Source organism: Paenibacillus sp. TCA20, assembly GCF_000732325.1.
Taxonomy (GTDB): domain Bacteria; phylum Bacillota; class Bacilli; order Paenibacillales; family Paenibacillaceae; genus Paenibacillus; species Paenibacillus urinalis.
Map to the genome: position 1 here is coordinate 57,672 of NZ_BBIW01000015.1, position 57,671 is coordinate 115,342.

Below are 57,671 nucleotides of genomic sequence, written 5' to 3' on the forward strand. Positions count from 1 at the left end.
GAACAGCACGGGCGGAAGCTCGCTCGGCACGTTAGAACTGGAGAAATTGATGCTTGATGCAGGTGTAAGTGAATGGATCGTCACGTACTTAAGCAGCGCAGTAGATCGAATCTATCAGATTGTCAGTCAATCCGGCGTACAGATTCTGATCTTTCTGGCAGGTATTCAAACCATCTCTCCTCAATTGTATGAGGCATCGAAGATCGAAGGCGCAACCGGCTACGAAGCGTTCTGGAAAATTACTTTTCCAATGGTCAGCCCGCTCATCTTCGTCAATGCAATCTATACCATTATCGATTCATTTGCCAATAATGCCATGACGGAACTGATTCGGGAGACCGGCTTCGTTAAGTTCGACTTTGGCTTAAGCTCTGCCATGGCATGGGTCTACTTCCTGGCTATCGCCATCATTTTAATAATCGTAACGGTTATTTTTTCGAAACGTGTGTTCTATCAAGATTAAAAAGGAGGATGTCCCGCGTGAAGACATCACGATTGTTATCGCTGGAGCATTGGAAGGGCTGGCTGTGGGCCATGATCCGTTTTGTTCTAATTACCGGACTTTCCTTTGTTATCCTCTTCCCAATATTCCAGAAAATTTCGACTTCCATTAAGGATAAGGTTGATCTTTATTCTGCGGTAGTTGTGTGGATTCCTCAGAACTTCTCCATTGAGAATTTTAAACAGGCGATTCAAGTCATGGACTACTGGGAAACGCTGTTCAACACTTTTACACTCTCTGCCACAACGACTTTGTTAACGACGGCTTCTTGTGCACTTGCAGGATACGGGTTTGCAAGGCTTAAATTCAAAGGAAGCAGCTGGCTGTTTGCAGGCGTGATCCTGACGATTCTCGTGCCGCCAACGACCATTCTCATTCCCGTGTATTTAAATTTGAAGAACTTTGATCTTTTGGGGCTCATGACCCTCATCACGGGTAAACCCGTAAATTTGCTGAACACATATTGGCCATTCATACTTACAGCAGTGACAGCCAATTCGCTTAAGGCAGGCTTGTATATTTTTATCTTCCGTCAGTTCTTTAGGGGGATCCCTAAGGAAGTGGAAGAGGCCGCTTACGTAGATGGAGCAGGTATTGGTCGAACCTTTTTTAGAATCATGCTGCCTAATGCCATTCCATCTATGGTGACCGTCATGCTGTTTTCCTTCGTGTGGCAGTGGAATGACAGTTTTTATACAACCACGTATCTGACCTCCAGCAAGGTCATGTCGACGCAATTGTCGTCTCTTCCATACAACCTTGCTCAGCAGGTCGGGGATGGTGCCTCCAAGGCAGATCCTTTTTACCTAAGCATGATTCAGGATACAGGGATTCTACTCGCGATCCTGCCTTTGATTGTGATCTATCTCTTCGTACAGCGCTACTTCGTAGAAAGTGTAGAGCGTTCGGGAATCGTCGGTTAGAACCAAACATTATATCGCAAACCATCTGATAGATTAGGAGGGATTCAAGTGAAGAAGATGATGACATCTTGTAAGCTTCTGCTTATTCTAGCTTTGCTGATTACCATTGCTCCATGGGGAGGCGGCCGCGCCGAGGCTTGGGTGGGTATGCCAATGGGGAAGCTTCATGTAAGCGGTAAACATCTGGTCAACAGCAACAATCAGCCGGTACTTCTAAATGGCTGGCACCAGCCATCTGGTGCATACTGGACATACCAGGACAGTAATTATTATCTCAATCTCCACGGTAATGATCGGCATAAGGCCACGCTTGCTTATCTAAAAGATATTACCGATACGTTTACAGATACAAGTCCGAAATACGGAAGCAATCATGGATGGAACATGAACCAAGTGAGATTATTTATCGATCGCCAAGACATGGGGGACGTGGCCGCTGGTACATATAATTTTGCCGGAGTGCAGACGGTCACACAAAACGTTATCATCCCGTACATTCAGTATGCGAAGACAAAAGGGGTATATGTCGTTTTGGGACTCGACTTTACATTGAAGGACGAGCAAGCAACGACGGCTTCAAATCTACAAAAATTCAATCAAATATGGGGTTATCTCGCCTCCCGTCCGGAAATAAAAAGTGCAGATAATGTTCATTTTGAGCTGATCAATGAACCGGTGAAGTCGTATGCCAACGGTCATTGGGGTGGATACAATGGGGAGAATGATTTTGTTGACCATTGGAACGATTTACGCAATTTCCAGAATTCGATCATCTCCACGATTCGCAGCCAGGGTGCGGACAATGTAATCTGGGCGGCAGGACTGGGTTATAACCAATTTTATAGTCTAACTGCAAGTCATCCTTTGACGGATCCGCTGAACAATTATGGGTATGCGGTTCACTGGTATCCAGGTTATGGAGCTTATGACAATTTCTCAATCTTACAAGAGCAGTGGAACACCAATGTAAAAGCAGCCGCAGACAACTATCCAATTAACGTAACTGAAGTGACCTGGTTCAAGAACAAGCCTGGAGATTCGGCTTACTGGAACTTGTTTAATGGCAGCAATGAAGGTTTTGGAACAAATACCAAAACAATCTTTAATGCAGCGGGCAACGTGAGCATTGCTGCTCATATGAATGGGTTCATTCTGGAGCCGGGACAACGAAGCTCCTTTGCCGATCCTACGGCAGGACTAAAATGGGATGGAGATACTTCTCGAAGTGCAATGGGGCGTTTCCTGTTCAATTGGTACTATGAACGCGCTCAAACCTATCCGGGTAGTGGATCGACAACTGGCCTGATAGCAGGTATGACCTACAAAATCGTGGCAAGACATTCTGGCAAAGTCATTGATGTTCCAGGTGGGCAGAATGTGAACAATCTTCAGCTGCAGCAATGGAGCGATCTGGGGGGCAATCCTCAGAAGTGGGTGCTGAACTCAATTTCTGGGGGGAATTATATGCTGACTAGTGTAAACTCCCCGGATAAGGTCATCGATATTCGCAACGGGACATTAACGAACGGCGAAGCTGTACAGCTGATGAGCAACTTGAACACGACCGCCCAGCATTTCAAAATCAATGATTTGGGGAACGGATACTGGAGCATTATCAACGTAAACAGCAACAAGGCAGTTGAGGTGATGAACTCTTCTACTGCCGACGGTGCTAAGCTGCAGCAAAACGATTATACGGGGGCACTGAATCAACAATGGAAGTTTGTTCCCATCAGCAATTAATTTGACGCATAAAAGGACTTCTCTGAATCGATGTTCAGGGAAGTCCTCTTTCGCTTGAGTAGGAGTAGAATGTTAAGCTGGTTATTAGTAGATACGATATCTGCCGCTTAATGCCAGCAGACTAAAGAAATATAGACAATTGTCGTAATAGCGACGCTCGCCTTGACGGAGAGGCGTGTTCCAAAATTGGCGGACAAACTGGTCAGCATGGGGGCCGTTCGCAGCCAGTGATGCCATGGCATTAGTAGCAAGCAGACCAATTGGATGCAAGGATGGCTCGTCGAAGGGCTCACCATCAATCGTGTATCTACGATAATCGGATACATCAATGTCACTGAAGAAGGACTGAATCCGATTGGATTGTTCAATCTGCCAGGGATCCTTGCGAAACCATTCCCAGTCCATAGCAATATTCGCTGCAACCCGATATGCATCACTGTAGAAATGTCTAAAATCACCGTGTCGTTGAATCGGAGCCGGAGAACCGTCATAGTTCGCATATTCAGGAGATAGTCCAGTTACCGGGTGACAGGCTGTATGCAGGTAAGCTCGGCTTGCCGCTGCTGCTTCTTTCCAGAAGGCTTGATCTCCTTCATCCGCATAAATAGCAAACAGTTCATAAAAGTGAGGAAGATGATAGGAGGGATCAGAGAATGACGATTCCGGTACAAACTTAATTAGCCGGTTATGAGGATCCCACATGGGATCGCCTTCGCCATCTTCACCTTGATGTACGCAAGCTTTAAGGATTTTTCGAGCTTGTACCTTGTAATCATACGGTGCGGCGCGATCACCCCAGCGGTTCGATGCAAATATCAGGGCCATGGCGAAAAACTCTTCACCGTCAGGTGCAGGACCTTGTGACAGCCGGGTTCCGTCAGGCTTGCAATGCCACGCAAAATAATCCTTGTAACGACCCTCAGTATGCTGCATAAACGTGTGGGAATAATTCCAGAGTCGATCGAATTCTTCTTTCTTGTCCATCTGTACAGCCATCATCATACCATAGGACATTCCTTCAGAACGAACATCATGATTGCCAGTGTCAAGCATGTAACCCTTGTCCTCACCCATCGGATAATAGATTCGTGTGTTCTCATCTCCATATAACAAATCGTTCCATGTCTTCTCCAGTTTTGCGATAATCTCCTGTTCGTCATAACCCAGTTTTTGAAATAAGTTGGTGTATGCACCTGTATTGTAAGCGCCCTGACTTAACGTATTCATTGTTGATCTCCTTTTGTAAAGATTGTTTATGAAATTATATCATGCTTAAAGTGTATAAATTAAAGCGTTTACATAAAAAATCACAGATGTTTTATTTCCAATATTTTCTTATTTGAATGGAGATGATAAATTTGAACAAGTCCTATATTCTGTCGGGTAGCTGATAAAGAATGTAGGCGATACACTCGTAGAGAAGGAGCCTCAAGTCTACCGTTAAGTACAGGTTTCCTTCAATGTGTTGTACTTGGAGTGTAAACTCTAGCTGAAAGGATGGTGGTGATGTAACATGCTTGGCAATACAGGAGATGTAGATGAAAACCTAGAGTTAACTGCACCGCGCGATCCTGTGGGAGTGGATGAATCCTCTTTCAAGACGGACATTGATTACGATTCCCCGGCATATCTGGAACTGATTGCCCGATCTCTGCTGAACAAGGGTAACAATGTCAGATTAAAACGAGCCATCGAAAAGGCCAGACAAGGCGTTCCTGTCGTTATTGCTTACATCGGTGGATCCATTACTCAAGGAGCTGGTGCTTCACCCATTCATCTCCAAAGTTATGCCTATCGCTCTTATGAACGATTCAAGCTGATGTTCGCTCCTTCAGATGGAAATTCAATTCAGCTAGTTAAAGCGGGTGTTGGTGGAACGCCTTCAGAACTTGGTGTCGTACGTTATGAGCAGGATGTGCTCCGAGACGGTACGATTCAGCCGGACATCGTGATCATTGAATTTGCCGTAAATGATGCGGATGATGAGACTCGGGGTAACTGTTACGAAAGTTTGGTTTTGAAAGCGCTTGCTAATGGTCATCACCCTGCGGTAATTCTGATGTTTAGTGTTTTTCAGAATGATTGGAACCTTCAGGACCGACTTGCTCCGATAGGCTGGCATTATAATCTGCCTATGGTGAGCATGAAAGATGCTCTTGTAGAGCAATTCGGAAAGACAAAAGGTGAGGGCAACATCGTATCTAAACTGCAATATTTTCATGATATTTACCATCCTACCAATGCAGGACATCGGATCATGGCCGATGCACTGGCTTATCTGTTCCAAGTGACGGATCTATCCGAACCGGATCAGGAAGAGCCGGACCTCAGAAAGACACCACTTATCGGGAACGATTATGTCAATGTAAAACTGTTAGATCGAAAGAACGGGAATCAACTTGCCCGGATCGACACAGGCAGGTTTCGGCACATCGATACGGATCTGCAGATGAGCGAGATGGATGATCATGAATACAGAACGCCGCTTTTCCCGAATAACTGGATGCACGTTCCCGACAAGACAATAAGCCAAAGCTGCTTTAAGCTGTGTCTGCGATGCAAACGACTTATTCTGATCTTCAAAGACTCCTGCAGCGAGCAATTCGGAACTGCTATTATCAGGGTGGATGGCAAATTCGTCAAAAAAGCGGATCCACTCCAAGTGAACTGGACACATTGCCATGCCATGCTCCTCTTCGATGAGAAGCAGGCGAAAGAGCATACGATTGAAATTGAAATGATGGAGGGGCATGAGGATAGACTGTTCACTATACTCGGTTTTGGATATGTCGATTAAGGGACATGCATTCAGCCAATGGGATTATGAAAGGCGTGAAGGGAGTTTATTGTACATGTTAACTTCATCAGCACCGGCGGGTTTTGACCAATACCGCGATAATATACCACGCGGAGTGATCGAGACAGCCCAGTATAACTCCACAACGGTCGGCAATGTACGTAAAGCGATGGTGTATACACCACCAGGCTATACCACGGATCTCACATACCCTGTCCTATACCTGTTGCACGGAATTGGCGGAGATGAAGGGGAGTGGTACAACCATGGAGCTCCGCAGATTATTCTAGATAATCTATACAATGACAATCTTCTTGTACCCATGATTGTTGTCCTTCCGAATGGCCGTGCTATGCCTAATGACCGCGCCGAAGGGGACCTATTTGAACCTGAGAAGATAAGCGCGTTTGAACGATTTGAGCTTGACCTTATTGATGACCTTATACCCTACATTGAGTCGAACTATTCCGCAAGCACAGATAGGAATAACCGGGCGATTGCCGGATTGTCTATGGGCGGAGGTCAGTCTCTGAATATTGGACTCAGCCACCTGGACCTTTTCGCTTGGGTAGGTGCCTTTTCCCCAGCTCCGAACACCAAGACGCCGAGTCTTCTCGTACCTAATCCAGCGGAAGCATCATCGCTGCTAAACTTGCTATGGTTGTCTTGCGGATATCAAGACAATCTTATACAGATTAGTATTGACTTACATCAATACTTGGAGCAGCAAGGTGTGACACACATTTGGTATGAAGAGAGCGGAGGCCATGACTGGCCCGTGTGGAAGAACGATTTGTATCTATTCTCACAACACTTGTTCAAATAACCAGAGAGTAGGAAGATCACGGTATTACTGGACTACAAACCAATCTATTAAAATATCAGGAGGTCGTTTACCATGTTCAAATTCAGTAAAAAATTGTTGACGGTTGTTCTTGCCGCTTCTATGAGTTTTGGAGTATTTGCCGCAACTTCAAGTGCTGCGACGGATTACTGGCAGAATTGGACAGATGGTGGAGGAACCGTTAATGCTGTGAATGGGTCTGGTGGTAACTACAGTGTAAACTGGCAGAACACCGGCAATTTCGTTGTGGGTAAAGGTTGGACATACGGTACACCTAATAGGGTAGTTAACTATAATGCCGGCGTATTTGCTCCTTCAGGTAATGGATATTTGACCTTTTATGGTTGGACCAGAAATTCACTAATCGAGTACTACGTGGTAGACAACTGGGGAACCTATCGTCCTACTGGAACATACAAAGGCACAGTGAACAGTGATGGCGGAACGTATGACATCTACACGACTATGAGATATAATGCACCTTCCATTGACGGTACTCAAACCTTCCCTCAGTACTGGAGCGTAAGACAAACCAAGCGGCCTATTGGTGTAAATTCCACGATCACATTCAGTAATCATGTTAATGCATGGGCGAGCAAAGGTATGCACTTAGGCAATAGCTGGTCCTATCAGGTTATGGCTACTGAGGGATATCAGAGCAGCGGTAGCTCTAACGTGACAGTCTGGTAACAAGATCAAATGAAGTGAAGCACTTGTAATATGGATATATATTGATATTCATAAAGCAAAACAGGTCCATGGACCTGTTTTGCTTTCAATGTAGTTTTAAAGGAGACTATGGAATGAGAAAGCTGATCCTGTGCTTATTTATTGTGGCAGCCGCTGGCTTGAGCGCTTGTTCAACGAATGAATCTGATGTAAGCGATGATTTAGTATACGTAGAAGGTGGAACGTTTAAGAGCAGCAAGTCTACTTTTAGTGATTCAGACATCACGATTTCCGATTTTTATATTGGAAAATATGAAGTAACTCAGAAGGAATGGATGGAGATTATGGGAGAGAATCCGTCCGGATTCAAAGGAGAAGATCTGCCGGTTGAAACGGTAAGCTGGTACGATGCCGTGGAATACTGCAATCAGCGTAGTCTTAAGGAGAATTTGAAACCTTACTACAACATTGATAAGAGTACTATAGATAAGAAGAATAAGAATGAGAACGATCATTTGAAATGGACGGTTACCATAAACGAAGATGCTAACGGGTATCGCCTGCCGACTGAGGCTGAGTGGGAATACGCTGCAAGTGGAGGCCAGAAAAGTCAGAATTATGCCTATAGTGGAAGCAATAACCCAGATGAAGTGGCATGGTACTGGATAAATGCAGGGGATAACATATTAACTGGTGATTGGAGCTGGCCCGCCATCGAGAACAATCGAAATCAAACGAAGAAAGCCGGGTCCCTGAAAGCCAATGAGTTAGGGATTTATGATATGTCCGGTAATGTGCGAGAATGGTGCTGGGATTGGTACAGCCACCCCGACAGCCCGGAGAATTCTTGGCGTGTAGTAAAGGGCGGCGGCTGGATCGGCGGGGTTAACAATAATGAGATCTCGTTTCCCGGAAAATTTGATGCGAATGGTTTTGGTCCTGATCAGGGCTTCCGAGTGGTTCGAGGAAAATGATCGGCTCATTTACAACAGAAGGACTTACTATACAGGGTATACGTTCTAGATTTGATTGGCAGCATGAAACATACGGCTACGACCAATATTCCCAGTCGTAATCCGCTGCACGCTGAGTACGACTGGGTAAAATATACGATTAACTAGTATTTCACGAAGAAGCAGTTGATGATGAACTGCTTCTTTATGTGTTTATACTATTATGCAGTATTCGTTATAATGGAGTCATTGGTTGAAGAAAGGAATGTAAGCATGAAGAAAGTCATCGTAGTAGGAGCAGGTATACTCGGAGCATCAACAGCTTATCATTTAGCGAAGCTTGGTGCAGAGGTCTTGGTTATAGATCGTAAGGATGAAGGTCAGGCCACCGATGCTGCGGCGGGAATTATATGCCCATGGTTATCACAGAGGCGTAATCGGGCATGGTACCAGCTCGCGAAGGGCGGAGCTCGTTATTACCCGGAACTAATCGACAGATTAGAGAAAGAGGGCGAAACAGAAACGGGTTATGCCGGAGTCGGTGTCCTTAGCATTCATACGGATGTGGAGAAGATCGGTAAAATGGAGGAGCGGGCACAGAAGCGAAAGCTGGACGCACCTGAAATCGGCGAAATTATGCAGAAAAGCACGGTTGAGACCCATCAGCTCTTCCCACTGCTAGCAGAAGGGTACCATGCTGTATACGTTAGCGGAGGAGCCAGAGTAGATGGCCGGGCACTGCGTGATGCGCTTCTTCGGTCGGCGGTGCGTAACGGAGCCAAGCTTATTCATGGAGATGCCGTTCTGGAGTATACATCAAACCAGGTAACGGGGGTATCTGTTGGTCAAGAACGTTATTCTGCTGATGAAGTCATTGTGTGTGCTGGCGCCTGGGCCAATTCCTTGTTCGCACCCTTAGGCATTCATTTTAAAGTAACCTACCAGAAAGCACAAATTATGCATCTTCAGGTTGCTGATTATGAAAATACCGGGGACTGGCCTGTCGTTATGCCGCCAACGGATCAATATCTGCTGTCATTTGATGAGCAAAAAATATTCATCGGTGCGACACATGAGAACGATATCGAAGGCTATGATACCAGAGTGACAGCTGGAGGAATGCAGGAAATTCTGAACAAAGGGCTGGAGCTCGCTCCTGGCTTGGAGAACAGTACTTTTCAAGAGGTCCGAGTGGGGTTCCGTCCATTTACACCAGGATTCCTGCCTGTCATAGGTGCAGTTCCAGGATGGGAAGGGCTTATGACGGCGAATGGACTAGGTGCCTCTGGACTTACAATGGGGCCCTATATCGGGAACCAGCTTGCTAAGCTGGCACTTGGAATGGAGCTCGACATCGACCTGGAGAATTATGATGTTCGTATGGCGATGGAATAGAACTAGACAAAGAGAAGCCTACGTTTCTCCCAAGGTATAGGGAGGGGAAGTAGGCTTTACTTTACTTTACTTTACTTTATTTTAATTTCTTGCAGTTCTTAATCTGTTCGGATGAAGCGACAACAAGTGTCTTAGATTGTCATCAATAAATTTGCTATCGGCACTGTTGATTCCGCGACCGGCAAAGTGGCCCCAGATCGATTCAATAGGATGAAGCACAGCATTTGGTATAAGCTTAGCCTCGTATTCATTTTCGTCTGAAGTACAAAATAGATCCGTACTCCCTGGCATAATGCAGGCTTGTGCTTTTATGTTCTGTAATGCCTTATCAAAATCTCCTTTATAGACAGGATTAGCACTAATATCTGCATTTTGGCCTGTCCATAGCATGGCAAGGACATTGTGCGGATCCATCTTCATAAAGCTGTCATCCCAAACGCCAGCCACAAAATCCTCTAGTGCGTCAAATCCCATATCACGATAAAGTCCTTCTCTGTAATAGGTTTGGGATAGCCCCCATCCCGCATAAACTCGGCCAACGCTGCGCATATGTGCAGAGGTCAATTGGTTTACTTTACTTGAATCGAAGTCAATAGCAGCCATAAGTGCAGCCTTCATTCCGTCAAGGACCACATACGCTTGCGGCCAAGTCCTTGCAGCTCCACAGAAAGGTGCAATTCGTTCCACCATGTCGGGGTAACTTGCCGCCCATTGAAATGATTGGATACCGCCCATCGACCATCCAACGACGAGTGCTATCTTTTCAATGCCGAATTTTTCAGTGACCAGCCGATGTTGGAAATTCACGTTGTCATAGATCGTAACTTGTGGAAAATGTCCCCGGTCGAAAGGCGGAGCTGTGTTGCTCGGAGACGAAGACAGTCCGTTTCCCAGCAGATTTGGAATGATAATGAAATATTTCTGTGGATCCAGTGCCATGCCGTTTCCAATTAACCATTCATTCTGAACATGCTGGTCGCCAAACGCTGTTGGATAGACGATCACATTATCCTTCTTTTCGTTCAATACTCCATACGTCTTATAAGCAAGAAATGCGTTTGGTAAAGTCACTCCTGATTGCAAATTAACGTCACCCAGATCAAAAACCTCGTAATCCATTGATTTACTGCTCCCTTCATCTTGAACCCTTAAATTACAAATGCATTTGTTGTTGTTAGTATAGTGCTATGGTAATCTCAATAAAAGTGAACAGAATTCATAGCTATATTCAATAATATTGAAAGTGAATGGGGGTTGCAGAATGGAATTGCGACAACTGAATACGTTTCGCACGGTTGCTTCAACTTTAAATTTCAGTCGGGCTGCAGAGGCTCTGAATTATGTCCCTTCCAACGTCACGATGCAGATCAAAGCATTGGAGGAGGAGCTTGGTGTTCGTTTATTTGACCGATTGGGCAAACAACTCGTACTTACCACAGCGGGGAAGCGATTCCTAAGCCATGTTCATACCATTTTAGAAGAATTGGATGAAGCTCGAAGTGCCGTTCATGAAAATGATAATTTATTAAGCGGGACCCTGACGATCAGTGCCAACGAAGTATTGTGTGCCTATCGGCTTCCCACCGTATTTCAGCAGTTTCGTTCGCGGTATCCGGGAATCCGGCTTATTTTCCGCTCTGTTCCGAATCAGGTGCTCAAGCAAACGCTCTTCGAGGGAACTGCAGATGTGGTGTTTATGCTGGATGAAGCCATTCTCTCGACGGGACTTACAGTGGAACCGCTGCTAGAAGAAACGTTCCGTTTTTTCGTTGCTCCTGACCATCCGCTGGCCGAAAGAAGTATACTACAGCTGGAAGATTTTCACGGAGAAGTGTTTCTGGTCAACGAAAAAGGCTGTACCTATCGAACCATGTTTGACCGTTCGTTTGAGAAAAAGGGGATTGATGATATTACCTATTTGGAGTTTCAAAATGCGGAAGCGATTAAACAATGTGCTATAGCGAGAATCGGCATTGCCTTTCTTCCTGAAATAACAGTGGAAGCCGAGGTTGAACGAGGTGAGCTCATTGCACTTCCATGGGAAATCCCGGACCTGCACGTATACACACATATGGTATGGCATAAAGACAAGTGGCTCTCACCCATCATATTATCTTTCATAGAAACAGCAAGGGAAGTGATGGCTGTAGAGGAGGGAAATTCAAAGGTTACTTCGTAAATTCTACATTTGTACAGCTTGAACGGCTGCTTATGGTGAAATTACAAATAGGAGAGCTGCATAAATAGTATACAGCTCTCCATTTTCAATTGGATTTTAGTTAGCTTATTTTCTGTAAACTCGTACCGGCAGTGAAGAGAGCATTTTTCCTGCAGCAGATGGCGTCAGGTTCTCTTCCAGGTTAAAGCCTGGAACCGGCTCGATTCTTGCAAACTTATCCATGAACATGCTGATTCCTGTAATAGCTTCCAGCCTAGCGAGAGGTGCACCTAGACAGAAGTGAGGACCGTTTCCGAAGGTCAAGTGCTGCTTGTTATTCTGTCTATGAATATTTAACGTAAACGGATCTTCGAATACTTCACCATCCATATTCGCTGCACTCATCCAGGCAACCACGACGTCCCCTTTCTTCAGGTCAACACCAAGCAAGTTATTATCCACTTTGACCGTACGGTCCATCTTCGCTACATTAAAACGATAGCGCAGCATTTCCTCCACCGTATTCGGAAGCAGCTCACGGTTTGTACGAACCTCATTATATATTTCCTGATTGTCATATAAGAAGGAGTAGAACGTATTGGCCAGCAAGTGGCTTGTCGTTTCAATGCCTGCTCCCAGAATGAACATCGTTGTTCTAACAATATCATCATCGGATAACTGGTCTCCATCCACTTCTGCCCGGATCAAATCCGATATGATATCATCCGACAGATTGGATCTTTTTTGGACAATATAAGGGTAGAGATAGGAATAGTATTCAACAGCGGCTTTGCGTTTACGCTCATTCACCGTTTCTTGGTTCTCCTTGGGCATAGGAAGGAACAAGTCATATACCCATTGCTGAAATAACATTCGGTCTTTGGTAGGGACGCCTAATAGATCCGCAATAACTATCGTAGGCAGGGCACTGGCAAACTCGTCGACAATATCAATGACGGGCTTGTCCTCCATGGAGTCAATCAACTCGCTTACGATTTCCTGGATTCGAAGCTCCCATAGCTTCAAGCTGCGTGGGGTAAATGCAGCAGCTAGCAGGGAGCGGCTCTTTCGGTGTTCGGGAGGATCTGTCATCAGGTTAAATTTCCCGGCGTGCTTACCTTCGTCGACATCAGCGCCAACGCTGATGGTCGTACGTGTTCTGACGTTAGAGAAATGCTCATAATCACTCAGCACACGTTTTACATCGTTATAGCGGAATACATTCCATGTGTTCGTTGCCTCATTATAGCTGACAGGATCGTTCTGAAGCTTGTCCTTATACCAGGCATAAGGGCTGAATTCCTCTGACGACGATTTGAATTCGGTAATTTCCTCCAAGGATATAATTTCATTGTTCACGATCAATCCCTCCACTCATTTGTGAGAATATGGTGTTGAATAAGCTTTAACTATGTTAGTTTAACATATATGAAAATGCACAGACACATTCGAATGACCCATGACCATCAGCCCGATCCGAGGTTTTTTGTCGAATATAGATTGAAGATAAAGCTAAGAATTTGGTAAGCTTACAATATCGTAGAAAAACGAAGGAACTACACCATATAAGGAGTTTACATTATGTACATAGAGCTGCTTATACTCATCCAGATCGAAGAATCTCCTAAACATGGTTACGAAATCAAGAAGGAAATCCAGAAGGATCTAGGATATTTGACGGATGTGAACAACAACATGCTGTATCCCGCATTACGTAAGTTTACGGAGGAAGGCCTGGTCACGAAGCGAATGAATGAGCATAGCGGGGGGCCAACACAGTATATATATGAGATTACGGAGAATGGAAGGAGACGAATAACGGACCTGGTCAATGTATTTACAGAGAGAGATGCGAAGCATCAATCCGAATTCTTGATCCGTGTGTCTCTGTTTCGGTATATTTCACCGGATAACCGGCTGCGCATATTAAATATGAGAATGAAGGACCTCGAACAGCTCTTATTCGATTTGGAGCAAAGACAGGAGCAGCATAACATTGATCGTTACCGGGATGAAGTGCTTCGACTATCTATATTTAAGCTAAAGGCTGAGCAGGACTGGATCCATAAATTAATGGAAAAAGTGGCTCGAGAAAAAGAGTAGAATAAACGTTCAAATTTTCTGTGGTAAATGAGTTTGGAGAACATGCAAAAGGCACGCATCTACTGCGTGCCTTTATAATTTCGTATGCCCTTGAGAATATAACCAATGGCTTGTTCTGCCGCTTCTTCTGGCGAGTAATTCTTCTCTATTGGATTAAGAAAAGGATTGCTTAACGAGAAGATTAAAGTTCCCATCACAAAATTAATGGTCATCTCTAATGACTCATACTCAATAACTCCTTGCTCCTTGCAAGCCGTCAGAATCTGTCGAAGCTCGTCCCACGAGGGAAGAAATACATCCGTCATCAGCTCCAGCCTCGGACTCATAAGGAAGAGCTCCTGCTGAAGGATGGTAATCAGCTCGTGCTCCTCGTATCTGAATAAGACAAAGGATCTGCAAAAATCAATCAGGGCATCTAACGGTTTCGACAAGTCGTACAGATGATTCTGAGTCGTCACCCTGATGGGATCAAATAAGGCGAAGAACACCTTCTCCTTACCGCCAAAATGATAAGACACAAGAGCGAGCGAAACACCGGCTTCTTCACAGATTTGCCTGACCGTTGTCGCTTCATACCCTTGTGATGAGAACAGCTTCTTGGCTGCTTTCAGTATTTGATCTTTTACATGTTTGTTTTTTTCCTGGTCGTCCTTCGCAGGGCTCATAGGTCAATATACTCCTTTAGCTGTTAAGGAAATCAGGATGCTCATAGCTGGGATTAGGATACTTGTAGAAGCCTTCTCCCGTTGCAACGCCAAGCTTACCCTTATCAATATAATCGGTCTTCAGCAGCTCTGCAACTTTCTCCAAATTCGGATTCCCTGTAGCCTTCGCTTTCGCAAGAACGATGTTATAGGCTGTAGTTAGACCAACCACGTCAAGAATCGCAAAAGGTCCCTTCGGTGCGCCTGTACCGACCATCCAGGTTTTGTCAATCGTTTCCGGATCGGCAATCTCTTTAACCAAGAGAAGCTCGGCTGCATCTAACAATGGCACTAGCAGGGAGTTGAGAATATAGCCAGGCTGCTCCTTGTGCAGTGTAAGGGCCACCATACCAATGGCGCGAGCAAACGCAATTACATCCTCGAACACCTTCTCATCGGTACCTGGATGCTTCATAATCTCCGCTGTGTTGTTCTTCCAGATCTCATTAGCGAAGTGGAGGGCAAGAAATTGAGCTGGACGACCCGTAGCTTCGGCAAACTGACTTGGCAGCAGAGTAGAAGAATTGGATGCAAAAATGGTATGTGCAGGTGCGACTTCTCCGAGCTTCTTGTAGAAATCCGTCTTAATCGGCACAATCTCTGGAATGGCTTCAATAACCAGATCCGCGCTTGAAACGGCTGCACGGAGGTTCGAGTTGAAAGACATGCGCTCGTAAGCAGCATCTACCTCCTGCTGAGTTGCACCCATATCCTCCTGATACCGCGCTTTAAGCTTCGAGATCCGATCCTTCGCTTTATCCAAGGCTTCATCATTGATGTCATATACGGTGACTTGAAATCCATGAAATGCGGTCTGGTAAGCGATTTGACTTCCCAAGACACCGCTGCCTGCTACGGTAATATTTGTGTAGTTCATCTGTATCTCTCCTTCTAAGTTAAAATTGAAATGTATATCATTTGAACGATTGTTTTGAACAAACGTTCAAAAAATGGTATACCTCTAAGCTACTCCTCTGTTCACAATTTGTCAACATTATTAGTTCATTCTTGTGATGTACCTGACTGAAAAACAAATACAAAAAAGTCCGAAGGTAAATATAATTTACCCTGGACCTCGTAATTATAGTATGGCAGTACTTTATATATTTGCGTTAGACTCTAAATTATGATTTGTTTCATAATAAATAAGGGCCTGCTCCATAAAAACAAGAATCTCCTCTCTAATCGGATACAGATTGAGATCTGACGAAGCTTCCTCAAACGTCTTGCATTCCAGAACTTGTCGGCAAGCTCCTTATTGCCTTGAAACATTTCATTAGATAGCAGCAGAGTATCCTCGGCAATAATTTGAGCGTCACGTGAGCTTGGAGATTTATTCTCCTCCAGACAAATTTCAATTCGTTTAATCAAGTTAATCCATTTTGTTAATTGAACAGGGTCGTTCTCCATTTTTGGTAATTGATTAGTAAGGACGATTTGTTCATCCTCAGTGAACCACGCTTCCATGACCTTTTTCTTTCTTCTTTTTCGTTCTTCAGCTTCATCATCATTTGACAGTAGTGGCAGGAGCAGATCCCATTTTATCTCGGTTTGGAGCTTCGTCATGTTAATCAGTGTATTGGTGTGATCGAGCGAGCCCTCTAGTCGAGTTAACTCATATTCAAGGTGGTTCTTGTGAACACGGAGCGTTTTTTCGATGGACAGCTGATTTGTTAGTTTCTTGATATCTTCGAGTGACATGGAAGCGGACTTAAGCAGTAATATTTTTTCAAGCAGCAATAAGTTATCTGGCGTATAATGACGCTTGCCGTTTTCGTCTTTGAATGAAGGCTGCACCAGCTCGATCTGATCATAATAACGCAGGGTTCGTAGAGAGACATTCAGCTTTTTCGATACCATTCCTGTAGTTAAAAAATTCATTATGTAATTCCTCCTAAAAAAAGCTTGCAGGTTACGTAACGTCACCGTTTAATCTGAATTTATCACACAATGCGTTCTAGGAGGAAGAAATATGAAGAAACAAATCTTTGCATCGATGGAGTGGTCATTCAAGGAGCTCGGATTATTACTCCTGCTTGTCCTTGGTATTGTTCCGGTCACGATTGAGTATTTACTGCAAGACTTTCTGTATGAATGGCTTCAAAACAGCTTATATTCGGGTACTTTAACCGGTCTGATCATGGCCATCATTTTTATCGCAGGCGTGTATTTCATTGCGCTTAAGCCGCATGGGTTAAGGTGGGCAGACGTTGGATTACAAGCTTTTTCTAAATCGTATTGGGGATTCATCATAATCTGGCTGATCGCATTAATTGCATCCAGCATTCTCATATTGATCCTGATGGATCTATTGCACATAGGTACAGAGAATAGTAAAACAGAAAGTCTGCAGCAAAATATAAGCCTGCTCACAATCATGATCGGATTTGTCTCAGCGGCGATTATATCACCTGTGTATGAAGAGATTTTTTATCGCGGATTTCTATATAAGTGGTTCCGGGTTAAATGGGGTGTTGGCGCCGGAATATTTTTAAGTTCCTTTATCTTTACGATTGTCCATATACCAACTTACAACACCTTGCCCGTCAATTTTGTATCGGGAGTCATATGTGCATGGTGCTATGAGAAGACAGGATCGATTGTGCCAGGAATGATTGTGCATGGAGGGTTTAATGGGCTGGCTGTTATCCTAACCGCACTCTGAACTGAATGATAATTTCGGATATTAAAGGTATTAAAATGAAGCGTTATCATGATAGAATGGCATGTATTACATAGAAACTGAAGTGTTGGAGAGGGGAATGAATACAATGCTGCACAGAATGAATCTAGAAGGGGCCTGGCGTCTGCAGCTGGATGAGCAGAAGCAGGGTCTACAGCTGCCATTTGTAGATAGCATCACACTACCGAATACGACATCCCATGCAAAGAAGGGGAAGAAAAATACAGAGGTCAAAGTCGGTGCGTTAACCGATGAATATGCTTTTGAAGGCCATGCTTGGTTTGCTAAAGAAGTGGAAGTTCCGGAGAATCTTCAGGACAAGCCTTGCTTCCTGTACTTGGAGCGTACACGTGTCACCACAGTATGGGTAGATGGAGAAGAGATTGGGACACAGAACAGTCTAAACACTCCGCACGTACATGATCTAACAGGAGCACTGAGTGAAGGGAAGCATACCATTACGATCCGTGTAGACAATACGAATTATCCGACCAAGGGAGGGCATATGACTTCCGAGGATACACAGACCAATTGGAACGGAATCACGGGTCGAGTAGAGCTGCAGTTCTTCAGCCATCGTTATATAGAGAACATTCAAGCTTATACCGATCCGGTGAAAAAGACAGTTGCGCTGACAGCCCGTCTTGTCGGCAGCTGGGATGCCGTTAAGCTCCATATCTCGGCAAGACATTCTAATACAGATGTTAAACATACGGTGAAGGAGCAAGTATTCCAGTTAAGCTCGAATAATGTATCGGTTACTTATGAAATGGGTGAAGATGCCTTGCTGTGGAGCGATTTGAAGCCTAATTTATATGAGCTGAACATTGAATTGAAAGCGGTTAGCGGCGATGTCTTGGATTCACATCAAGTCTTGATTGGACTTCGCGAATTCACAGCAGCTGGAGATAAGTTTGCGATCAACGGGAAGAACACATTTTTACGCGGCAAACATGACGGCTTGATTTTTCCACTAACGGGATATGCTCCAACGGATGTGGAAGAATGGCTCAGAATTATGAAGATTTCCAAATCTTATGGTATTAATCATTATCGCTTTCATACCTGCTGTCCGCCGGAAGCCGCATTTATCGCAGCAGATATGTTAGGGATCTATATGGAGCCGGAGCTTCCGTTCTGGGGAACCATAACCGATGAGACGCATGAACAGCATAATCAAGCAGAGCAGGATTATCTAATAAGTGAAGGCTACGCGATGCTTCGTGCGTTTGGTAATCATCCCTCATTTGTGATGATGTCGCTCGGAAATGAGCTATGGGGGAGCAAGGAGAAATTAAATGAAATTTTGAAGCAGTATAAGGACTTCGATTCGCGGCATTTGTATACTGAAGGCTCGAACAATTTTCAATTTGTACCTGTTATTCTGGAGGAAGAGGACTTCTACTGTGGAGTGCGCTTCTCGAAGGATCGTCTGTTCCGAGGCTCCTATGCGATGTGTGACGCACCACTTGGCCATGTTCAAACCGATCTTCCAGGCACAATGAAGGATTACGATGAACAGATTGTCCCTTCTGCTAAGACAGAAATTGAAGAGCAATCAGCGGATATAAAGTCGATTCAGATTCAATATGGAACTGAGATGCGTACTGTGCAGGCAGAAACAGCGGAGGATCAGTTAATTCCTCATATTCCCGTTATCTCTCATGAGATTGGGCAATATGCGACATACCCGAATTTTAAGGAAATGGAGAAATATACAGGATCACTGAAGGCCAAAAATTTCGAGGTGTTTAAGGATCGGCTTGAAGCGAAGGGGCTGGGACATCTGGCCGAGGCTTACTTCGAGAACTCCGGAAAACTAGCTGCAGCATGTTATAAGGAAGAGCTGGAGGCAGCATTTCGGACCAAACGACTTGCTGGATTCCAGCTGCTGGATTTGCAGGACTTCAGTGGACAAGGAACGGCGCTAGTCGGTATGCTGGATGCATTCATGGATTCCAAAGGACTGATCACACCAGAAGAGTGGAGAACCTTCTGTTCGGATGCTGTCCTGCTGGCTCGATTTGAACGATATAATTATGAGGCAGGAGCGATATTTGCAGCCCAAGTTGAACTCAGCTATTACCGGACAGATTCTATCGAGAATAAAGTGTTAAAATGGGAATTGTTAAGTAAGGGGACGTCTCTTGCCGAAGGCGAATTAATGATCCCTGCGGGTCCGGATTCGAATCATATACAGATAGGTACGATTCAGATCCAATTGCCAGAGGTTGAAGTGATGACACAGGTCGAGCTGAAGCTGACGATCGAGGGAACTGATATTTACAAGAATTATGATCTTTGGATATATCCGATGCACACAGAACTGGACTGGGCAGGAGTTCATAAATTCCGCGAGCTGAATGATGAGGTCCGTGCACTGTTAGAGCAGGGTGAAGATGTGTTGCTGCTGCCGAATCCGGCTTCCTTGCCTCATTCCATAGAAGGAACCTATAGTACGGATTTTTGGTGTTATCCGATGTTTCGATCTATATCAGAAAGCATGAATAAGCCGACACCGGTGGGAACGATGGGACTGTATATCAATAAAGAGCATCCGGTGTTTGCACATTTCCCTACGGAGTCACATTCTACCTATCCATGGTGGAGCATTGTCATGAACTCCAGGTCTATCATAATGGACGATATGGAGCCGAAGCTACAGCCGATTGTTCAAACCATTGACAATTTCGAGCGTAATCATAAGCTCGGCTTGTTATTTGAGGCTCGCGTGTTCAAGGGTCGAGTGTTAGTTGGAACCTTTGACGATGAGAGAATAAAGGATACACCAGAAGGAAGGCAGTTCATCCATAGCGTTCTTAGATATCTGCACAGTGATGCATTTGAACCAACGGTTCAGCTTGAATGGAATGAGCTCGCGAAACTGCTGTAAATATTTCGAATGGTCAGTTTCATTGACAGAAATATCGTTTAATGAGTAAGATAGTTCTATGACTATCAAACTATTGAATATCGATGATGAGAAGAGAGCGCGAATCTTCAAGGCACTATCGGAGAAGAAACGTATCGAGATTGTCCGTTACCTAATGGAACGTCCGCAAGCCAATAGCTGTGGTGAGATTGGAAGGACGCTGGGCATGGACAAATCGAATGTTACTTATCATCTGAAAATTATGAATGATGCTGAGCTGATTCATGTCGTTAGAGAAGGACAGAATAAGAAGATTCATTTAGTAAAGGATATGTTTAATGCAGCAGTACCTGGTTTCTTGGATAGCCTCTGAGGCAGAAGAGAAACCTTTGTTTTGCGCAAATAGTTTGAAGGTTTTAAAACTTTATATCCCTATAATACTTACGAAATGAGTGATATTTATTATGATGAACCGAAAGATCTTGCTCCATTCACGGCCCCAAGGCATGCCAACGGAAGATACTTTTAAATTTGAAGAAGCACCGATTCAAGAGCCTGGTGAAGGTCAAGTGTTGGTTAAATCGATTTATTTATCCGTGGACCCATATATGCGCGGCAGAATGAATGATTCCAAGTCTTATGTTCCTCCCTATCCGCTAGGTGAAGTGATTACTGGAGGTGTCGTTGGAGAAGTCATCGAATCTCGATCTGATCGCTTCAGTAAAGGTGACAAAGTATTGGGTATGCTTGGATGGCAGCTGTATAACGTAGCGGATGCGGACAAGCTGCAGCAGGTTGATGAGAACATCGCGCCATTATCCGCCTATCTTAGTGTTATTGGCATGACAGGTTTGACGGCCTATTTTGGACTTATGGACATCGGACGTCCCAAGGAAGGGGAGACAGTTGTCGTCTCAGGCGCAGCCGGCGCGGTCGGCTCCATTGTCGGACAAATTGCCAAAATCCAGGGAGCGCATGTCGTAGGTATTGCAGGATCAGACGAGAAGTCAGATTGGCTTACGAAGGAGCTTGGATTCGACGCAGCTATTAACTACAAGACGACGGCCAATATGAAGGAAGCTCTTGAAAAAGCCTGCCCGAGAGGTGTCGATATTTACTTCGACAATGTGGGTGGTGACATCTCCGATGCGGTTATGACCCAATTGAATGATTATGCACGTATCCCGCTCTGCGGCGCGATCTCATCCTATAATCAAGAAGAGGGCAGTGATGTCGGTCCTCGGATTCTGACGAAATTGATTAAGACACGGTCTATGATTAAAGGCTTTGTGCTTGGCGATTACGCAGACCGCTTACCCGAAGGTGCGAAGATGCTGGGACAATGGTTAGCGGAAGGGAAGCTTAAATATGAAGAAACAATATATGAAGGCTTTGATCGTGTTCCTGAAGCGTTCCTGGAGCTGTTCCAAGGTACAAACATCGGTAAAATGCTGGTTAAAGTAGAACCAACGGAATAATAAGATCGAAAAATTCTAGTCATCTTCACGATGGTAAGAAATCTGTGGAGATGGCTATTTTTGTGCTGTTTGATGTACTTAAGCGGAAATATTGCACGTTGTTAGCAGAAATGTTGACTGGATAATGAAATCCTCGTTATGTCGAATTGTATCGAATACACAAGAGAGACGAATAATAACTGTACAAAAATTCATCGAATGATTATTTTCATGCGGCAAATAAAAATGTATAATAATCGTTACGTCTGTTAAAAAGGAGTACGAGCTCCTTCCGTAAATCAGGTGTAACTATGAAAAAGAAGACCGTCAAGAGGAGGACATATGAAAACAACAAAGGTCTCATTTTTTATTCTGTCGCTGGTGCTGCTTCTAGTAACCGGCTTGTCCGGATGGGCGGGAGGTGCTACAGCACAGTCGAATTCCGGAAAAACCTATGTAATTGGAACAGACATAACATTCGCACCGTTTGAATTTCAAGATATCAACGGTGATTTTGTCGGTATCGACATAGATCTGTTAGATGCAATTGCGAAGGATCAGAATTTTCAGTACGAAATTAAACCGCTAGGGTTTAATGCGGCAGTACAAGCGCTGGAGTCGAATCAAGTCGACGGCGTTATTGCCGGTATGAGTATTACAGACGAAAGAAAACAGAAATTTGATTTTTCAGAGTCTTATTTTGAATCCGGGGTTGTTATGGGTGTCGGTGCTAATAACGATACCATTCAGAGCTATGAAGACCTGGAAGGTCATAAAGTAGCCGTCAAGACGGGTACTGAAGGATACAGCTTCGCTGAGTCTATTTCGGAACAGTACGGATTCACCATTGTGCCATTTGATGATTCCTCACAAATGTATGATGATGTGAAGACGGGCAATTCAGTGGCTACTTTTGAAGACTATCCGGTCCTGGCTTACGGAGTAACTCAAAATAATGGACTGAAGATCGTAACGGATAAGGAAGAAGGCGGTTCCTACGGATTTGCGGTTAGCAAAGGGCAGAACCAAGAGCTGCTGCAAAAGTTTAACGCTGGACTCACAAACCTTAAAGCGAGCGGAGAGTATGATCAGATTCTCGAGAAGTATTTGGGAGACGGTGAAGGGGTACCTGCTCCAACCATAAGTCGCGGCGAACTGATGTTACAGTCGATTCCACCGCTATTGAAGGGTCTTGGACAAACACTGATTTATACGATAGTATCCTTGTTCTTTGCCTTTATTCTGGGTTTGATCTTCGGACTTATGAAGGTTGGACAAAACAAGGTCCTGCGCTTCATCGCAACTGTGTTCGTTGATTTATTCCGTGGTATACCACTTATCGTACTCGCATTCTTTATTTACTTTGGTATTCCACAGGCGTTTGGCTTTACGATGCCGCTGTACCTGGCTGCCATTCTGACACTCAGCTTGAATGCAGGTGCTTATGTAACAGAAATCATCCGCGGCGGGATTCAATCCATTGATCAAGGTCAGATGGAAGCGGCGCGTTCGCTTGGACTGCCTTATCGCACATCGATGATGAAGATTGTCATTCCACAGGCGATCCGTGTGATGATTCCTTCATTTATTAACCAGCTGGTTATTACACTTAAGGATACGTCGATCCTATCTGCGATCGGACTGGTCGAGCTGACTCAATCCGGTAAGATTATTATCGCGAGAACGTTCGCATCCTTTGATATCTGGCTGATGGTTGCTATCATGTATCTGATTGTCATCACTATTCTAACTAAAATTGCTAGCTCGCTGGAGGTGAAACGTAGTCGTGGGTAAAGTTCGTGTTGAAGGCTTGAAGAAGAGCTATGGCTCAAATGAAGTACTTAAGAACATTGATATGTCTGTCAACGAGGGTGAAGTGGTGTGCGTCATTGGTCCTTCCGGATCCGGAAAGAGTACGCTCTTACGCTGCATCAACAAGCTCGAAGAAATTACGGCTGGACATGTTATTGTGGATGATCAGGATCTAAGTGATCCCAAAACAGACATAAACAAAGCTCGAGAAAACATTGGGATGGTGTTCCAGCACTTTAATCTGTTTCCGCATTTTAATGTATTGAAGAACATCATGTTTGCTCCGATGGAGCTCGGTAAAATGAATGAGCAGCAAGCACGTGAGACGGCTACGCGGTTACTGCAGCGTGTCGGTCTATCCGATAAAGCCGGTGCTTATCCTTCCGAATTATCGGGTGGTCAGAAGCAGCGTGTAGCGATTGCCCGTGCACTCGCGATGAATCCGGATGTCATGCTGTTTGATGAACCGACTTCGGCGCTTGACCCTGAGATGGTGGGTGAAGTACTTGGCGTTATGAAGGACCTTGCGCGTGAAGGCATGACGATGATGATCGTGACGCATGAGATGGGATTCGCACGTGAGGTTGCGGACCGGGTCATCTTCATGGATGGCGGTTATATTATTGAAGAGGGTACACCAGAGGAAGTATTCGGTAAACCGAAGCATGAGCGTACGATCAGCTTCCTGCAGAAAGTGCTCTAATTCATCATTAAACAATAACAAGAACCTTCGAGGCTTGGCGGCAGTGCCGCAGGAACTCGGAGGTTCTTTTATATTATCAGCGTATAATCTGGATCACGAATACCTTAATAAGAGGAAGCCGTGTATAATAAAACAAGCATGCTTGGACAGTGTAACTGTTCACAGCTGCCGAAGTGTAACACGTCTGAGGAACATACCACAGAGTGAAGAAAGGACTATTCATCATGACAAAGAAGCTTTACTACGACTCCGCTTATATGACCCAATGGGAGACCCGGATTATAGATGCATGGCAGCAAGACGACAGCTGTTACGTTCAGCTCGAAGAAACGGCTTTTTATCCTCATGGGGGAGGACAGCCTTGTGACATCGGGACGATTCAAGGGATTCCGGTACTGGATGTTACTGCCGATGGAGATCAGATCGTACATAAGGTTCAATCTTTGCCTGAATCGAGTGAGGTCAGCTGCAGGATTGATTGGGACGTCCGGTTCGATCATATGCAGCAGCACAGCGCACAGCATCTGCTGTCTGCTGTCTGCCTTGAGCTCTATAAATGCCCGACACTCAGCTTCCATCTGGGAGTTGATTACTGCACAATTGATGTCGAATCAGCTGAGCTGAGCAGAGACCAAATAAATGCGGTGGAACAGGAAGCGAACCGCCATATATATTTGAATCATCCGATTCTTAGCTATTGGGTGACCGAAGAAGAAGCTGCTGGAATCAAGCTGGTCAAGCAGCCTACTGTGAAGGAGAACATCCGCATCGTGGAGATGAAGGATGTGGAATACAATGCCTGCGGAGGCACCCATGTATCCTCGACCGGTGAGATCGGAATAATCAAGCTGCTCAAGACTGAGAAGCAGAAAGGGAATACCCGAATTTATTTTACAGCCGGCTATCGAGCACTGAAGGAATTTAACTTGTATGGGCAGATCATCAGCACGTTATCCTCTCGATTCAAAGCGGGTAAGGAAGAGCTAGTAGAACGGCTAATGAATTTGGAGAAAGAACAAAAACAGCTTCAAACGGAACTGGCTGCACTTAGAGCTCAAAATGATGAGTATCTTGCGCATCAAATGATTAGTGATGCCACTGAGGTTTTGATCAGTCATACCTTCGAGGACAAGACACTTAAGGATCTGCAAGGGTTAGCAAATAAATTAACCTCAATTACGAGCAAACCGGTACTGCTTGCCACAGCTGCCGAGAATAAAGTGGTTCTTTCTCAGAATAAAGAAGCTGCTCCGTCTTGCGGGAAGTTTTTTAAGGAGCATTTGGCTGAATTTAAGGGGAAAGGCGGAGGCAGCGATGTAATGGCTCAGGCGGGCTTTGATAGCTGGGAAGATGCTGCTGCATTTTTTGAATTTACATCTCAATATCTAATAGATCAGAAAGAGCTCTGAGGCTGTATCCACATTCTATTTCCCTTATATTAGGTTCACAAGAATGTACTAAGGAGGAGAAAATATGAGTCTTCAACAAGGTGCTCGACAAAAGCTGGAACAATTGATCGAAGAGTATGATTTCACTCATGCGGCTGAATATGTAATTGAACATACACGGCAAGGGGTAAGGTTGAAGAAGTCGAAGAAAGAGGATTATACTCATCCTTGCGTGTCAAGAGTTGGCGGAGATCCTGATCTGCCGTCATCTATTGTCTGGCCTCAGGCAAGCAGTGGTACGCCTATGACATTTCTTGCCCAGCTGAATTTGGATGAGATACATAAGAATGATGAATCATTCTTGCTGCCATCTAGCGGCATGCTCTATTTTTTTGTAGGTATTGATGAACCTGCCTTCAACATTGAACACCAAGTATTATTTGTGCAGAGGGATGAACTAGATGGGGCGGCAAGACGTAAATCTCCCAATATAACTACTTTGGAAGGGAAGTTTACTGGCTATCAGCTGGAAGCCAGATCTTCACTTGAGCCTCCAAATTATGCATACGTGGATTATGATGTGATAGAGGACGAGGAACACGATTATGGAGAGTATGAGGACCTGAGTTTCGCGATTAGAGACAGACATCGTGAAGATGTTGTTCAAATATTTGGTTATCCAGAGGGACAGCATGATGATGCAGAATATGAAGCAGCCTTAATGCTGTTGACCGGTGAGCAGTACAAATACAGTACCGAAGAAGCGCTCAAGAGGATCTCTGAGAAGCTTGCAGGCGGGGAGACGGCAGCTATGCAAGAAATTCAGGATACGCTTATGCTGCTTGAGATCGATTCTGATGATGATATCGGATTTTTATGGTGGGATGCAGGAGTATTACAATTCTTTATTCGTAAGGAAGATTTACTCTCTGGCCGGTTTGATCGAACCTATTGTTCTCTATATTCCAGCTGAAGCATACGAGGGGCCGCGATTCTGCGGCTCCTTTTCTTTTTTTAATTTCTGGATGAAATTGACTTGGACAAAAAAGAATTGACAGTATTTAGTGTTAATCATATAATCAACACAACCCAAAGTTAATCGTAATATTTACAATTAAAGAGAGGGAAGTGTGGATGCGGCAGGAGATCGAATTTGTGAAATGTAATCCGACACAGAATATGACCGTACTTGTTCAAACGGATCATGGAAATCGGAACTATGAGTCCATTGCCACTCAGATTATGTCCTATGATAGTATTCATGCGGAGCAGGTAGGATTCATTGAACAGCCGACAGGCAGTGCTGCGGCATATTTACATATGGCTGGAGGTGAATTTTGCGGAAATGCATGCATGTCTCTGGCCGCCTATATCGTATCCAAGAAGGGTATCGGACGTTATGAGGAAGACAAGATTACTATTGAGTCCTCTGGGACTGATCAATTAATTGACTGTCTGGTTGTGAGTCATGGTGATCACTATACCTGTGAGCTGAATATGCCTGTACCGTATGAGATCGAACCGAAGATGATACATATGGAAGGACATGATTATCCCTGTTTCTTATTACGTTACGAGGAATCCATTCATCTCATTATGGAAATAGACGAGATCTCCGAAAGTATTCGAAATTCGGCTCAAATGACAGCACAACTCATGGGACTGGCTGGTCATCATAAGCTTATAGGCATTCTGTTGTATGAACCAGAAAATTATAGGATGACACCGCTCATTCATGTTCCCAAGCTTGGCAGCATGATATGGGAAAGAGGCTGTGGCTCGGGTACGGCATCCATAGGAGCTTATCTGGCATGGAGAAACAATACAAATGTCGATATAGAAGTCATTCAGCCCGGCGGACTTATAAAGGTTCATGCTACATATAACAATCGATTGACGAGCGTTAATATTAAGGGCAATGTCGAAATTGTGGCTGAAGGGAGAGCTTATATCGATGGCTAGGACGATTACAATCGATTCACACGATTTTACCCACAGCTTAGAAGCATTCCTGAAACGGTTTGAAGCAATGTCTCACCAATATAATTCGACGACTCACCATTCACATGACCTAGAGTTATTGACCGATGAATATGCGGCATTCATTACGAACCAGGCAAACCGAAATTTATGGGATGAGCTGGCGTCCGAAGAATTGGGGGCTGAGCTGGTATGGAACCTTAGAAGAGAATCGGCCTTTTGTGTCGCAATCATGGAGAAATACCGGGCACTGAAGCTGCTTAGCGGCTCTTCGGATCAGTCTGATTATTTCAAAAATATTGAATCCTGCATCGAGCAGGAATTTGGAAGTTTTCAAGTGTCCTCCGATTCCAAGGTGTTATTAGTTGGTTCCGGTTCGTTCCCGATGACGCCTCTGCTCATTGCCAAGAGAACAGGTGCGCGGGTTGTAGGCGTAGATATTGATGCTGAAGCGATTCATTTAGGTCGTTCTGTCCTCAACGTTCTTGGACCGGAGTATGATATCTGTCTTACACAGACACCACCAGAGAAGCTTGAAGGGATAAACGAATTTACCCATATCATCTTCAGTTCTACGGTAGAAGACAAATTCAATATCATGGATCGATTGCATGCACTGACGAGTGACCAAGTGGTGGTGGCGATGAGGTATGGCAATGGACTGAAGTCCTTGTTTAACTTCCCTCTCCAGGAAGTGGACACGTTAAAGTGGAGACTTGAGGAGCACGTACTGCGCCACGATCAGGTATTTGATATTGCTCTGTATAAGAAGAACAACTCTTAGGAGTTAGGGAGGTTGTATGAGCGATTTTAATCGAGTTCTAATCTGCGGTACAGGTCCGGTATCGATTCAAATGGCCGTATTTATGAAGAAGCAGTGGAACAGCCGCATCGGAATTGCAGGCAGGATCTCTGCGCGATCAGAGCATTTTTATAATGCCTTAAGCAGTTACCATCAATTCGTTCGGGCCGATGTTCAAAATGAACTGCATCAAGTGATGGAAGGCGAGATTAAGGTTGATGAGTTGTTCCAGAGCTATGAAACAGTAACCGGTATGTGGGATACGATTGTACTAACCGTGACGGCCGATGCATATGGACAAGTGCTTCAGAGGCTGGACGCGGAGCTCCTTCGACATGTAAGCTGCATCCTGCTTATGTCACCGACACTGGGGTCAGGCAGCCTGGTTCAGAGTTATATGACAGCCATGAATCCAGCAGCTGAGATGATCAGCTTCTCAACCTATCTGGGGGACACACGATGGGTAGATTCAACTCCGTCCAATCAAGTACTGACCACGGCAGTGAAGAAGAAGCTGTATGTCGGATCTACGATTCCTGCTTCTGATCGTGTGAGCAGCTTATGCGAGCATTTTGCGAGGTCTGGCGTCCAGCTTAAGCGAATGGAATCACCAATCGCCGCGGAGAGCAGAAACATATCCTTGTATGTGCACCCTCCATTATTCATGAATAATTTTTCATTACATCGAATCTTTGGGAAATCGGATATACCGGCTTACGTATATAAGCTGTTTCCTGAAGGACCTATTACATCCACTTTGATTCAAGAGATGCTGTCCCAATGGAAAGAGATCATGAATATATTGTCCTCTCTCCAGGTGGAACCGCTTAATCTGCTTAAGTTTATGATTGATGACAATTACCCGATTAGATCAGAGAGTCTGGCCCGCGAGGATATTGAGCATTTTCTTGAGCTGGATGACATCCATCAGCAATATTTGCTGTATATCAGGTACACTTGTCTGCTCATTGATCCCTTCTCCAAGCCGGATAAGGATGGCAAATACTTCGATTTCTCCGCTGTTCCCATTAGAAAGACATTCATCAACAAACAGGGGCAATGGGATATTCCGAGAATGCCGAAGGAGGATTACTATCGCCTCAAAATCATTCAGGGAATTGCCAGGCATACAAACAATGCTTCGCCAACCATTGACCGGTTTGTTGAGAGGTATGAGAACACGATTCAAGAGATTGCCCTACAGCACCCGGAGAGAATATTGTCCAATGCTTTTGAAGTACAAACCTTCGCAGAGGATCTGAAGCAAATTTGCAGCTCCTTAAGTGCAGTAATCCTAAGATCATAGGATAGCAATAGGCAATATGGTTTTAACTCAATAACCGCTGTAGTATCGTCCTTAAGCATGCTTCGTATACTGAACAATTTCACTTGAATAGCACGGAAGGATTCGATTCTAAATTCAATATATACTGGTGGTTTTATGGCCATTTTCTGTTCTTGTTTAATCGTAAAATTTACGCATATTTCATAGACATGATCAATATAAAAAGAGAAAAAGGGAGAGATCAAGCTTGTTCAGCAAACCTTTCAAATCCATATGCATGTTTTTATTAGCGGTGATCGTCCTATCCGGATGTTCGTCACAATCCTCATCGGGCGGGGACACGAATTCAGAGACCGTCAGCGGCAATACTCCTGCTCAGGAGCTCATCTACGCTTCAGCCAAGGACATCGGCGATATGAATCCTCATCTGTACACGGGTTCCATGCCTGCACAGGGAATGGTATATGAATCACTCGTTGAGAACACAAAGGACGGCATTAAGCCACTGCTTGCTGAATCATGGGATATTTCCGAAGATGGCAAAACGTATACTTTTCATCTAAGGGAAGACGTTACGTTTCATGACGGGGAGCCATTTAATGCAGAGTCAGTCAAGCTTAACATAGAAGCTGTTCAGAGAAATGCGGAGAAGCATTCCTGGATCAAGCTGTCGACACAGCTCGTTAGCTGCAATGTAATTGATGAATTTACGGTTGAATTTGTGCTTAGTGAGCCGTATTATCCGGCTCTGATTGAATTATCCATGACCAGACCTTTTGTCTTCATTTCCCCGAAGGATTTTATTAATGGAGAGACCAAGGACGGGGTATCCGGCTATCATGGAACAGGCCCTTATGCTCTAACGGAACACAAAAAGGAAGAGTATGCCGTATTCACAGCCAATGAAGAGTACTGGGGAGAGGTGCCCCAGGTTAAGAAAATTACCTCGAAAGTGCTGCCGGCAGGAGAGACGACTTACCTTGCCATGCTTAAGGGAGAAGTCAACTTCGCCTTCACGGATGACCGGGGAGCCGACAGCATGGATGTTGAAGCGATGAATCAATTAGTGGATACCGGTGACTATCAGCTGGTACGCAGTGAACCGGTTAATACGAAGATGATCGTAGCTAACAGCAGCAAAAAAGAAAGTCCGGCAAGCGAAACGGCTGTGCGGGAAGCAATCTGGTACGCCATTGATCGGGAGACCATTGCCAGAGATATTTTCAATGGGACAGAGTCACCTGCCAGCACCTTGTTCTCCTCCAATGTGGAATATGCGGACGTGGAGCTGAAGGAACGCGGCTATGATCAGGCCAAGGCTAATGAAATTTTGGAAGGCGCAGGCTGGAAGCTGAATGACAGCGGTGTGAGAACGAAGAACGGAAAACCGCTGTCCATAAGTCTGTATTATGATGTGAATTCATCCACTCAGAAAATACAGGCTGAATTCATACAGAGCACGCTGGCGGAGATCGGTATTCAGCTGAAGATTATAGTTGAAGAATCGACTTCCGTTGCGAGCCGAAGAGGATCGGGTGATTATGAGCTGCTATTTAATCAAACCTGGGGGCTTGCTTATGATCCGCAGAGCACCGTTTCAGCCTTTACTTCCGATGCATCGTACTTATATACAACACAAGGCCTTGCACAAGCCGATGAGCTCTATTCAAATATCAACGAGGTCATGATTACAACCGACGAGGAAGCACGCAAATCATTGTACGCGGATATCCTGACCGTCGTTCATGATGAAGCGGTGTTCATACCGATTTCTAATGGTAGTGTGACCGTCGTCGCTCCGTCCGATTTAACCGGAATTTCCTTTAAACAATCGCAGTTTGAGCTGCCTTTCGATCAGATGCATTTCGAGTAAGGAAGGAGAACGCAAGTGGGAAGCTATGTTGTTAAACGTTTGCTAATATCTGTACCGCTTCTGCTCATCATTTCTTTTGTCACATTTATATTCGTTAACTTGTCTCCTGTAGGACCGGCTGAGGCCGTCCTGCAGGCACAAGGCGTACCCGTCATTACAGAAGAGCTGATCCTTCAGACCGAACAAGAGCTTGGTATGGATCAGCCGCTGTTCATTCAATTCTTCCATTGGTTAACGAACGTAATACAGCTGGATTTTGGTCACTCTTTTGTGGATGGAGAACCTGTCAGCGCCTTAATCGGCCCTGCTTTTATGAATACACTCAAGCTTACACTTGTCTCTTCTGTGGCCATCATCATCCTGTCGATCGTGCTTGGTATCATATGTGCACTTCATGAAGGGAAGCTGCTCGACCAATCCATCAGAGGATTCTCATTCATTCTGACCTCGCTGCCGCCTTACTGGCTGGCCGCACTTCTCATATTTTACTTCTCGGTTAAACTGGATCTCTTGCCTACCAGCGGGATGGGCAGCTATCAGCATTATATTCTGCCTGTGCTTGTGATCTCGGTAAGCTATGCCGGCATCTATTTCCGAAATGTCCGCAGCTCCATGCTGAACAATCTTCACGAGGATTATGTACTGTATGCGCGTGCCAGCGGCATCAAGGAGCGAAAGGTGATTATGCATTTGCTGAGAAATTCACTCCAGGTCGCTGTTTCCATATTTTGTTTGGCAGTCCCTGTCATTCTCGGCAGTACCGTCGTTATAGAGAATGTATTCGCATGGCCAGGACTCAGCTCACTCAGCGTGAAGTCGATTCTCAGTCGGGATTTTCCAGTTATTCAAGCCTTTGTGCTTATACTGGCAGTATCCTTTGTCCTGTTCAATACGATCGCTGACATTGTCAATGCCATGCTCAATCCCAAGCTAAGGAATGATCTATAAATGAGAGTCTGGAGAAATTTGAGAAGAGACAAGCTGGCTGTCACAAGCCTTATTATTTTGGTTTCAACGATCGTGCTCGGCATTTTCGCACCGTGGTTTGCTCCACATGATCCGCTCAAGGTAAATATGGCGCTGCGTTACAATACACCATCATGGGAATACCTCTTAGGAAATGATCATCTCGGAAGATGTATTCTGTCCCGCTTAATATATGGGATTCGTCCGAGCGTGCTATGGGTGATCGCCGCACTCGCTATATCTTTGATTTTTGGTGGCGCGATGGGCTTCCTGGCCGGTTATTTTAGAGGAAAAGTAGACGCTCTTATTATGAGATTATGTGATATCGTGCTCTCATTCCCCGGATACGTGATGACTCTGGCGATTATTGGAGTATTCGGCGTGGGGCTTACGAACATCCTCATTGCGTTTATCGTGATGAAGTGGGCATGGTTTGCCAGAATGATCCGAACGGCTGTTATGCAATATACGGAGTCGAATTATATCCGCTTCTCCAAAGCCGCTGGAACGAGTAGTACTCGCATCATATTCAAGCATCTCTTGCCTCTGACTCTATCGGATATTGCCGTGCTTGCGAGCAGCTCACTAGGCTCGATGATTCTGCAAATTTCCGGATTCTCCTTCTTGGGTCTCGGTATTCAAGCTCCGAGTCCGGAATGGGGCATGATGCTGAACGAAGCAAGAGAAGTGATGTTTACGAGACCCGAGCTGATGCTCGCCCCGGGTATTGCTATCATACTAGTCGTTACGAGCTTCAATTTCTTGTCGGATGCGCTTCAGAAAGCCATGGATCCCAAGCTCGCAGGAATGAAATTCAAAGAGAGAAGAGCTCGCAGAAATATCTTCATGAAATATAAAGGTGAAGAGGCGGTGAGATAGATGGGAAATGTTCTTGAAGTGGAAGGATTGAATATTTGGAACACCCAAACTGGACAAAAAATTGTACACGATGTTTCCTTTCAACTGAGAAACGGCAGCTGTCTTGCGATCGTAGGCGAGAGCGGCAGCGGTAAGACGATCACCTGCAGATCGATCATGCGGCTGAATAAGGGCTGGCTCGGGCAAGAAGGGACGATTATATTTAAAGGCGAACACCTGAACAAATTAGCAGAGAAGGAAATGAGAAAAAAAAGAGGGAAAGAGCTGTGCATGATTCTGCAGAATGGAATGAGCGCATTTGATCCTTCCAGCGTAATCGGGGTTCATCTGCAAGAGACGCTGTCAGAGCATTACGGCTGGAACAAAAAAGAAATCGTCAGACGCATGTCCGCAGCGATGGAGCAAGTGATGCTCAAAAATCCAATCGACGTGATGGATAAGTATCCGCATCAGCTGTCAGGCGGTATGCTGCAGCGTGTGATGATTGCGCTCGCCCTGGTCCTTGAGCCGGATCTGATTATTGCGGACGAACCTACGACCGCGCTTGACAGCATAGCGCAATATGAAGTTCTGGAGCAATTTGCGAGACTAAGAGCACAGCTCGGCTGTTCTATGCTGTTTATCTCACATGATCTGGCTGCCGTGAAGAAGCTGGCCGACGAGGTTATGGTCATGAAGGATGGCAGGGTGGTAGAGCGCGGTTCTGTTCAGAAGATCTTCTATGGACCTGAGCATGATTATACGAAATACTTGGTGTCCAGCAGAATGACACTTAGCAATCATTTTAAAAGATTGATGGGGGCGAACACCATTGCTGAAGGTGGATCGAGTTGAGAAATCATACAAAAAAGGCGGATTATTCTCCGGCAAAAAGCAGCAGATCTTAAAGAAGGTAAGCTTCGACTGTGCGGATGGAGAATGCCTTGGGATTATTGGTGAGAGTGGAAGCGGGAAGTCCACATTGGGACGGTTAATTTTAGGGATCGAGAAGCCTGATATTGGCACCGTGACATGGAATGGTCAAAATGTGCTGGACAGGAAAGTACGAGCCGGCAGTATCAGTGCGGTATTTCAGGATTACACTTCATCGATCAACCCTTTTTTCACAGTGGAAGAGGCCATTAGAGAACCATTAAGAGGCACGGATGTTCAGGATGTGGATGCATTAATTGATCTGCTGCTAACACAAGTCGGACTAAATGCTTCTTATCGAAAAATGTATCCCCATGAGCTGTCAGGCGGACAGGCTCAGAGGGTATGTATTGCAAGAGCTCTATCTACATTTCCCAAATGCATCGTATTGGATGAAGCCATCAGCTCATTGGATGTATCGATTCAGGTTCAGATCCTGGAGCTTCTGAAGCAATTAAAGTCCATCTATGATATGAGCTATGTATTCATCACCCATGACATTCAAGCAGCAGCCTACCTATGCGACCGAGTGATCATCTTCAAGGATGGGCAGGTTGAGGAAATAGTAACGGTGGATCAACTGAAGGAAGTAGAGACCCCGTACGCCAGAACGTTATTGCGATCATTAATCACAATATAGATCATTCCATAGATGCTGCAGTTTACAAGCAAGGAGGAACATGAAGAACATGAAGGGTGCACTATCTTGGCCTTTTCTTCGACTATATATTCTGGTACTTCTATACTTCAGTGCCAATGCCATACTTAATGTTATTATACCGCTGCAGGGGGACGAGCGTGGCGCCAGTAACACGACGATCGGGCTCGTCATGGGAGCTTACTTGTTTACGACCATGTTTTTCCGTCCATGGGCCGGCTCCATGATTTCAAGGTATGGTCCCATCAAGATTCTTCGAGTGATATTGGTTACGAATGGGATCGCGCTGATCCTGTATGCCGTGACTGATTTTAATGTATATGTCATTGCCCGCATCCTGCAGGGCGTATCGACGGCCTTTTTCTCTATGGCACTGCAGATTGGTATTATCGACGCACTCCCGGAAAAGGAGCGTTCCCAAGGGATCTCACTATACTCCTTGTTCTCATATATACCCGGGATCGTAGGACCCCTGTTTGCACTCATGCTGTGGGAGACAGGCGATGACCGTTACTTTGGAGCGGTGATGATATCGATTGCCTTGCTGACGGGAATTGTCGGATATACAGCTCGAATGACGAAGGATACCGATTCGGCGAAGCCGCAAATGAAGGAGCAGGTGAATGAGCCAGGGACTCGGATGCTCGGGTCTTTTCATCATTTATTTACAAACCCGCATTTATTTAAATGCAGTGTTCTGATGCTGGTCGCTTCCGTTGTATTCGGATCCTTCGCCACGTTCATTCCACTCTATTCGGATCAAATTACATATGGCAATGCTGCCGTATTTCTCATGATTCAAGCGGCTACGGTGGTCGTCTCCCGTCTCGTCCTGAGAAAGAAGATTCCGTCCGACGGGAAGTGGCATCCGATGTTTATTGCCGGTACCCTACTGCTGCTGACGTTAGCCGCATTATTCGTGAGTCTGTCGGTAACCATAGGAGCAGTATTGTTCTATATCAGTGCATTATTCATCGGAATCGCTCAGGCCATTCTATATCCGACGCTTACGACCTATCTGACCTTTGTCTTGCCTGAAGCGCATCGGAACATGCTGATTGGACTGTTTATTGCCACTGCCGATCTCGGCGTTTCGCTTGGCGGAGTGGTGATGGGGCCCGTAGCCGATGTGTCCTCTTATTCTCTTATGTATATGATATGTGCTGGTTTGGGAGCCGCTTTGATTGTTTTTGCATCGATAAAAAGGTTACGAACTGCATAGCTAGAGATGAAGAAGTCGCCATACGGCGGCTTTTTTTATATAGAGATGAATGTGCAAGCTAGCAGATTCCTACTTGTCTTTATGCAGGCTTTACTGATAAAATCTTATCCTAAAAGTTGGGCTGCATTAGGCATGGTTACTTTATATTAGAAGGAGGGGCTGCAAATGAATTTTGAGATCGTGAGATTTAAGGGAACGGACTTGGAGCAAATCGTTAATTTATTTTATGAAACCGTTCATGCGGTGAATTCGAAAGATTACTCTGAGGAGCAGGTAAATGCTTGGGCGCCAAGAGATGAGAAGGATTCCAAAATGGGGGCTTGGAAAGAATCGCTGAGCCGAAATACAACCTTTGTTGCCAAAATCGGAGATAAAATCGTTGGATTTTCAGATTTGAGGCATGATGGGTACTTGGATCGACTGTTTGTCCACAAAGATTATCAGGGCATGGGGGTCGCAGGGTCGTTAGTTAGTAGATTGGAAGAAGAGGCGATGAAGTTCAACCTTCCGGAAATAGATACAGAAGCAAGCATTACAGCCAAGCCATTTTTCGAACGTCAAGGCTATATAGTTGTGAAAGAACAAACGGTTGAGATTAGGGGAGTGAAGTTAACCAATTATAAGATGATTAAACGGTTGAGGTAAAATGATCATTTCGGCTATTACTTGGAACATGTTCAGGCCTGTGTTCAATTAGAGGTTAAATTTTCAAATTTATCTTTATTACCGGTGGGAGGTGAGATTTATGAGAAAGGTGGTGCTTATCGGGTCAGGTGGGTCAGGTAAATCCACGCTGGCGAGGCAATTAGGTGAAAGGTTAGGAATAACCGTATATCATCTGGATGCTCTTTTTTGGAAACCCAACTGGGTTCCCGCTTCTAAGGATGAACAAAAAGACGTTCAGCTTGATCTAGTGGAAAAAGAAGAGTGGATTATTGATGGAAACTACAGTGGCACAATGGATATCAGACTTCATGCTGCAGATACCATCATTTTCTTGGACATTCATAGAGTCATTTGTGTATATCGTGCATTCAAGCGAATCATTCAATACCGAAACCATACCAGACCCGATATGGGAGAAGGCTGTCAAGAAAAATTCGATCTAGACTTTTTTAAATGGATATGGAATTATCCCCGAACGAAAAGACCTGGCATTCTAAAAAAACTCGAAGAGCTATCTCAAGCTAAGCGAGTGATTATCCTCAAATCCACCAAAGAAGTTGAGCTATTTTTAGAGAGCATATAGCATCTTTCAGTCACTTCTCATAATCCTCCAGGAGGGAAGAGATCTTAAGGAAATCATTATATCATGGCAGCTTATAGGCAGTTAAGGAGTGATTTGAGTTGAGATATTTAAAAGACGTTCAAGAACCGGGTATGGGGACTTGGTATTTCGAAATAAATGAGCAAGGTATAGCTTATAGACAGATTGTAATCCATGACGATGGCAGTATAATCACATCGAATCGTAAGCACGAACAGCATCATTTTATGTTAGCAGAGCATCCGCTTGATCCTGAGGAACCTTACTACGAAGAAATCAATCAAGACGAGTTTAATCGGCTGTGGAACCAGCAGCTTGTCACCTCAGCTGAGCACTGGAAACAGACGAAAGGTGAATTTCCTGTTGGCACAAAGGTCGAAGGGTATATTGAAGCCTTCTTTCCACAGGGCACTCTGATTAACTTATTAACGCAGGATGCGGTGGGCTTAGTAGATTCGGCTCTGCTAGAGTCTCTTACTCCAGCGGAATGGATGTATCCAGGGTATCGGGTTAAGGCAAGGGTGAGTGGGTACGATGAAATCAATCAGTGGGTGTGTTTAAAGGAGGCGACTGTGACAGGGGGAAAATAAAGAAAGGTCATTTTATCCGACATTCATTCTTTCTCATTTTTAAATTTCTTTTTGAACAAATCAAACTTGATCACATAATCAAAGAGAGAAGTAATTACAACAGCTCCTATTGGAATCAATGAGTAAGCCCATAGCGGATTATTTGGAGCTTCACCAGTGGGGGCATCAGTTAAAATCGTATAAAGGACAAAACAATAAATTAGGGCTAAAACAATACCTGTAATGTTTCTATCTTTTCTCATAATTGTTCTTTCACCTCAAATTCGCTTAAGAAAAATTTATAATATGTACGTATAAATAAACAATAACATTTCTTGATTTATAATGGAATAATTTATGTATTTTTTTGCTCTCCACTGAAAGCCGCCGATTTGCGAGTGAAGGAAACCAGACGCACAGCCGAATAATATAGAAGTTCGGAGTCAAAAAGGAGAGTTAAATTATCACATTTTTTTTACATATAACTTTAGGATTTTCATCATTACAATAAAAATTAAAGCCAGATCCCTTTTAACGTAAAAACAAAAACCAAAAAGAAAGTACAAGATCCCGAATATGTATCCCACAACGAATTCCTCCAAATAAGATGTTTCGATCTCCTGAATATTTTGGACCAAACGACTTCATAATATCCTTGGTTTGAACAATGCTTCGATCCAATAAAATCACGAGATATGCTTGGCCAATAAGAGGAGGATTACGTAAATGCAATTCCAGCCCAATCACCAAAATATGCAAACGGGTGCAGTATCACCGCAAATGAACCATGGTGGACATGAAATGTTCGATGTGCACGAAGTACTGGCAGGGGCTGTCACAACCCTTAACACGTACACCATACTGAGTCAGCACGTCCAAGATCCTGAGCTGAGAGATATCATGCAGCGCCAGAAGCAGTTTATGGCGGATGAGTACAATACGACGTTAGAGTGCTTTAAATCAGGACAAGATCCATCGATGCCGACTCAGAGCTACAAAATGCATCAAGGGAATGATTTTACTTACGGAGTACAGCCAACTCAACCGAACAAGCCGATTCAATCTGCAGCTGAGATTAATGATGAAGTCATTTCCTGCAGCATGCTGCATTCAGTTAAGTCCGGTGCAACAGCGAAAACGATGGCTGCATTAGAATCAACCAATCCGGTGGTGCGTCGTGTGCTGGCTGACTCGGTTCCGAACTGTATCGAGATGGCATATGAAATTTCGCTGTATCAAAATAAGCATGGCTACTACCAAGTACCACAGCTAACACAGCAGGATATGACACAAATGCAAAATGGATACGCTCCAGCGCAAACCCAAACACCCATGGGCGGAACAACTTCATTTCATTAAAAAAGGAAGCATCGATTCTTAACTGAATCGGTGCTTTTTGCTATGTGTGCTTCAATCAAACTTGGAAGGCGGAACGTTATAATACTTCTTGAACGCCTTCGAGAAGCTATACGGATCTGGATATCCGAGTAAGCCAGCGATTTGCTGGACTGTATACTGCTTGCTGTACAGCAGCTCGCGGGCGCGATTCATTTTTAGCTGATAGATATATAGCCCCGGAGTAATCCCCAATGCCTGTTTGAAGTAGGAAATGAAATATTTCTCCGACATACCTGCCATTACAGCAAGTTCCCGCGCACGGAGCGGCATATGTATTTGTTCTTGAATATGATCCAGTACAGGCTGAAGGGATTGCAGGCTCGTAATTCTTTTGCGTTCGGGAGCAGGGTTAGCGAATTGGCCTACATATTCTCCTTGCTCATAACATTCCAGGATCTTAGCGACTAAGATCGTAAGGCAGCCTTTTAAATGAATTCCTGACATGGATGAGCCAAGCTGATGTTCCTTATAAGCTTTCAAGAACAGGCTGATTTCCTCTGGGACAAGAGTGCTTGCCATGACACCCGCCAGCTGAAACTGATCCAAGATTCGAAGCTGATCCCCCAAACCAAAGTCAAAATGGGTGTAGAGAAACCTGCAATCGTCGCCAAGATTCGAAGCGGTGTAAGCTACCTTTGGATTAAAGAGAACTAAATCTCCGGCTGAGGCCAAATGTACGGAATCATTTGTGCGAATCTCAATCTGCCCTTCTTGGACGTACCACAAGTCGTAATCATGATGCTGCTTGGTCTCGATCCAACCACTCAAATGATGAACTTCTCTGCATGAATTAATTCGCAGCACGATATGCTCTGATAAATCTCTGAAAATACTGAAGTTATTCATATTCACATTCTCCCATACCATTAGACATATCACTTGTATATTCAATATATCATAGGTTACTAATGGTATATCATTATCGTACTAAATGACATGTTTAGAATACTCTGAGGCATTCAGATATTGAATGTTCAATTCTAAAATATAGTTATTGAATGGAGGAGATGATGTCATGAGTATTCAAAATCCGAAAGTCGTCGTGCTCGGCGCAGGAAGCTTGTTTTTTGGACGGCAGTCGATCTGGCAAATGGTTCATTCCGAGCATCTGAACACAGGGACGCTTGCCTTGGTGGATACGAATGAAGAGCGCTTGCACAAGCTGGTTCAGCTCGCCAAGATGGTTGTACAGGCGAATAAGGTAGATCTGAAGATTGAGGGCTCCACAGATCGCAGGCTCGTGCTGAAGGATGCAGACTTTGTCGTACTCAGCTTCGCAGAGGATACCGTAAAGTATCGGGGCATCGATTGCGCCATCTCCGAGAAATATGGGATTCGAATGTGTTCAGGAGATACCATTGGACCCGGCGGTATATTTCGGGCGATGCGTGAGCTGCCTGTCATCATGGAATGTGCTAAGGACATTGAAGAGCTCTGTCCAGAAGCATGGGTGATCAATTACATTAATCCTTCTACCGTACATGGAATTGCGTTAAATAGGTATGCGCCAAGCCTCAAGAGCTTTGCTCTATGTGATTCCCATCATATGCCTCACAAGAAGATCATATATGCGGAGAGAGCAGGGATTATTAACAACAAAAACGAGTATACAGCAGAAATCGACAGCAAGTTCGATCTGCAGATCGCAGGTGTAAATCACTTCACTTGGCTGCTTAAGGCAGAGTATGAAGGACGCAATGTACTCCCTGATATTGCTGAATCACTGAAGCGTTCGGCAGAGACAGAAACCGTGGGTGGAGATACCGGTGCTAAGGCACTGTTTAATGACGCAATAAGCTACGAATTGTACGATATTTTTGGATATGTTCCAACTTGTACTGCGCATACAAAGGAATATGTTTCTTACTACCAGGGACTTGGTAAAACGAAGAATGCGATACCGCCGCTATCCATTTGGGAGACAGAAGACCGCTACAAGCGCCACGAGGAAATGTGGGAGCAGGTAGACCAATTTATTAGCGGACAAATACCGATTGAACAATATATGACTTCATTTGGTCCAGATCATGCAACTGATATTATAGAAAATATGGTTGGGGGATTAGGCAAGCCGTTCTACATAAATACTCTCAACCAGGGTGCAGTGACTAATATGAACGATGATGCTTTTCTGGAGCTGCTATGTGAAGTTGACATGAATGGGGTCAAGCCGCTGCCTGTAGGTGAGATGCCGAGAGGAATCCGAGGAATGCAAGAGCTTGTCCTGGACACTCATGAACTAACTGCCGAAGCGGTCATTGAAGGCAGCCGGGAGAAGCTTAGAAGAGCGATGCTGATAGATCCTTTGGTGCATTCGATTGCAGACGCTGACCGTATCATTGAAGAACTGCTTGAGCTTGAAAAAGATATTATTCCCGAGCATTGGTATACAAAGAGTTATGTTTAATCGTTCTTGAATATAATGGTAATCAGCCGCTGCACACAGCGGCTTTTTTTATGTCATTAACCATTTAGTTCCGTTTGTTATTATGATAGACTTCAAAAGGATACGAAGTCATTTTATGGAAGATAACATGATGATACAGTCAATCTTCTTTGATATGGATTCGCACTGTTTCAATAAGGAGAGGGTCAGGATAGCAAAAATGAAGGCGAAGCATCTGCTCATCATCGCACTCATCTTGTCCGTAATAGTTAATATTTATTTCTTCCAACAGCTAAGAGACAAAGAACAAGCACAGTTTGAGAAGGTTCAGAAAGGGGTTGAATATGCGTATCGATTTGGTGATATTCTCCAAAGGAAATATAAAGATTTGTCTCTACAAGAGAAAGCAGAATATGTGACTGCTATTCATTGGAGCTTGGAACTATCAACTCATACGCTGGAGACTGTAGAACCAGAAGACGAACGGTATAGAGAGTTAGGCACTTTATTTGGATTTTACGGAACTACAGAGTTAGGCAGATTATTAGAGAGCGAAAATGGTTCCGACGAAGAAGCATTGATACTAATGGAAACTTGGTTAACAGACATGAATTATCTTACAGATAAACTGAACAACGATGAGCTACATACAATGAGTTACCGTGAGTTAAGGGAATATTGGACCATGTTATTAAACAATTTAAAGCTTGAAAATGAGTATCTGATCAAGTATAAAGCAGCTTTCATTACTAGTTAATTGTTTCTATCACTTTAAAAACGTGATCATCATTCTATCATTCGATTTCTTACATATCCGGAGGAACATATGGCTTCTAACTCATTTCGTCAATTGACTGGCAATGCGAAGGGCTGTCTCATCTATGAACCGCTGTTTCTGATTCCGTACAGCATGTTTGTGACGTATAGCTCGATCTTCATGTATGAGCTCGGAGTAACCGAGACGGGAATCGGCTGGATCACTACCATCGGACTGCTCGTGCAAGTACTCTCTTCCTTCCTCAGCGGATACCTCACAGACCGAATGGGGCGTAAGCGTGCATTGCTCTATTTTGATGTACTTAGCTGGAGCGTCGCTACACTGCTGTGGGCAGTCTCGCAAAATTTCTGGTTTTTCGTGATCGCCGCGATCGTGAACGGTTTTCAAAAGGTTCCTCATACCGCGTTCTACTGTCTGCTCGTTGAGGATACGGCTCCTAAAGAAAGAACATACGTATTTACTTTACTGCAGTTAATTAGTGTGGTAGGCGGATTGTTCGCTCCGATTGGGGGACTTCTGGTGTACCATTTCTCCCTTGTACCTGGGGTTCGTATCATGTTCGTTCTGGCGTGTATTATGATGACGATTCAGTTTATTGGTCGCCATTATGCGACGAGGGAGACGGATATAGGCTATCGTAAAATGAAGGAAGCCAAGTCAATGAGTATCAAAGAGGGGATGTCCGATTACTTGTCCGTGCTGAAAGTGATGCTCCGCAGTCCGCTGCTCCTCATCATATTCGCGGTCTATATTTTGTTTAATTTTCAAACGACAGTCAAGACGACGTATATTTCCATCTTTATGGTTGAATATTTGCAGCTAGGGAGCGGGCTGATTTCTGTGTTCCCGGCGTTCTCCTCCATTATCATGCTCATGTTCATGCGATGGATCATGCCCCGGATTGCTGAATCGCAGGTGAACCGTATCATGGTGTGGGGATTTATCATTTCTGTTTTATCGAATGTCATTCTGGTTGTGGCGCCAAAAGGTGACCTTATCCTGCTCAGTGTCAGCACGATCGTTGCGGCGATCGGTACGATGATGACGTATCCTTATTTGGAAACGGCCGTGGCGAATGCGATTGACGATGAGAACCGCGCCAAAATATTTGCTCTGCTCCAGGTCCTCATCCTGATCGTTATTTCACCTTCCGGCGTCATTGGCGGCTGGGCATACGGAATAGATCCGCGAATTCCATTCCTGCTTGTGGCTGGAGCGTTTGCGATCAGTATTCCGCTGATGATGGTTTATACGAAGAAACAACATCAGCTAGACTCAAGTGCGATGAAAAATATACACTTTTAGCTCGACGTACATCTACCTGACCACCTATTCGTAACACCGGCCGCTACTAAGCGGCCTTTTGTATTTTTAATTATTGACGTGCCTGATGCAGCGAAGAGATGGCGACGCCTGTTAGTTGATTGGCAATTTCATGGGAGCTGCTCTTTAGTCCGTCCTTGAGCCACCGCCCAATATATCCTACAGTACCATATGCGAGAAAGATGGCATAGAATTCGTCCAGAAAAATCCGTTTCATCCGTGTGGAGAGCTGTTCTGACAGCTGAAAGATGAAGGCAGGATCTTCATAGCGTTCACGGTAAAAATCAGCATAATGCCGCACATGATCAAATATGGCGATGGTCACAGGCAGGAGATCCTTTTTATCTTGTAATTCCATACGAACGTTAGACTCCATCTGCTCATCCGTGCTGGCACCATATAGATTCATAAACTCTGTAGTAATCTGTTTGGTTAACTGGTCGTATAAATCGTACTTATCTTGATAATGAAGATAGAATGTTGTCCGGCTGACACCTGCTTTGTGCACAATGGCTCGGACCGAGATTTTATCAAAGGGCTGTAGGGAAAGCAGCTTGAGCAGCGCTTCAGCAATTAGAGATTTGGCGGAGAGGGTGTGCTCATCAGTACTATGCATTCTGAAGTATCCTTCCTTGCTAAACTGAACACTTGGCGCCATATTGTAAATTGAGTATGTAAAATAAGCTCTATTACAATAGAGATATGTTCACCAATTATTCTACTTTATTACACATAGGGAGGCAAAAAGATATGGACAAGGTATTCGTCATTACAGGTGGCACGGGTGGTATGGGAAGAGCGATCGCGAGCCGAATGGGGAAGCAGGGCAAGCTGCTTCTTGTGGATGTTAACGAGGATCGTTTGGCTCAGACCAAAGGGGATTTGGCTGCACAAGGGATCACAGAAGTAACTACAAGAACAGTAGATATTTCGAATGAACAGCAGATCAATGAATTGGCTGCATCCGCTGCGGAGCTTGGACAGTTAGGTGCAATGATTCATACGGCTGGCTTGTCCCCAACCATGGGTGACTCGAAGAGAATATTAGAAGTCAACGCGATTGGCACAGCGTTAATTTTGAAAGCGTTTTTACCATTCGCAGTTCCTGGAACGGTTGCCGTGTGTATTGCATCTTCATCTGGCCACTCTGTTCCTCGTAATGAAGCGTATAACCAGATCTTAATCAATCCGCTGGCTCCGGACTATGTTGAGCAGATGGAAAGATTTGCTCAGGGCAATTCAGGTGCGGCCTACGGCTTCTCCAAACTAGGCGTCATGCTCATGGTGGAAGATCAGGCATGGGACTGGGGACAGAAGGGAGCACGCATTGTCTCTCTATCTCCGGGAATCATCAACACGCCAATGGGAAGACAGGAGTCTGCACAGCAGGAAGTGATGAAAGAAATGCTGGCGAGAACGCCGCTTGGACGAGAAGGGGAGCCAGATGAAATCGCTTCTGCCGTAGAATTCTTGTGCAGCAGCCAGGCATCGTATATTTCGGGGACGGACTTGCTCGTAGATGGAGGAACGACGGCAAGTATGCGAAGAAATGCGGCAAAATAAAGCTGCAAGCACTATAGTTATAATCTAGCCATGCAGAGGAACTGCATGGCTTTTTCGCTTTTATTGTATGCAGATGATTCCTTTTATTTACATCTATTATGGTAAAATATGGTGTGTAGCAATGAGTCTACAACGAATGGGGAGGAATGAATATGCGTGTAATTGAGTTCGATTATCCTGTAAAACAAGTTACCTACAAAACGGTCGGAAAACGTAAACTGAGCCTGTACATATTTGAGTCTGAACATCCCGATAATTCAGCTAAGAATAGGACAGCCATCTTGTTTTTTAATGGAGGGAGTTTCAAAAAGGGTCCTTTATCACCAGCTCAATTTCAGAATCAGGCACGGTATTTAGCTTCTCGGGGTATTGTTGCAATCTGTGTTGATTATCGAAACGGCCATGATGAAGGCTTTACTCCCATGCAAGCGATCTGTGATGCCAAGTCGGCAGTAGGATGGATCAGAAGCCATGCGACGGAGCTCGGTATAGATCCAAATCGCGTTGTCATGTGCGGCGCCTCCGCTGGTGGATATACTGCTGTATCCTCGATCATGTTTGAAGAGTTTAATGATGATAACAGTACCAATCATATCCCGAACGCCCTAATTGTGTTCGCAGCCGGTATGGATGGGGTGGACATTATGGGCAGATTGTTTCCTGATTTACTAGAGACTGCGACAGATCTGTCTCCTATTCATCATATTAAGAAATGTCTGCCGCCTACCCTCTGGATGTGTGGAACCTCGGATGAACTCTACGCGCAGAATCAAACCTTTGTCGAGCAAATGAATCAAGCAGGCAACAACATTACGTTTCTAACCTATGATGGCATGGGACATGGCTTCTTTAATTATGGATGGCATGAGAACAAGCCTTATAATGACACAACATTAGAAATTCAGCACTTCCTGGCGTCTGTGGAAGCTGAACATTCAGCCTCATAACCTTAATCTTTGCTTCACGAAAGATTCATCCTAACTTAATTCATTTCATGATTGATGAAAATTCTCTAAGTTTAAACATTAATGAGGCCAATATGACGTTCGTCATGAAGGAGTTAGGTCTCTTGTGAAGAAGTTCTAAGATGGAAGAAATATTCCATTGCAAGCCGCAAAAAGTACAAATTTTTGAAGGAGGTTTTCATTTTGGCAGAGAACAAGGACAAGAATGCATCAAGCGAGCAAGATGTACAGCGCGAGACACTGACGACGCGGCAAGGTCATCCAGTAAGGGATAATCAGAACATTCGTACAATCGGTAATCGTGGGCCAGCCACACTTGAAAACTATCATTTTATCGAAAAAATTTCTCATTTTGACCGGGAAGAGGTACCTGAGCGTGTCGTGCATGCTAGAGGAACCGGAGCATTTGGATATTTCGAAACGTACGGAAAAGTAGGAGATGAGCCGGTAGAGAAGTATACTCGGGCCAAAGTATTCTCCGGCGCGGGTAAGAAGACCCCGCTGATGGTTCGATTTTCCACGGTTGCAGGAGCGAAGGATTCTCCAGAGACAGCCCGCGATCCCCGCGGATTTGCAGTCAAAATGTATACGGAAGACGGCAACTGGGATCTCGTAGGTAACAACCTTAAGATCTTCTTTATCCGGGATGCCATGAAATTCCCTGATATGATTCATGCTTTTAAGGCGGACCCTGCTTCGAACGTCTCTCATCCTCAGCGGATGTTTGACTTTGTATCACGCTCGCCTGAAGCGACGCATATGATCACATTCCTGTTCTCTCCGTGGGGTATACCGGCTACATATCGCCATATGCAAGGCTCAGGGGTTAATACTTATAAATGGGTCAACGATAAAGGCGAGGCCGTGCTTGTAAAATATCATTGGGAGCCGAAACAAGGGATTCGCAACCTAACCCAGGAGGAAGCCGATTCTATTCAGGCGAAGAACGTCGGTCATGCGACTCAGGACTTGTATGAAGCCATCGAACGAGGCGACTATCCTGAATGGGAGCTGTTCGTACAGATCATGGAGGATGACTATCATCCTGAGCTGGACTTTGATCCGCTCGATGATACGAAGCTGTGGCCAGAAGATAAATTCCCATGGCTTCCGGTAGGCAGAATGGTGCTGGATCGTAATCCGGTAGACTTTCACGCGGAGATTGAACAAGCCGCATTCGGTACAGGTGTGCTGGTAGACGGCATGGATTTCTCCGATGATAAAATGCTGCAGGGCCGTACCTTCTCCTACTCTGATACGCAGCGATATCGTGTAGGAGCGAACTATCTTAAGCTTCCGGTAAATGCACCGAAAACGGAGGTTCGCACGAACCAGCATCGCGGACAGATGGATATCCGTGATCCGAAGGAATCCGGAGATAACCCACATATCAACTATGAACCGTCCATGATCGGCGGGTATCAGGAAGCGAGCAGAGAAGGTCATCCTCAGCACCGTCCGACGTATAATGCTGCAGCGATGAGCGAGCCTATTGATCGTCCTAACAACTACGGTCAGGCAGGGGAGACGTATCGCAGCTTTGAGGACTGGGAACGTGATGAATTGATCAAGAACCTGTCTGAAGCACTTGCGGTATGTGACCCAAGAATTCAAACGGCGATGGTCGAGCATTTTACGCAGGCAGATGAGGATTATGGCCGACGTGTAAGAGAAGGCATTGAGAAGAAAGTCAAAGAGCTGCGTGAGATGGAGCAGGAAGGCAAGCTTCCTGGCCGTGAATCAGGCTCTTCGAAATATGGACAAGGCTCACTGGCAGCAAACCAAGCAACCAAGGATGCGGTGAAGAAGAGCCATGAGGCAGATCCTTATTAATCTGTAATATAATATTCCGGATTAAACGGAACAGAAACGTCATTTTCCCTTGCTGAATCAGGGGAGATGACGTTTTTATGTGCAGCATAGAGTCGTTTATAACTTTCCTCTAACCCTAAGGAGAAAATTCCTGCTTGTAAAAACATCTAATTAGAGTTATTATAGACACATTATATCCATAATAATTGATTGTAGTGGATAACCAAGAATGCATGAACAGCATTCTAGAAGCATTGAGAGAGACAGTAAGCATCACTGCGACACATTTTTACGTACTAATTATAGATATAAAATATCTATAATATCTTATATTTAGAGAGGGGATTTAGATATGACTTATGATTGCATTATTGTTGGCGGCGGCCCTGCGGGCTTGAATGCTGCACTTGTGTTGGGCCGAGCAAGAAAGAAGGTCTTGGTGATTGATGCCGAGGAGGCTCGGAACAGAGTGACTCGTCACTCCCACGGATTTCTCACTCGAGACGGAATTACCCCGCATGAGTTCCGGCGAGTGGCAAAGGAGCAGATTGAGGCGTATCCAAGCGTAACTTTCACCACGGATACAGCCGTGTCTGCGAGTGGAGCGGATGGGGATTTTACAATTACCACGGATAAAGGTTTAGCGTATCATGCTAAAAAGGTGCTGCTGGCGGTTGGGAAGAGAGATATCCGACTTCCAATGGAAGGATTGGCAGAGGTATATGGGAAGAGCGCCTTTGTCTGTCCTTATTGCGATGGCTGGGAGCTTAGAGATCAGAAGCTGGTCGTTATTGTCAGCCATGACAAGGCATTGCATTTGGCGAAGACCTTATCCGGCTGGACTCGAGATTTCACGATCTGCACGAATGGAGATGAGAAGATGTCGACAGAGGACAGAGAACAGCTGTTTAAACATCACATTCCGGTATTTGATACTCCTATTTCTGAGAATAAACGGAATGGTTGAAGGTATTCGTTTGGATGATGGCACGATGATTCCATGTACCGGGATTTTCTTCGCTCCAGAACTCGGTATTGGCTCTGACCTTCCTCAGCTTCTAGGCTGTGAATCAGCCGAGGATGGAACGGTGGTTGTAGATAAATTCGGGAAGACAAGTGTGCCCGGAGTGTATAGTGCGGGAGATTCAGCAACTCAGATGTACCAGCTTATTATGGCTGCTTCTATGGGTTCCATGGCTGCTGCGGGAATTAATTCAGAATTGCTGGCAGAAGCCTGGGAACAGTCATGGTGATTTCTTGACGCTGTCTTGAAATAAAAGGTATTATGGACTCATTAAATCTTTTATCGAGGCGATGATAGGCAAATGAAATACTCCAAGGCAACAAATTATGCTCTGCATACGATGCTGTTTCTAGCAGCGGCTACTCCGGATAAGCCTGTCGGTGTTCAGCAGCTGGCTGAGCGGCAGAAGGTATCTTCCACGTATTTATCCAAGATCTTGACGAAGCTGGTCAAGGCAGGGATGATTGAATCGGTCTCAGGAGCAAACGGGGGATATAGCTTGAGACGCGGCTGGGAAGAGATCTCTTTCCTTGATATTATACACGCAATAGAAGGAACGACTTCCTTGTTCGAATGCAATTTAAACCACGGATCCGAGTGCTTGATACAGCAGGTCGTGCTGGAAGCAGAGGGCAAAATGGAAGAACATCTGAGAAGTCAGACCATATCCAGTCTCGCAAAGATGCTTCAAGTAAAAAGTTAAAGGAAGGATTCATTCCTACTGTGCGAAAAATAGAAAACGCATGGTGAATGAAGATTGTACATTTCACATTGCACATGCTGACATGGTAGACAGTTCCTACCGAGCTTTCTACCTTTGCTGCATAAGATGGATACACTAACGTCATATTAGAGATATTATATATCTATAAACACTTTCAATAAGAGGAGATGAGTCAATGAATATTGAAGCTTCTGCGAACCAGGCTAATCATTCTGGACCCCAGAACAACGATCTGATCTCCTTGCTGCAGCCTGCAGCCGGAGAGCGAATACTGGACGTAGGCTGCGGAAATGGGAATTTAACGGCCAAGATTGCGGCTGCCGGCGCGATTCCAACAGGAATTGATGCCTCAGAGGAAATCATAGCGAAGGCAAAGCTAAATTATCCTGAACTGCAGTTATCGGTTGAAGATGCTCGGTATTATAGAACTGAAATTCCATATGATGCTGTATTTTCGAATGCCGTGCTGCACTGGATCAAGGATGCACCTGCAGTCGTCAGCTCCATCGGGTCTGCCCTTCGGAATGGCGGCAGATTCGTGGCGGAATTCGCGGCAAGCGGTAATATCGCTATTATACTGACTGCAATCAGAGCAGAGCTGGAACAGTATGGATACGAGTGGGAGGGAAGAAACCCTTGGTATCATCCTACAATCGGTGAATATTCCAGTCTGCTGGAGCAAACGGGATTCAAGGTCATTTTTGCTCAGCATATGGACAGTAAATCTACGTTAAAAGGGGGATTAGGGATTCGGAACTGGATGGATAACTTCTCTTCTTATCTATTCGGGGGGGTTACGGCTGAACACCAAGCGCTCATATATGATGCTGTGGAAGAACGAGTGAGGTCTGAGCTATACAAGGATGGTCATTGGATGATCGACATCAGCAGACTGCGGATTGCAGCCATCAAACCGTAGTTAAACCATGTGATCATTTCGTATAAAACCTTTATGTATGAAAGTCGCGATTTCGCGGCTTTTTTCGTGCGAGAAATTTTAGAGAGCTGCCAATTCATTTATGAGGTTTTATTGAGCGAGGGCTTCCTTCGTGATCTGCTTAATATCATAAGGGGAGGTCATACATTCGTCGATAATGTCGGGGAGGATCTGCTCCAGAAAATAACGAACACAGTGCAGGTCGATATTCTTAATCTTCACAATTGCATTGCGATACATTGCAACAAATTCCTTCTCTGTGTTACCTCTTTGCAATTCTACAAACGCTTCATATACCTGATCGAGCTTGTCTGCCACCTCTAGGATTAGCCCTTCAACAGAATTGTCTTTGCCTTCACGAAGCTGTCTGCGGAAGATCGACTTAAATTCCTCGGGAATATTTTCCTCGATAAAGTGCTGAACCATGCCTTCTTCTACCTGCTGCAGCATGGCGCGGAGCTCAAGAGAGTAGTGCTTGACAGGGGTCTTAATATCGCCGATAAAAATTTCGCCATAGTCATGGCTGCTTGTAATCTCGTATAGCTTTTTCCAATCTACGTGGACTCCATGCTGCTCCTCGATGTCAGCCAGGGTCTTGGCATATTGCACTACCTTCCAGGAATGCGCAGACACGCTGTGCTCTTCAAATTTAAACTTCCCAGGTGTGCGTATGATGCGCTCAAGATCGTTCAATGAACGAAAGTAAGTGTGAATTCCCATATGTCTAATCATCCTTTGTGTTATCAATGTGTGTACGTACAACCCAACTGTAACACCGATATGTCATCGCAGGATTAAGCAGGAACTCGATTCATGTTAACGAATAAGGGCTTTAAGAATTTACTGAAGCTTTGGATCAACCGCTGAGCGATGACCGTTTTGTTTGACTTCATCAAAAAGTGTTTCATCCGCTTGTGGCTGCTCCTGAGTTGTCGGATTAAGATTATTCATTAGCTTCTCTATATCCGCCATTGTAATCGGTCTAGCATGCGGCATCAGTTCATATCCGATATGTCCATTAGATTCAATCGTTGCGTTCTTCACATCGGATAGATGAGAGATCCCGTTCTGTCTAAGCCTTACCTCCAGCTGATCGACAGTCATTCGCATGGATCGTAAATTATCCGTTCTTAATTGTCCGTTCTCAATGACCAGCTTCGCTTTCCCTGACAATAGTTCTTCCACCCAGTTGAATCTATACTGGAGGTATTCAAGGAGCAGCAATGACAGAATGAAGATGCTGGCTGAGCCGATTGCTTTCCCCAAGTGCTCATTAGCTATGGGCTGGACGATCGTTGTCCCAATAGAGATCATTACTACCGTGGTTGCTACGCTCATTTGAGAGATCGACTTTCTTCCTGCCACACGAAGTAATACCACGCCGGCAATAACTAAGAGGAGAGATTTCCATATCCATTCCATATAAACACCCGCTTTCGTCATAGATGCAATCCATAGTATTTGTTATTGCTGCTAGTTTATTCAATTGACGCGAACCCGCACTTCCATATGAGGAACTCTAAGCATGGGCTCACAGCGATATACAGACTAGGCAGGATGAATGACCTTATGTACAATGAAGAGGACAATGGAAGCGTATTACATCTTGAGGGCAGAGCGGAGTGAATAGGATGGAGAACAAGCGAAGAAAAATTTTGTTTCAAGGCGATTCGATAACGGACGGCAATTGGGGGCGTAACCTCGATCCGAACCACATACTGGGACATGGATATGTATATATTATAGCTGCACAGCTTGGTTCCCAGTATGCAGAGTCTCAGCCGTATTTTATGAATAGAGGGGTCAGCGGTAATCGCGTATCTGACGTTTATGCCAGATGGAATGAGGATGCAATCAGCTTACAGCCGGATCTGATTAGCCTGCTAGTAGGTGTGAATGACGCTCACAGTATCATTTCAGGCAGTGCTCGGGGGGCTACAGACCGGTATGAGCGAATCTATCGACAGCTGCTGGACGAGACATGCGAAGTATTGCCAGATACAGGGATTGTGTTATGTGAGCCGTTTGTAATGCATTCAGAAGCAACGGATAAAGATTGGAGCGAGTGGAGCTCAAAAATGGACGAGTACCGCAGTGTCGTTCGGCATTTAGCAGAAGACTACAATACCCTTTTCGTGCCTCTGCAAGAAACCTTCAATCAAGCGGCGAACCGTGCAGATACAGCCTATTGGGTGTGGGATGGAATTCATCCGACAACTGCTGGACACCAGCTTATTGCAAATGAATGGCTTAAGGTTGTTCAGCAGAGCAAGTATACGATCGGGTAACAATGACAGATCTATATTTTGAAATTAGGAGGCTGTATGAACATGAACAATAATAAAGGCTGTATTAAATGTGGAAGTAAAAACGCAGACAGTAAAGAAGTAGCCATGACGGGAACAGGATTGTCTAAAATGTTTGATATTCAAAACAATCAATTTATCGTCGTGTTCTGCAACAATTGCGGATATTCCGAATTTTACAACAAGAAAGCCTCGCAGGGCTCTAACATTCTGGACTTTTTCTTCGGTTAAGGAGTTCATGACATCATGCAGTTAACAGGGATTCAAGACCATAATTTACATAAACAAGGAATTCGGAAAACATAAGCAGAACATAGTGATAACTGGATAGCTGATCCATATCTACTGGTGCTGATGTTCTCATACATGCTGCTGGACGAGCTATCCTCACATCCAAATGGAGGTGTACTATGTTCAAGTCGCAAGCGTTAAAGAAGCCGAAGGGAAGTATGAAATTATGGATATCACTGTTTCTTGCCTGCATCATGTTCAGTATGACTGTATTGCCTGCACAGGCTGCATCGCCACAGAAGACAGTTAATGCCTCAGCTAAGCTGGCCTACAATCTTAAGGGATTGAAGCACAACGTCGTTGTACAAAAAGCTTATATTGCTGACAAGTATCTGTACGTAACCCAGCGCTCAAAAGGCACTTGCTATCTGTCGAGACTGCTGATCGATGGCACGAACGCGAATTATGTGGACGAGATGACGGTAACGAATACCGGCCATTGCCAAACGCTCGACATGTATACGTACAATGGGGAGAATTATTTCTATTTCAGCTCAAAAGCGGATGCCTCCACGTCTTATTACTGGTCACTGCAAGTCGCAAGACTTAAGTATGCGGCAGGAACCACGGTGGATTATACGGATCTGCGCCGGTTTACCTACATGAATTATGCGAATAAAACAGGCGCTAGACTAGGAGACACCTATCGTGTTGATGGAGGCGGCAACAGTACACATACCTTCTTCCGAGTCCAGACCGCTGAAGGTACCGTGACATGGTCGATCTATGACACTGCCAAATTGAATCAGCTTCTAGACAGCAATGAGCAGGTACGGATGGACAGCGCAGCGGCGGTAAGTGCCTGTGTCAGCAGCTTTACTCAGTCGGGAAGCGGCATTATCCGGCCGAATGGTTCTTTTCAGGGAGCAGATATGCTGGGTAGTACAGAGATTTACACATCGGGTGGAGCTGAAGGAGATACGCCTCAAATTGCGATGATTTCGAACTCAGGTACCTTCAAAACTCTCGTGAACATAACGAATGTAGGGAACCACGAGATCGAAGGGGTCCAGACCAAGAACGGCAATGTCTATTTCACAATTGTTCCCGATCCGGTTAACAAGACAAATACACAAAAAGTATATTACGTCCCAGATTCCGTGTTTAACTAATAAACGCGGATGGTTCAGAGCGACTCAATCGAGTGCCTAGTACAAGCTTTGAGAATTTAGATTTGAAGAATTATTAGGTAATCAGCGTCATTAACAATCATTTTTCTTTTTTTCTAGAAAACTCTTGAATAAGTTTATCACATCTGTTATTGTAGTCCTTGCGTGAAATGGAAAGCTAATTATCGTAACGGATCTTTCCAGCAGATAATTTTGACCACTCCTACGATAAAGGTAGGACGTTAAGGCCACACGGACAGCCGGGTCAAATGCCGATCGGCAACTTTCGTTGCCTTATTGATTGAGTTAAAAGCTCAAATTTTATAAGTTGGTTACTTTACAACCTGTGCACTGCACATCAACTTGTGAAACGGTCAATAAGAGTGGAAAAAGTAATTATTTGCTGACAGACTCTGATCCATTATTGATATACTCATAAATATGAATGAGCCTTCTCATGTTCATGTGACCATCTCGGATGGTTATGGAGTAATTATGCTTATTTAATATTTACGATATATCGTAAGCAAGTGTGATGCGCAATTATGCGATTTTTACACTTGCTTTTTTGTTTTGAGAAGCTATGAATACCATACTTTTCTTGCAAATTTCACAAGTGGCATACATTCGGCTGATTTGGTTGTACTGAATACGGCTTGAAAATTTAATTTGTTAGGAGATATGAGAATGGGAAAAGCACTTATTATTGGCGCCGGCGGCGTAGCATCAGTAGCAGTTCACAAATGTGTTCAGAACAGTGAAGTATTCGAAGAAATTTGCATTGCGAGTCGTACCAAATCGAAATGCGATGAGCTAAAAGCAAAACTGGATGGCGGAAAAACGAAAATTACGACAGCTCAGGTCGATGCGAACAACGTAGATGAACTCATTGCTCTAATTAACGAAGTTAAACCGGATATCGTAATGAACCTGGCTTTGCCATATCAAGACCTAACAATTATGGATGCTTGTCTTGCAACGAAGACACATTACATGGATACGGCGAATTACGAGCCGGAAGATACAGCGAAATTTGAATACAAATGGCAATGGGATTACAAAGAGCGCTTTGAGCAAGCAGGAATTACTGCACTTCTTGGAAGCGGCTTTGACCCAGGCGTAACAGGTGTATTCTCAGCATATGCACTTAAGCATTACTTTGATGAAATTGAATATATCGACATTCTGGATTGCAACGGCGGCGACCACGGCTATCCGTTCGCAACGAACTTCAACCCTGAGATCAACATCCGTGAAGTTTCGGCGAACGGAAGATACTGGGAGAATGGCGAATGGATCGAAACCAAGCCGATGGAGATCAAACGTGTATACGACTTTGCTGAAGTAGGTGAGAAGGACATGTACCTTCTGTACCATGAAGAGCTTGAGTCCCTGGCGAAGAACATCCCTGGCCTGAAGCGTATTCGTTTCTTCATGACATTTGGACAAAGCTACCTTACACATCTGAAGGCACTTGAGAATGTGGGCATGACTTCGATCGAGCCGATCGAATTCGAAGGCAAGCAGATCATTCCATTGCAATTCCTGAAGGCGGTATTGCCAGATCCCGCTTCGCTCGGACCACGTACAGTAGGTAAAACGAACATTGGTTGTATCTTCAAAGGGAAGAAAGATGGCCAAGACAAGACTTACTACGTCTACAATATCTGTGATCACCAAGAATGCTTCAAAGAAGTAGGCTCCCAGGCGATTTCTTACACTACGGGTGTTCCTGCGATGATCGGAGCAGCGATGGTGATGACTGGTAAATGGAATAAACCAGGCGTATACAATGTAGAGGAATTCAATCCAGATCCATTCATGGAAGAGTTGAACAAATGGGGACTTCCGTGGGTAGAAGATTTCAATCCGGTGCTTGTAGATCAATTGCCGGAGGAAGCTAAGAAATCGGAGTCTGTTCGCTAAGATGAAGTTCGAGGAACTACCTACACCCTGTTTTGTCGTCGATGAGGAACTCATCGAGAAGAATCTGAAGATCCTGAATGGTGTTATGCAGCGTACAGGAGCCGAAATTATTCTTGCACAAAAAGCATTTTCCATGACTGCAATGTATCCCCTGATCGGAAAATATTTGTGTGGTGCAACAGCGAGCGGTTTGTTCGAAGCACGTTTAGGCTATGAGGAGATGGGCAAGCAGAACCATGTGTTTGCCCCTGCCTACCGTGAGGATGAGATCGATGAGATTATCTCGATCTGCGATCATATTATTTTTAATTCCTTCTCACAGCTGGAGAAGTTCAAGGATAGAGCGCTGAAGGCTGGACGACAAGTTGGACTTCGTATTAACCCGGAATGCTCCACGCAGGAAGGTCACGAAATCTACGATCCATGTTCTCCAGGCTCGAGATTCGGTGCGAAGCACGAGGATTTCCGTGCAGAGCTGCTCGAAGGCGTGACGGGTCTTCACTTCCATACGCTATGTCAGCAGAACTCTGATGATTTAGAGACGACGCTGAATGCAGTGGAAGAGAAGTTTGGACAGTGGCTGCCACAGATGGAATGGATCAATTTTGGCGGTGGACATCATATTACGAGAGAAGATTATGATATCCCAAGACTTGAAGCATGCATTAAAAGAATGCAGGAGAAGTATGGTCTTAAGGTAATTCTGGAGCCGGGAGAAGCTGTAGCCCTCAACGCAGGTTACTTGGTGACTTCTGTGCTGGATCTTCACAAGAATGGGATGGATATTGCCATTCTTGATACATCGGCAACTTGTCATATGCCGGATGTACTCGAAATGCCTTACCGTCCGCCTCTATTGGGTTCCGGTGAACCGGGAGAGAAGCCATATACCTATCGACTTGGCGGGCAAACCTGCTTGTCGGGCGATGTCATCGGAGATTACTCTTTCGATCAGCCGCTGAAGGGCGGAGACCGACTGGTATTCGGAGATATGGCGATCTATTCCATGG

55 protein-coding genes and 2 pseudogenes (2 of these 57 cut by a window edge) are annotated in these 57,671 nt (G+C 44.7%); 46 read left to right on the top strand and 11 right to left on the bottom strand.

From position 1 onward, the window contains the following. The 3 genes in view from TCA2_RS22330 to TCA2_RS22340 are tightly spaced (at most 57 nt apart) and all read left to right on the top strand, a layout consistent with a single transcriptional unit that may run on beyond the window. Positions 1 to 463, top strand: the 3' portion of a protein-coding gene (locus tag TCA2_RS22330; RefSeq protein WP_047913816.1) for a carbohydrate ABC transporter permease. It extends 440 nt beyond the left edge of the window; only the last 463 of its 903 coding nucleotides appear in the window; its start codon lies off the left edge, out of view; it ends in the stop codon at positions 461 to 463. Between the two features lie 17 nt (positions 464 to 480). Beyond that, positions 481 to 1,425 (top strand): carbohydrate ABC transporter permease, encoded by a 945-nt coding sequence (locus TCA2_RS22335; RefSeq protein WP_047913817.1) that lies wholly within the window; start codon positions 481 to 483, stop codon positions 1,423 to 1,425. 57 nt (positions 1,426 to 1,482) lie between these two features. Continuing rightward, entirely contained in the window at positions 1,483 to 3,168 is a 1,686-nt protein-coding gene (locus TCA2_RS22340) for an RICIN domain-containing protein (RefSeq protein ID WP_238546489.1), read from the top strand. Between the two features lie 84 nt (positions 3,169 to 3,252). Here the strand turns inward: TCA2_RS22340 and TCA2_RS22345 are convergent, their stop codons facing one another. Further along, entirely contained in the window at positions 3,253 to 4,395 is a 1,143-nt protein-coding gene (locus tag TCA2_RS22345; RefSeq protein ID WP_047913819.1) for a glycosyl hydrolase family 8, read from the bottom strand. Positions 4,396 to 4,681: 286 nt separating this feature from the next. Between TCA2_RS22345 and TCA2_RS22350 the strand changes: the two genes are divergently transcribed. The 6 genes and pseudogenes from TCA2_RS22350 (at position 4,682) to TCA2_RS22370 (ending at position 9,826) form a co-directional block, all read left to right on the top strand. Next, complete coding sequence (locus tag TCA2_RS22350) at positions 4,682 to 5,965, top strand: SGNH/GDSL hydrolase family protein (protein WP_047913820.1); 1,284 nt, start codon at positions 4,682 to 4,684, stop codon at positions 5,963 to 5,965. 55 nt (positions 5,966 to 6,020) lie between these two features. Continuing rightward, positions 6,021 to 6,791, top strand: coding sequence for an esterase family protein (locus TCA2_RS22355; protein ID WP_081872764.1), 771 nt, complete (start codon positions 6,021 to 6,023; stop codon positions 6,789 to 6,791). A 72-nt stretch (positions 6,792 to 6,863) separates the two neighbouring features. Next, positions 6,864 to 7,499: a glycoside hydrolase family 11 protein gene (locus TCA2_RS22360; RefSeq protein WP_047913822.1), complete on the top strand. Its 636-nt coding sequence runs from the start codon at positions 6,864 to 6,866 to the stop codon at positions 7,497 to 7,499. A gap of 113 nt (positions 7,500 to 7,612) precedes the next feature. Then, entirely contained in the window at positions 7,613 to 8,452 is an 840-nt protein-coding gene (locus TCA2_RS22365) for an SUMF1/EgtB/PvdO family nonheme iron enzyme (protein WP_047913823.1), read from the top strand. A 57-nt stretch (positions 8,453 to 8,509) separates the two neighbouring features. Beyond that, positions 8,510 to 8,599: pseudogene (locus tag TCA2_RS28100) on the top strand (beta-glucanase); the annotation flags it as partial. A gap of 105 nt (positions 8,600 to 8,704) precedes the next feature. Continuing rightward, positions 8,705 to 9,826, top strand: a complete 1,122-nt coding sequence (locus TCA2_RS22370) for an FAD-binding oxidoreductase (protein ID WP_047913873.1) — start codon at positions 8,705 to 8,707, stop codon at positions 9,824 to 9,826. An 81-nt stretch (positions 9,827 to 9,907) separates the two neighbouring features. On the opposite strand, the gene TCA2_RS22375 is transcribed toward TCA2_RS22370, so the two are convergent. Further along, a complete protein-coding gene (locus TCA2_RS22375; RefSeq protein ID WP_047913824.1) occupies positions 9,908 to 10,945 on the bottom strand; it encodes an alpha/beta fold hydrolase in 1,038 nt (345 codons plus the stop codon). A 142-nt stretch (positions 10,946 to 11,087) separates the two neighbouring features. Between TCA2_RS22375 and TCA2_RS22380 the strand changes: the two genes are divergently transcribed. After that, positions 11,088 to 12,005, top strand: a complete 918-nt coding sequence (locus TCA2_RS22380; protein ID WP_047913825.1) for a LysR family transcriptional regulator — start codon at positions 11,088 to 11,090, stop codon at positions 12,003 to 12,005. A 105-nt stretch (positions 12,006 to 12,110) separates the two neighbouring features. Here TCA2_RS22380 and TCA2_RS22385 read toward each other — a convergent pair whose 3' ends face one another. Beyond that, positions 12,111 to 13,343: a cytochrome P450 gene (locus tag TCA2_RS22385; protein ID WP_047913826.1), complete on the bottom strand. Its 1,233-nt coding sequence runs from the start codon at positions 13,341 to 13,343 to the stop codon at positions 12,111 to 12,113. Between the two features lie 222 nt (positions 13,344 to 13,565). On the opposite strand from TCA2_RS22385, the gene TCA2_RS22390 reads away from it, so the two are divergent. Continuing rightward, positions 13,566 to 14,087, top strand: a complete 522-nt coding sequence (locus tag TCA2_RS22390; protein ID WP_047913827.1) for a PadR family transcriptional regulator — start codon at positions 13,566 to 13,568, stop codon at positions 14,085 to 14,087. A gap of 59 nt (positions 14,088 to 14,146) precedes the next feature. On the opposite strand, the gene TCA2_RS22395 is transcribed toward TCA2_RS22390, so the two are convergent. The 3 genes from TCA2_RS22395 to TCA2_RS22405 all read right to left on the bottom strand — a co-directional run bounded on the left by TCA2_RS22395 (position 14,147) and on the right by TCA2_RS22405 (position 16,672). Further along, the gene (locus tag TCA2_RS22395) at positions 14,147 to 14,752 is read right to left on the bottom strand and encodes a TetR/AcrR family transcriptional regulator (RefSeq protein ID WP_047913828.1); all 606 of its coding nucleotides are present in this window, start codon (positions 14,750 to 14,752) and stop codon (positions 14,147 to 14,149) included. A 16-nt stretch (positions 14,753 to 14,768) separates the two neighbouring features. Then, on the bottom strand, positions 14,769 to 15,674 hold the full coding sequence (locus TCA2_RS22400) for a 3-hydroxyacyl-CoA dehydrogenase (RefSeq protein ID WP_274520947.1): 906 nt from the start codon (positions 15,672 to 15,674) through the stop codon (positions 14,769 to 14,771). Positions 15,675 to 15,910: 236 nt separating this feature from the next. Next, complete coding sequence (locus TCA2_RS22405; protein WP_052512272.1) at positions 15,911 to 16,672, bottom strand: MerR family transcriptional regulator; 762 nt, start codon at positions 16,670 to 16,672, stop codon at positions 15,911 to 15,913. 91 nt (positions 16,673 to 16,763) lie between these two features. Here TCA2_RS22405 and TCA2_RS22410 point away from each other — a divergent pair, with 91 nt between their 5' ends. From TCA2_RS22410 to TCA2_RS22505, 20 genes are all read left to right on the top strand, one after another. Then, positions 16,764 to 17,456, top strand: a complete 693-nt coding sequence (locus TCA2_RS22410) for a CPBP family intramembrane glutamic endopeptidase (protein ID WP_047913830.1) — start codon at positions 16,764 to 16,766, stop codon at positions 17,454 to 17,456. A 106-nt stretch (positions 17,457 to 17,562) separates the two neighbouring features. After that, complete coding sequence (locus TCA2_RS22415) at positions 17,563 to 20,367, top strand: sugar-binding domain-containing protein (protein WP_047913831.1); 2,805 nt, start codon at positions 17,563 to 17,565, stop codon at positions 20,365 to 20,367. Between the two features lie 58 nt (positions 20,368 to 20,425). Then, positions 20,426 to 20,719, top strand: a complete 294-nt coding sequence (locus tag TCA2_RS22420; RefSeq protein WP_047913832.1) for a helix-turn-helix transcriptional regulator — start codon at positions 20,426 to 20,428, stop codon at positions 20,717 to 20,719. A 91-nt stretch (positions 20,720 to 20,810) separates the two neighbouring features. Continuing rightward, the gene (locus TCA2_RS22425; RefSeq protein WP_047913833.1) at positions 20,811 to 21,824 is read left to right on the top strand and encodes an NADP-dependent oxidoreductase; all 1,014 of its coding nucleotides are present in this window, start codon (positions 20,811 to 20,813) and stop codon (positions 21,822 to 21,824) included. Positions 21,825 to 22,145: 321 nt separating this feature from the next. Beyond that, complete coding sequence (locus TCA2_RS22430; protein ID WP_047913834.1) at positions 22,146 to 23,597, top strand: amino acid ABC transporter substrate-binding protein/permease; 1,452 nt, start codon at positions 22,146 to 22,148, stop codon at positions 23,595 to 23,597. Further along, the gene (locus TCA2_RS22435; protein WP_047913835.1) at positions 23,590 to 24,318 is read left to right on the top strand and encodes an amino acid ABC transporter ATP-binding protein; all 729 of its coding nucleotides are present in this window, start codon (positions 23,590 to 23,592) and stop codon (positions 24,316 to 24,318) included. Before TCA2_RS22430 ends, TCA2_RS22435 begins: the two co-directional genes overlap by 8 nt. Positions 24,319 to 24,542: 224 nt before the next feature. Then, positions 24,543 to 25,727 carry a DHHA1 domain-containing protein gene (locus tag TCA2_RS22440; RefSeq protein WP_047913874.1) on the top strand — a complete coding sequence of 395 codons (1,185 nt, stop codon included), beginning with the start codon at positions 24,543 to 24,545 and terminating at the stop codon, positions 25,725 to 25,727. Positions 25,728 to 25,791: 64 nt separating this feature from the next. Then, positions 25,792 to 26,679, top strand: coding sequence for a YwqG family protein (locus TCA2_RS22445; protein ID WP_047913836.1), 888 nt, complete (start codon positions 25,792 to 25,794; stop codon positions 26,677 to 26,679). Between the two features lie 182 nt (positions 26,680 to 26,861). Continuing rightward, positions 26,862 to 27,668: a diaminopimelate epimerase gene (locus TCA2_RS22450; RefSeq protein ID WP_338000050.1), complete on the top strand. Its 807-nt coding sequence runs from the start codon at positions 26,862 to 26,864 to the stop codon at positions 27,666 to 27,668. Next, positions 27,661 to 28,470, top strand: a complete 810-nt coding sequence (locus TCA2_RS22455; protein ID WP_047913838.1) for a ribosomal RNA methyltransferase FmrO domain protein — start codon at positions 27,661 to 27,663, stop codon at positions 28,468 to 28,470. Before TCA2_RS22450 ends, TCA2_RS22455 begins: the two co-directional genes overlap by 8 nt. Positions 28,471 to 28,486: 16 nt before the next feature. Then, the gene (locus tag TCA2_RS22460) at positions 28,487 to 29,794 is read left to right on the top strand and encodes an opine metallophore biosynthesis dehydrogenase (protein WP_047913839.1); all 1,308 of its coding nucleotides are present in this window, start codon (positions 28,487 to 28,489) and stop codon (positions 29,792 to 29,794) included. Between the two features lie 256 nt (positions 29,795 to 30,050). After that, positions 30,051 to 31,646 carry a nickel ABC transporter substrate-binding protein gene (nikA, locus tag TCA2_RS22465; protein WP_047913875.1) on the top strand — a complete coding sequence of 532 codons (1,596 nt, stop codon included), beginning with the start codon at positions 30,051 to 30,053 and terminating at the stop codon, positions 31,644 to 31,646. 15 nt (positions 31,647 to 31,661) lie between these two features. Next, on the top strand, positions 31,662 to 32,594 hold the full coding sequence (gene opp1B / locus TCA2_RS22470; RefSeq protein ID WP_047913840.1) for a nickel/cobalt ABC transporter permease: 933 nt from the start codon (positions 31,662 to 31,664) through the stop codon (positions 32,592 to 32,594). After that, the gene (opp1C, locus tag TCA2_RS22475; protein WP_047913841.1) at positions 32,595 to 33,491 is read left to right on the top strand and encodes a nickel/cobalt ABC transporter permease; all 897 of its coding nucleotides are present in this window, start codon (positions 32,595 to 32,597) and stop codon (positions 33,489 to 33,491) included. Beyond that, positions 33,492 to 34,325 (top strand): ABC transporter ATP-binding protein, encoded by an 834-nt coding sequence (locus tag TCA2_RS22480; protein ID WP_047913842.1) that lies wholly within the window; start codon positions 33,492 to 33,494, stop codon positions 34,323 to 34,325. Further along, positions 34,303 to 35,043, top strand: a complete 741-nt coding sequence (locus TCA2_RS22485) for an ABC transporter ATP-binding protein (protein WP_047913843.1) — start codon at positions 34,303 to 34,305, stop codon at positions 35,041 to 35,043. The genes TCA2_RS22480 and TCA2_RS22485 overlap by 23 nt, the downstream gene beginning before the upstream one ends. A 49-nt stretch (positions 35,044 to 35,092) precedes the next feature. Beyond that, entirely contained in the window at positions 35,093 to 36,283 is a 1,191-nt protein-coding gene (locus TCA2_RS22490; protein ID WP_047913844.1) for an MFS transporter, read from the top strand. 165 nt (positions 36,284 to 36,448) lie between these two features. Then, positions 36,449 to 36,928 carry a GNAT family N-acetyltransferase gene (locus TCA2_RS22495; RefSeq protein WP_047913845.1) on the top strand — a complete coding sequence of 160 codons (480 nt, stop codon included), beginning with the start codon at positions 36,449 to 36,451 and terminating at the stop codon, positions 36,926 to 36,928. Positions 36,929 to 37,028: 100 nt separating this feature from the next. Next, the gene (locus TCA2_RS22500; protein WP_047913846.1) at positions 37,029 to 37,532 is read left to right on the top strand and encodes a DNA topology modulation protein; all 504 of its coding nucleotides are present in this window, start codon (positions 37,029 to 37,031) and stop codon (positions 37,530 to 37,532) included. A 98-nt stretch (positions 37,533 to 37,630) separates the two neighbouring features. Further along, positions 37,631 to 38,140 (top strand): hypothetical protein, encoded by a 510-nt coding sequence (locus TCA2_RS22505; RefSeq protein ID WP_047913847.1) that lies wholly within the window; start codon positions 37,631 to 37,633, stop codon positions 38,138 to 38,140. A 23-nt stretch (positions 38,141 to 38,163) separates the two neighbouring features. Here TCA2_RS22505 and TCA2_RS22510 read toward each other — a convergent pair whose 3' ends face one another. Beyond that, on the bottom strand, positions 38,164 to 38,382 hold the full coding sequence (locus tag TCA2_RS22510; protein ID WP_047913848.1) for a hypothetical protein: 219 nt from the start codon (positions 38,380 to 38,382) through the stop codon (positions 38,164 to 38,166). Between the two features lie 463 nt (positions 38,383 to 38,845). Here TCA2_RS22510 and TCA2_RS22515 point away from each other — a divergent pair, with 463 nt between their 5' ends. Further along, entirely contained in the window at positions 38,846 to 39,478 is a 633-nt protein-coding gene (locus TCA2_RS22515; RefSeq protein ID WP_047913849.1) for a spore coat protein, read from the top strand. Between the two features lie 51 nt (positions 39,479 to 39,529). On the opposite strand, the gene TCA2_RS22520 is transcribed toward TCA2_RS22515, so the two are convergent. After that, positions 39,530 to 40,363, bottom strand: coding sequence for an AraC family transcriptional regulator (locus tag TCA2_RS22520; protein WP_238546485.1), 834 nt, complete (start codon positions 40,361 to 40,363; stop codon positions 39,530 to 39,532). Positions 40,364 to 40,532: 169 nt separating this feature from the next. Here TCA2_RS22520 and TCA2_RS22525 point away from each other — a divergent pair, with 169 nt between their 5' ends. The 3 genes from TCA2_RS22525 (at position 40,533) to TCA2_RS22535 (ending at position 43,986) form a co-directional block, all read left to right on the top strand. Then, entirely contained in the window at positions 40,533 to 41,924 is a 1,392-nt protein-coding gene (locus tag TCA2_RS22525) for a glycoside hydrolase family 4 (protein ID WP_047913851.1), read from the top strand. Positions 41,925 to 42,039: 115 nt separating this feature from the next. Continuing rightward, complete coding sequence (locus tag TCA2_RS22530; RefSeq protein WP_047913852.1) at positions 42,040 to 42,660, top strand: hypothetical protein; 621 nt, start codon at positions 42,040 to 42,042, stop codon at positions 42,658 to 42,660. A 69-nt stretch (positions 42,661 to 42,729) separates the two neighbouring features. After that, entirely contained in the window at positions 42,730 to 43,986 is a 1,257-nt protein-coding gene (locus TCA2_RS22535) for an MFS transporter (protein ID WP_047913853.1), read from the top strand. Between the two features lie 70 nt (positions 43,987 to 44,056). On the opposite strand, the gene TCA2_RS26400 is transcribed toward TCA2_RS22535, so the two are convergent. Beyond that, positions 44,057 to 44,620 (bottom strand): TetR/AcrR family transcriptional regulator C-terminal domain-containing protein, encoded by a 564-nt coding sequence (locus TCA2_RS26400; protein WP_052512273.1) that lies wholly within the window; start codon positions 44,618 to 44,620, stop codon positions 44,057 to 44,059. A 134-nt stretch (positions 44,621 to 44,754) separates the two neighbouring features. Between TCA2_RS26400 and TCA2_RS22545 the strand changes: the two genes are divergently transcribed. From TCA2_RS22545 to TCA2_RS22570, 6 genes and pseudogenes are all read left to right on the top strand, one after another. Further along, positions 44,755 to 45,567 (top strand): SDR family oxidoreductase, encoded by an 813-nt coding sequence (locus TCA2_RS22545; RefSeq protein ID WP_047913854.1) that lies wholly within the window; start codon positions 44,755 to 44,757, stop codon positions 45,565 to 45,567. A gap of 152 nt (positions 45,568 to 45,719) precedes the next feature. After that, positions 45,720 to 46,514 carry an alpha/beta hydrolase gene (locus tag TCA2_RS22550; protein WP_047913855.1) on the top strand — a complete coding sequence of 265 codons (795 nt, stop codon included), beginning with the start codon at positions 45,720 to 45,722 and terminating at the stop codon, positions 46,512 to 46,514. A gap of 201 nt (positions 46,515 to 46,715) precedes the next feature. After that, the gene (locus TCA2_RS22555) at positions 46,716 to 48,365 is read left to right on the top strand and encodes a catalase (protein WP_047913856.1); all 1,650 of its coding nucleotides are present in this window, start codon (positions 46,716 to 46,718) and stop codon (positions 48,363 to 48,365) included. A 331-nt stretch (positions 48,366 to 48,696) separates the two neighbouring features. Beyond that, positions 48,697 to 49,597, top strand: a pseudogene (locus TCA2_RS22560) (NAD(P)/FAD-dependent oxidoreductase). 72 nt (positions 49,598 to 49,669) lie between these two features. Continuing rightward, the gene (locus TCA2_RS22565) at positions 49,670 to 50,071 is read left to right on the top strand and encodes an RrF2 family transcriptional regulator (RefSeq protein ID WP_047913857.1); all 402 of its coding nucleotides are present in this window, start codon (positions 49,670 to 49,672) and stop codon (positions 50,069 to 50,071) included. 196 nt (positions 50,072 to 50,267) lie between these two features. After that, positions 50,268 to 51,011 carry a trans-aconitate 2-methyltransferase gene (locus TCA2_RS22570; protein WP_047913858.1) on the top strand — a complete coding sequence of 248 codons (744 nt, stop codon included), beginning with the start codon at positions 50,268 to 50,270 and terminating at the stop codon, positions 51,009 to 51,011. Positions 51,012 to 51,119: 108 nt separating this feature from the next. Here TCA2_RS22570 and TCA2_RS22575 read toward each other — a convergent pair whose 3' ends face one another. Beyond that, positions 51,120 to 51,749: a YfbR-like 5'-deoxynucleotidase gene (locus TCA2_RS22575; RefSeq protein ID WP_047913859.1), complete on the bottom strand. Its 630-nt coding sequence runs from the start codon at positions 51,747 to 51,749 to the stop codon at positions 51,120 to 51,122. A gap of 120 nt (positions 51,750 to 51,869) precedes the next feature. Next, complete coding sequence (locus tag TCA2_RS22580) at positions 51,870 to 52,451, bottom strand: DUF421 domain-containing protein (RefSeq protein WP_047913877.1); 582 nt, start codon at positions 52,449 to 52,451, stop codon at positions 51,870 to 51,872. A gap of 209 nt (positions 52,452 to 52,660) precedes the next feature. Here TCA2_RS22580 and TCA2_RS22585 point away from each other — a divergent pair, with 209 nt between their 5' ends. From TCA2_RS22585 to nspC, 5 genes are all read left to right on the top strand, one after another. Beyond that, on the top strand, positions 52,661 to 53,317 hold the full coding sequence (locus TCA2_RS22585) for an SGNH/GDSL hydrolase family protein (protein WP_047913860.1): 657 nt from the start codon (positions 52,661 to 52,663) through the stop codon (positions 53,315 to 53,317). A gap of 42 nt (positions 53,318 to 53,359) precedes the next feature. Next, complete coding sequence (locus tag TCA2_RS22590) at positions 53,360 to 53,566, top strand: zinc ribbon domain-containing protein (protein ID WP_047913861.1); 207 nt, start codon at positions 53,360 to 53,362, stop codon at positions 53,564 to 53,566. Positions 53,567 to 53,784: 218 nt separating this feature from the next. Then, on the top strand, positions 53,785 to 54,738 hold the full coding sequence (locus tag TCA2_RS22595) for a helveticin J family class III bacteriocin (RefSeq protein ID WP_238546490.1): 954 nt from the start codon (positions 53,785 to 53,787) through the stop codon (positions 54,736 to 54,738). 684 nt (positions 54,739 to 55,422) lie between these two features. Then, on the top strand, positions 55,423 to 56,661 hold the full coding sequence (locus TCA2_RS22600; protein ID WP_047913863.1) for a saccharopine dehydrogenase family protein: 1,239 nt from the start codon (positions 55,423 to 55,425) through the stop codon (positions 56,659 to 56,661). A 1-nt stretch (position 56,662) separates the two neighbouring features. Further along, positions 56,663 to 57,671, top strand: partial view of a carboxynorspermidine decarboxylase gene (gene nspC, locus TCA2_RS22605; protein ID WP_047913864.1) — the 5' portion only. The gene runs 119 nt beyond the window's last position; the window shows 1,009 of its 1,128 coding nt (coding positions 1-1,009); its start codon is at positions 56,663 to 56,665; its stop codon lies off the right edge, out of view.

Bases quoted from the DNA above. Each gene is read 5' to 3' on its own strand.
- TCA2_RS22340 (WP_238546489.1), top strand. From the start codon at position 1,483: ATGATGACATCTTGTAAGCTTCTGCTTATTCTAGCTTTGCTGATTACC.
- TCA2_RS22345 (WP_047913819.1), bottom strand. From the start codon at position 4,395: ATGAATACGTTAAGTCAGGGCGCTTACAATACAGGTGCATACACCAAC.
- TCA2_RS22350 (WP_047913820.1), top strand. From the start codon at position 4,682: ATGCTTGGCAATACAGGAGATGTAGATGAAAACCTAGAGTTAACTGCA.
- TCA2_RS22355 (WP_081872764.1), top strand. From the start codon at position 6,021: ATGTTAACTTCATCAGCACCGGCGGGTTTTGACCAATACCGCGATAAT.
- TCA2_RS22360 (WP_047913822.1), top strand. From the start codon at position 6,864: ATGTTCAAATTCAGTAAAAAATTGTTGACGGTTGTTCTTGCCGCTTCT.
- TCA2_RS22365 (WP_047913823.1), top strand. From the start codon at position 7,613: ATGAGAAAGCTGATCCTGTGCTTATTTATTGTGGCAGCCGCTGGCTTG.
- TCA2_RS22370 (WP_047913873.1), top strand. From the start codon at position 8,705: ATGAAGAAAGTCATCGTAGTAGGAGCAGGTATACTCGGAGCATCAACA.
- TCA2_RS22375 (WP_047913824.1), bottom strand. From the start codon at position 10,945: ATGGATTACGAGGTTTTTGATCTGGGTGACGTTAATTTGCAATCAGGA.
- TCA2_RS22380 (WP_047913825.1), top strand. From the start codon at position 11,088: ATGGAATTGCGACAACTGAATACGTTTCGCACGGTTGCTTCAACTTTA.
- TCA2_RS22390 (WP_047913827.1), top strand. From the start codon at position 13,566: ATGTACATAGAGCTGCTTATACTCATCCAGATCGAAGAATCTCCTAAA.
- TCA2_RS22395 (WP_047913828.1), bottom strand. From the start codon at position 14,752: ATGAGCCCTGCGAAGGACGACCAGGAAAAAAACAAACATGTAAAAGAT.
- TCA2_RS22405 (WP_052512272.1), bottom strand. From the start codon at position 16,672: ATGAATTTTTTAACTACAGGAATGGTATCGAAAAAGCTGAATGTCTCT.
- TCA2_RS22410 (WP_047913830.1), top strand. From the start codon at position 16,764: ATGAAGAAACAAATCTTTGCATCGATGGAGTGGTCATTCAAGGAGCTC.
- TCA2_RS22415 (WP_047913831.1), top strand. From the start codon at position 17,563: ATGCTGCACAGAATGAATCTAGAAGGGGCCTGGCGTCTGCAGCTGGAT.
- TCA2_RS22420 (WP_047913832.1), top strand. From the start codon at position 20,426: ATGACTATCAAACTATTGAATATCGATGATGAGAAGAGAGCGCGAATC.
- TCA2_RS22425 (WP_047913833.1), top strand. From the start codon at position 20,811: ATGATGAACCGAAAGATCTTGCTCCATTCACGGCCCCAAGGCATGCCA.
- TCA2_RS22430 (WP_047913834.1), top strand. From the start codon at position 22,146: ATGAAAACAACAAAGGTCTCATTTTTTATTCTGTCGCTGGTGCTGCTT.
- TCA2_RS22440 (WP_047913874.1), top strand. From the start codon at position 24,543: ATGACAAAGAAGCTTTACTACGACTCCGCTTATATGACCCAATGGGAG.
- TCA2_RS22445 (WP_047913836.1), top strand. From the start codon at position 25,792: ATGAGTCTTCAACAAGGTGCTCGACAAAAGCTGGAACAATTGATCGAA.
- TCA2_RS22455 (WP_047913838.1), top strand. From the start codon at position 27,661: ATGGCTAGGACGATTACAATCGATTCACACGATTTTACCCACAGCTTA.
- TCA2_RS22460 (WP_047913839.1), top strand. From the start codon at position 28,487: ATGAGCGATTTTAATCGAGTTCTAATCTGCGGTACAGGTCCGGTATCG.
- nikA (WP_047913875.1), top strand. From the start codon at position 30,051: ATGTTTTTATTAGCGGTGATCGTCCTATCCGGATGTTCGTCACAATCC.
- opp1C (WP_047913841.1), top strand. From the start codon at position 32,595: ATGAGAGTCTGGAGAAATTTGAGAAGAGACAAGCTGGCTGTCACAAGC.
- TCA2_RS22480 (WP_047913842.1), top strand. From the start codon at position 33,492: ATGGGAAATGTTCTTGAAGTGGAAGGATTGAATATTTGGAACACCCAA.
- TCA2_RS22490 (WP_047913844.1), top strand. From the start codon at position 35,093: ATGAAGGGTGCACTATCTTGGCCTTTTCTTCGACTATATATTCTGGTA.
- TCA2_RS22495 (WP_047913845.1), top strand. From the start codon at position 36,449: ATGAATTTTGAGATCGTGAGATTTAAGGGAACGGACTTGGAGCAAATC.
- TCA2_RS22500 (WP_047913846.1), top strand. From the start codon at position 37,029: ATGAGAAAGGTGGTGCTTATCGGGTCAGGTGGGTCAGGTAAATCCACG.
- TCA2_RS22510 (WP_047913848.1), bottom strand. From the start codon at position 38,382: ATGAGAAAAGATAGAAACATTACAGGTATTGTTTTAGCCCTAATTTAT.
- TCA2_RS22515 (WP_047913849.1), top strand. From the start codon at position 38,846: ATGCAATTCCAGCCCAATCACCAAAATATGCAAACGGGTGCAGTATCA.
- TCA2_RS22520 (WP_238546485.1), bottom strand. From the start codon at position 40,363: ATGAATAACTTCAGTATTTTCAGAGATTTATCAGAGCATATCGTGCTG.
- TCA2_RS22525 (WP_047913851.1), top strand. From the start codon at position 40,533: ATGAGTATTCAAAATCCGAAAGTCGTCGTGCTCGGCGCAGGAAGCTTG.
- TCA2_RS22530 (WP_047913852.1), top strand. From the start codon at position 42,040: ATGGAAGATAACATGATGATACAGTCAATCTTCTTTGATATGGATTCG.
- TCA2_RS22535 (WP_047913853.1), top strand. From the start codon at position 42,730: ATGGCTTCTAACTCATTTCGTCAATTGACTGGCAATGCGAAGGGCTGT.
- TCA2_RS26400 (WP_052512273.1), bottom strand. From the start codon at position 44,620: ATGCATAGTACTGATGAGCACACCCTCTCCGCCAAATCTCTAATTGCT.
- TCA2_RS22545 (WP_047913854.1), top strand. From the start codon at position 44,755: ATGGACAAGGTATTCGTCATTACAGGTGGCACGGGTGGTATGGGAAGA.
- TCA2_RS22550 (WP_047913855.1), top strand. From the start codon at position 45,720: ATGCGTGTAATTGAGTTCGATTATCCTGTAAAACAAGTTACCTACAAA.
- TCA2_RS22565 (WP_047913857.1), top strand. From the start codon at position 49,670: ATGAAATACTCCAAGGCAACAAATTATGCTCTGCATACGATGCTGTTT.
- TCA2_RS22570 (WP_047913858.1), top strand. From the start codon at position 50,268: ATGAATATTGAAGCTTCTGCGAACCAGGCTAATCATTCTGGACCCCAG.
- TCA2_RS22575 (WP_047913859.1), bottom strand. From the start codon at position 51,749: ATGGGAATTCACACTTACTTTCGTTCATTGAACGATCTTGAGCGCATC.
- TCA2_RS22580 (WP_047913877.1), bottom strand. From the start codon at position 52,451: ATGGAATGGATATGGAAATCTCTCCTCTTAGTTATTGCCGGCGTGGTA.
- TCA2_RS22585 (WP_047913860.1), top strand. From the start codon at position 52,661: ATGGAGAACAAGCGAAGAAAAATTTTGTTTCAAGGCGATTCGATAACG.
- TCA2_RS22590 (WP_047913861.1), top strand. From the start codon at position 53,360: ATGAACAATAATAAAGGCTGTATTAAATGTGGAAGTAAAAACGCAGAC.
- TCA2_RS22595 (WP_238546490.1), top strand. From the start codon at position 53,785: ATGAAATTATGGATATCACTGTTTCTTGCCTGCATCATGTTCAGTATG.
- TCA2_RS22600 (WP_047913863.1), top strand. From the start codon at position 55,423: ATGGGAAAAGCACTTATTATTGGCGCCGGCGGCGTAGCATCAGTAGCA.